Annotated in this window: 61 protein-coding genes and 2 riboswitches (1 of these 63 only partly in view); of the genes, 21 read left to right on the top strand and 40 right to left on the bottom strand. The window is 64.6% G+C overall.

The features are described 5' to 3' along the window. Positions 1-30: 30 nt before the first annotated feature. The 7 genes from P7A97_RS14215 to P7A97_RS14245 all read left to right on the top strand — a co-directional run bounded on the left by P7A97_RS14215 (position 31) and on the right by P7A97_RS14245 (position 10,582). Complete coding sequence (locus tag P7A97_RS14215; RefSeq protein ID WP_277690611.1) at positions 31-801, top strand: sulfite exporter TauE/SafE family protein; 771 nt, start codon at positions 31-33, stop codon at positions 799-801. 66 nt (positions 802-867) lie between these two features. Beyond that, positions 868-1,107: an exodeoxyribonuclease VII small subunit gene (locus tag P7A97_RS14220; protein ID WP_277690612.1), complete on the top strand. Its 240-nt coding sequence runs from the start codon at positions 868-870 to the stop codon at positions 1,105-1,107. Beyond that, the gene (ispA, locus tag P7A97_RS14225) at positions 1,104-1,991 is read left to right on the top strand and encodes a (2E,6E)-farnesyl diphosphate synthase (protein ID WP_277690613.1); all 888 of its coding nucleotides are present in this window, start codon (positions 1,104-1,106) and stop codon (positions 1,989-1,991) included. The genes P7A97_RS14220 and ispA overlap by 4 nt, the downstream gene beginning before the upstream one ends. A 113-nt stretch (positions 1,992-2,104) precedes the next feature. Beyond that, entirely contained in the window at positions 2,105-5,377 is a 3,273-nt protein-coding gene (locus P7A97_RS14230) for a carboxyl transferase domain-containing protein (protein WP_277690668.1), read from the top strand. 10 nt (positions 5,378-5,387) lie between these two features. Further along, positions 5,388-6,341 (top strand): alpha/beta hydrolase, encoded by a 954-nt coding sequence (locus P7A97_RS14235; RefSeq protein WP_277690614.1) that lies wholly within the window; start codon positions 5,388-5,390, stop codon positions 6,339-6,341. 83 nt (positions 6,342-6,424) lie between these two features. Further along, positions 6,425-8,332, top strand: coding sequence for a 1-deoxy-D-xylulose-5-phosphate synthase (dxs, locus tag P7A97_RS14240; RefSeq protein WP_277690615.1), 1,908 nt, complete (start codon positions 6,425-6,427; stop codon positions 8,330-8,332). A gap of 50 nt (positions 8,333-8,382) precedes the next feature. Next, positions 8,383-8,591: riboswitch (cobalamin riboswitch) on the top strand. 83 nt (positions 8,592-8,674) lie between these two features. Next, positions 8,675-10,582, top strand: a complete 1,908-nt coding sequence (locus tag P7A97_RS14245) for a TonB-dependent receptor (protein ID WP_277690616.1) — start codon at positions 8,675-8,677, stop codon at positions 10,580-10,582. 69 nt (positions 10,583-10,651) lie between these two features. Here the strand turns inward: P7A97_RS14245 and P7A97_RS14250 are convergent, their stop codons facing one another. The 13 genes from P7A97_RS14250 to nrdR all read right to left on the bottom strand — a co-directional run bounded on the left by P7A97_RS14250 (position 10,652) and on the right by nrdR (position 20,448). Then, complete coding sequence (locus P7A97_RS14250) at positions 10,652-11,449, bottom strand: cobalamin-binding protein (protein WP_277690617.1); 798 nt, start codon at positions 11,447-11,449, stop codon at positions 10,652-10,654. Further along, positions 11,449-11,868 (bottom strand): MFS transporter, encoded by a 420-nt coding sequence (locus tag P7A97_RS14255; RefSeq protein WP_277690618.1) that lies wholly within the window; start codon positions 11,866-11,868, stop codon positions 11,449-11,451. The genes P7A97_RS14250 and P7A97_RS14255 overlap by 1 nt, the downstream gene beginning before the upstream one ends. Next, positions 11,865-12,476 (bottom strand): GTP cyclohydrolase II, encoded by a 612-nt coding sequence (gene ribA, locus P7A97_RS14260; protein WP_277690619.1) that lies wholly within the window; start codon positions 12,474-12,476, stop codon positions 11,865-11,867. Before ribA ends, P7A97_RS14255 begins: the two co-directional genes overlap by 4 nt. Positions 12,477-12,590: 114 nt before the next feature. Beyond that, positions 12,591-13,241, bottom strand: a complete 651-nt coding sequence (locus P7A97_RS14265) for a TIGR02281 family clan AA aspartic protease (RefSeq protein ID WP_277690620.1) — start codon at positions 13,239-13,241, stop codon at positions 12,591-12,593. After that, positions 13,228-13,983 carry a transporter substrate-binding domain-containing protein gene (locus tag P7A97_RS14270; protein ID WP_277690621.1) on the bottom strand — a complete coding sequence of 252 codons (756 nt, stop codon included), beginning with the start codon at positions 13,981-13,983 and terminating at the stop codon, positions 13,228-13,230. Before P7A97_RS14270 ends, P7A97_RS14265 begins: the two co-directional genes overlap by 14 nt. Positions 13,984-13,996: 13 nt before the next feature. Beyond that, a complete protein-coding gene (locus P7A97_RS14275; RefSeq protein ID WP_277690622.1) occupies positions 13,997-14,482 on the bottom strand; it encodes a phosphatidylglycerophosphatase A in 486 nt (161 codons plus the stop codon). After that, positions 14,475-15,452, bottom strand: a complete 978-nt coding sequence (gene thiL / locus P7A97_RS14280; protein ID WP_277690623.1) for a thiamine-phosphate kinase — start codon at positions 15,450-15,452, stop codon at positions 14,475-14,477. The genes P7A97_RS14275 and thiL overlap by 8 nt, the downstream gene beginning before the upstream one ends. 4 nt (positions 15,453-15,456) lie before the next feature. Next, complete coding sequence (nusB, locus tag P7A97_RS14285; protein ID WP_277690669.1) at positions 15,457-15,936, bottom strand: transcription antitermination factor NusB; 480 nt, start codon at positions 15,934-15,936, stop codon at positions 15,457-15,459. A 2-nt stretch (positions 15,937-15,938) separates the two neighbouring features. Beyond that, positions 15,939-16,415 carry a 6,7-dimethyl-8-ribityllumazine synthase gene (gene ribE, locus P7A97_RS14290; protein ID WP_277690624.1) on the bottom strand — a complete coding sequence of 159 codons (477 nt, stop codon included), beginning with the start codon at positions 16,413-16,415 and terminating at the stop codon, positions 15,939-15,941. Between the two features lie 212 nt (positions 16,416-16,627). Then, positions 16,628-17,710, bottom strand: coding sequence for a bifunctional 3,4-dihydroxy-2-butanone-4-phosphate synthase/GTP cyclohydrolase II (gene ribBA / locus P7A97_RS14295; RefSeq protein ID WP_277690625.1), 1,083 nt, complete (start codon positions 17,708-17,710; stop codon positions 16,628-16,630). A 10-nt stretch (positions 17,711-17,720) separates the two neighbouring features. Beyond that, a complete protein-coding gene (locus P7A97_RS14300; protein ID WP_277690626.1) occupies positions 17,721-18,383 on the bottom strand; it encodes a riboflavin synthase in 663 nt (220 codons plus the stop codon). Between the two features lie 120 nt (positions 18,384-18,503). Then, positions 18,504-18,650: riboswitch (FMN riboswitch) on the bottom strand. 218 nt (positions 18,651-18,868) lie between these two features. Then, the gene (ribD, locus tag P7A97_RS14305) at positions 18,869-19,987 is read right to left on the bottom strand and encodes a bifunctional diaminohydroxyphosphoribosylaminopyrimidine deaminase/5-amino-6-(5-phosphoribosylamino)uracil reductase RibD (RefSeq protein ID WP_277690627.1); all 1,119 of its coding nucleotides are present in this window, start codon (positions 19,985-19,987) and stop codon (positions 18,869-18,871) included. Further along, positions 19,984-20,448 carry a transcriptional regulator NrdR gene (nrdR, locus tag P7A97_RS14310; protein ID WP_277690628.1) on the bottom strand — a complete coding sequence of 155 codons (465 nt, stop codon included), beginning with the start codon at positions 20,446-20,448 and terminating at the stop codon, positions 19,984-19,986. The genes ribD and nrdR overlap by 4 nt, the downstream gene beginning before the upstream one ends. A 136-nt stretch (positions 20,449-20,584) precedes the next feature. On the opposite strand from nrdR, the gene P7A97_RS14315 reads away from it, so the two are divergent. The 4 genes from P7A97_RS14315 (at position 20,585) to P7A97_RS14330 (ending at position 23,173) form a co-directional block, all read left to right on the top strand. Next, positions 20,585-21,031, top strand: coding sequence for a YbaY family lipoprotein (locus tag P7A97_RS14315; protein WP_277690629.1), 447 nt, complete (start codon positions 20,585-20,587; stop codon positions 21,029-21,031). After that, on the top strand, positions 21,028-21,684 hold the full coding sequence (locus tag P7A97_RS14320; protein WP_277690630.1) for a 50S ribosomal protein L11 methyltransferase: 657 nt from the start codon (positions 21,028-21,030) through the stop codon (positions 21,682-21,684). The genes P7A97_RS14315 and P7A97_RS14320 overlap by 4 nt, the downstream gene beginning before the upstream one ends. Before the next feature lie 176 nt (positions 21,685-21,860). Beyond that, on the top strand, positions 21,861-22,733 hold the full coding sequence (trxA, locus tag P7A97_RS14325; protein WP_277690631.1) for a thioredoxin: 873 nt from the start codon (positions 21,861-21,863) through the stop codon (positions 22,731-22,733). Next, the gene (locus tag P7A97_RS14330; RefSeq protein ID WP_277690632.1) at positions 22,733-23,173 is read left to right on the top strand and encodes a thioesterase family protein; all 441 of its coding nucleotides are present in this window, start codon (positions 22,733-22,735) and stop codon (positions 23,171-23,173) included. Before trxA ends, P7A97_RS14330 begins: the two co-directional genes overlap by 1 nt. 12 nt (positions 23,174-23,185) lie before the next feature. On the opposite strand, the gene P7A97_RS14335 is transcribed toward P7A97_RS14330, so the two are convergent. Next, positions 23,186-23,527 (bottom strand): hypothetical protein, encoded by a 342-nt coding sequence (locus P7A97_RS14335; protein WP_277690633.1) that lies wholly within the window; start codon positions 23,525-23,527, stop codon positions 23,186-23,188. Between the two features lie 113 nt (positions 23,528-23,640). On the opposite strand from P7A97_RS14335, the gene P7A97_RS14340 reads away from it, so the two are divergent. From P7A97_RS14340 to P7A97_RS14360, 5 genes are all read left to right on the top strand, one after another. Next, positions 23,641-24,258, top strand: a complete 618-nt coding sequence (locus P7A97_RS14340; protein WP_277690634.1) for a DUF2796 domain-containing protein — start codon at positions 23,641-23,643, stop codon at positions 24,256-24,258. A gap of 79 nt (positions 24,259-24,337) precedes the next feature. After that, complete coding sequence (locus tag P7A97_RS14345; protein WP_277690635.1) at positions 24,338-25,045, top strand: ABC transporter ATP-binding protein; 708 nt, start codon at positions 24,338-24,340, stop codon at positions 25,043-25,045. 1 nt (position 25,046) lies between these two features. Continuing rightward, entirely contained in the window at positions 25,047-26,309 is a 1,263-nt protein-coding gene (locus tag P7A97_RS14350) for an ABC transporter permease (RefSeq protein ID WP_277690636.1), read from the top strand. A gap of 8 nt (positions 26,310-26,317) precedes the next feature. Continuing rightward, complete coding sequence (locus P7A97_RS14355) at positions 26,318-26,848, top strand: DUF3299 domain-containing protein (protein ID WP_277690637.1); 531 nt, start codon at positions 26,318-26,320, stop codon at positions 26,846-26,848. A 126-nt stretch (positions 26,849-26,974) separates the two neighbouring features. Beyond that, on the top strand, positions 26,975-27,661 hold the full coding sequence (locus P7A97_RS14360) for an OmpW family outer membrane protein (protein WP_277690638.1): 687 nt from the start codon (positions 26,975-26,977) through the stop codon (positions 27,659-27,661). Between the two features lie 58 nt (positions 27,662-27,719). On the opposite strand, the gene P7A97_RS14365 is transcribed toward P7A97_RS14360, so the two are convergent. The 4 genes from P7A97_RS14365 to P7A97_RS14380 form a co-directional block, all read right to left on the bottom strand. Beyond that, positions 27,720-28,649, bottom strand: a complete 930-nt coding sequence (locus tag P7A97_RS14365) for an NAD-dependent epimerase/dehydratase family protein (RefSeq protein ID WP_277690639.1) — start codon at positions 28,647-28,649, stop codon at positions 27,720-27,722. Positions 28,650-28,656: 7 nt separating this feature from the next. Continuing rightward, positions 28,657-29,541 (bottom strand): sugar nucleotide-binding protein, encoded by an 885-nt coding sequence (locus tag P7A97_RS14370; protein WP_277690640.1) that lies wholly within the window; start codon positions 29,539-29,541, stop codon positions 28,657-28,659. 401 nt (positions 29,542-29,942) lie between these two features. Beyond that, complete coding sequence (locus P7A97_RS14375; RefSeq protein WP_277690670.1) at positions 29,943-32,000, bottom strand: TonB-dependent copper receptor; 2,058 nt, start codon at positions 31,998-32,000, stop codon at positions 29,943-29,945. A gap of 78 nt (positions 32,001-32,078) precedes the next feature. After that, a complete protein-coding gene (locus tag P7A97_RS14380; protein WP_277690641.1) occupies positions 32,079-32,435 on the bottom strand; it encodes a hypothetical protein in 357 nt (118 codons plus the stop codon). Between the two features lie 158 nt (positions 32,436-32,593). Here P7A97_RS14380 and P7A97_RS14385 point away from each other — a divergent pair, with 158 nt between their 5' ends. From P7A97_RS14385 to P7A97_RS14400, 4 genes are all read left to right on the top strand, one after another. Continuing rightward, entirely contained in the window at positions 32,594-32,962 is a 369-nt protein-coding gene (locus P7A97_RS14385) for a DUF3302 domain-containing protein (RefSeq protein ID WP_277690642.1), read from the top strand. Between the two features lies 1 nt (position 32,963). Continuing rightward, positions 32,964-33,923, top strand: coding sequence for a biotin/lipoyl-binding protein (locus tag P7A97_RS14390; RefSeq protein ID WP_277690643.1), 960 nt, complete (start codon positions 32,964-32,966; stop codon positions 33,921-33,923). A gap of 215 nt (positions 33,924-34,138) precedes the next feature. Next, complete coding sequence (locus tag P7A97_RS14395) at positions 34,139-34,966, top strand: SDR family NAD(P)-dependent oxidoreductase (protein WP_277690644.1); 828 nt, start codon at positions 34,139-34,141, stop codon at positions 34,964-34,966. Further along, positions 34,963-35,928 (top strand): alpha/beta hydrolase, encoded by a 966-nt coding sequence (locus P7A97_RS14400; RefSeq protein ID WP_277690645.1) that lies wholly within the window; start codon positions 34,963-34,965, stop codon positions 35,926-35,928. Before P7A97_RS14395 ends, P7A97_RS14400 begins: the two co-directional genes overlap by 4 nt. 19 nt (positions 35,929-35,947) lie before the next feature. Here P7A97_RS14400 and P7A97_RS14405 read toward each other — a convergent pair whose 3' ends face one another. The 3 genes from P7A97_RS14405 to P7A97_RS14415 form a co-directional block, all read right to left on the bottom strand. Next, positions 35,948-36,298 (bottom strand): DUF3509 domain-containing protein, encoded by a 351-nt coding sequence (locus P7A97_RS14405; protein WP_277690646.1) that lies wholly within the window; start codon positions 36,296-36,298, stop codon positions 35,948-35,950. Between the two features lie 243 nt (positions 36,299-36,541). Then, positions 36,542-37,033: a single-stranded DNA-binding protein gene (locus P7A97_RS14410; protein WP_277690647.1), complete on the bottom strand. Its 492-nt coding sequence runs from the start codon at positions 37,031-37,033 to the stop codon at positions 36,542-36,544. Between the two features lie 9 nt (positions 37,034-37,042). Then, positions 37,043-38,437 (bottom strand): MFS transporter, encoded by a 1,395-nt coding sequence (locus P7A97_RS14415; protein ID WP_277690648.1) that lies wholly within the window; start codon positions 38,435-38,437, stop codon positions 37,043-37,045. Between the two features lie 132 nt (positions 38,438-38,569). Here P7A97_RS14415 and uvrA point away from each other — a divergent pair, with 132 nt between their 5' ends. Beyond that, a complete protein-coding gene (uvrA, locus tag P7A97_RS14420; protein ID WP_277690649.1) occupies positions 38,570-41,404 on the top strand; it encodes an excinuclease ABC subunit UvrA in 2,835 nt (944 codons plus the stop codon). Positions 41,405-41,451: 47 nt separating this feature from the next. Here the strand turns inward: uvrA and katG are convergent, their stop codons facing one another. From katG to rpsQ, 19 genes are all read right to left on the bottom strand, one after another. Next, positions 41,452-43,602 (bottom strand): catalase/peroxidase HPI, encoded by a 2,151-nt coding sequence (gene katG / locus P7A97_RS14425; protein ID WP_277690650.1) that lies wholly within the window; start codon positions 43,600-43,602, stop codon positions 41,452-41,454. A gap of 237 nt (positions 43,603-43,839) precedes the next feature. Further along, positions 43,840-44,229, bottom strand: a complete 390-nt coding sequence (rplQ, locus tag P7A97_RS14430; RefSeq protein ID WP_110683351.1) for a 50S ribosomal protein L17 — start codon at positions 44,227-44,229, stop codon at positions 43,840-43,842. Positions 44,230-44,274: 45 nt separating this feature from the next. Further along, positions 44,275-45,276 carry a DNA-directed RNA polymerase subunit alpha gene (gene rpoA / locus P7A97_RS14435; RefSeq protein WP_277690651.1) on the bottom strand — a complete coding sequence of 334 codons (1,002 nt, stop codon included), beginning with the start codon at positions 45,274-45,276 and terminating at the stop codon, positions 44,275-44,277. 22 nt (positions 45,277-45,298) lie between these two features. Then, positions 45,299-45,919, bottom strand: coding sequence for a 30S ribosomal protein S4 (gene rpsD / locus P7A97_RS14440; RefSeq protein ID WP_277690652.1), 621 nt, complete (start codon positions 45,917-45,919; stop codon positions 45,299-45,301). Between the two features lie 16 nt (positions 45,920-45,935). Next, positions 45,936-46,325, bottom strand: coding sequence for a 30S ribosomal protein S11 (rpsK, locus tag P7A97_RS14445; RefSeq protein ID WP_021702690.1), 390 nt, complete (start codon positions 46,323-46,325; stop codon positions 45,936-45,938). A gap of 30 nt (positions 46,326-46,355) precedes the next feature. Next, positions 46,356-46,712: a 30S ribosomal protein S13 gene (rpsM, locus tag P7A97_RS14450; RefSeq protein WP_277690653.1), complete on the bottom strand. Its 357-nt coding sequence runs from the start codon at positions 46,710-46,712 to the stop codon at positions 46,356-46,358. A 133-nt stretch (positions 46,713-46,845) separates the two neighbouring features. Next, positions 46,846-46,962, bottom strand: a complete 117-nt coding sequence (gene rpmJ, locus P7A97_RS14455) for a 50S ribosomal protein L36 (RefSeq protein WP_043217073.1) — start codon at positions 46,960-46,962, stop codon at positions 46,846-46,848. A gap of 31 nt (positions 46,963-46,993) precedes the next feature. Further along, positions 46,994-48,322 carry a preprotein translocase subunit SecY gene (gene secY / locus P7A97_RS14460; RefSeq protein WP_277690654.1) on the bottom strand — a complete coding sequence of 443 codons (1,329 nt, stop codon included), beginning with the start codon at positions 48,320-48,322 and terminating at the stop codon, positions 46,994-46,996. Then, on the bottom strand, positions 48,323-48,757 hold the full coding sequence (rplO, locus tag P7A97_RS14465) for a 50S ribosomal protein L15 (protein ID WP_277690655.1): 435 nt from the start codon (positions 48,755-48,757) through the stop codon (positions 48,323-48,325). Between the two features lie 2 nt (positions 48,758-48,759). Then, complete coding sequence (rpmD, locus tag P7A97_RS14470) at positions 48,760-48,936, bottom strand: 50S ribosomal protein L30 (RefSeq protein ID WP_273814661.1); 177 nt, start codon at positions 48,934-48,936, stop codon at positions 48,760-48,762. A gap of 2 nt (positions 48,937-48,938) precedes the next feature. After that, positions 48,939-49,466: a 30S ribosomal protein S5 gene (gene rpsE, locus P7A97_RS14475; protein WP_277690656.1), complete on the bottom strand. Its 528-nt coding sequence runs from the start codon at positions 49,464-49,466 to the stop codon at positions 48,939-48,941. Positions 49,467-49,469: 3 nt separating this feature from the next. Next, on the bottom strand, positions 49,470-49,820 hold the full coding sequence (gene rplR / locus P7A97_RS14480; RefSeq protein ID WP_068829024.1) for a 50S ribosomal protein L18: 351 nt from the start codon (positions 49,818-49,820) through the stop codon (positions 49,470-49,472). A gap of 10 nt (positions 49,821-49,830) precedes the next feature. Beyond that, positions 49,831-50,364: a 50S ribosomal protein L6 gene (gene rplF, locus P7A97_RS14485; RefSeq protein ID WP_277690657.1), complete on the bottom strand. Its 534-nt coding sequence runs from the start codon at positions 50,362-50,364 to the stop codon at positions 49,831-49,833. 12 nt (positions 50,365-50,376) lie between these two features. Next, the gene (rpsH, locus tag P7A97_RS14490) at positions 50,377-50,769 is read right to left on the bottom strand and encodes a 30S ribosomal protein S8 (RefSeq protein WP_277690658.1); all 393 of its coding nucleotides are present in this window, start codon (positions 50,767-50,769) and stop codon (positions 50,377-50,379) included. 175 nt (positions 50,770-50,944) lie between these two features. Further along, on the bottom strand, positions 50,945-51,250 hold the full coding sequence (gene rpsN / locus P7A97_RS14495) for a 30S ribosomal protein S14 (RefSeq protein WP_160082924.1): 306 nt from the start codon (positions 51,248-51,250) through the stop codon (positions 50,945-50,947). Between the two features lie 14 nt (positions 51,251-51,264). Next, on the bottom strand, positions 51,265-51,804 hold the full coding sequence (gene rplE, locus P7A97_RS14500; RefSeq protein WP_277690659.1) for a 50S ribosomal protein L5: 540 nt from the start codon (positions 51,802-51,804) through the stop codon (positions 51,265-51,267). Positions 51,805-51,823: 19 nt separating this feature from the next. Then, positions 51,824-52,138: a 50S ribosomal protein L24 gene (gene rplX, locus P7A97_RS14505; RefSeq protein WP_068829019.1), complete on the bottom strand. Its 315-nt coding sequence runs from the start codon at positions 52,136-52,138 to the stop codon at positions 51,824-51,826. Positions 52,139-52,150: 12 nt separating this feature from the next. Then, a complete protein-coding gene (gene rplN / locus P7A97_RS14510) occupies positions 52,151-52,519 on the bottom strand; it encodes a 50S ribosomal protein L14 (RefSeq protein WP_225788815.1) in 369 nt (122 codons plus the stop codon). Between the two features lie 22 nt (positions 52,520-52,541). Next, a protein-coding gene (gene rpsQ, locus P7A97_RS14515; protein WP_068829018.1) for a 30S ribosomal protein S17 crosses the window boundary here: on the bottom strand, positions 52,542-52,673 show its final stretch. The gene runs 135 nt beyond the window's last position; the window shows 132 of its 267 coding nt (coding positions 136-267); its start codon lies off the right edge, out of view; its stop codon occupies positions 52,542-52,544.

Raw genomic sequence — 52,673 nt, forward strand, 5'->3', positions numbered from 1 at the left:
TTCCGCGCAGACGACTAAGCTGCCGCCCCCATGACCCTGATCGATATTTTCCTGCTGGCCCTGGCCGGCTGCGCGGCGGGCGGTATGAATGCCCTGGCCGGCGGCGGCACCTTCTTCTCCTTCCCGGCGCTGCTGGCCACCGGCCTGCCGCCGGTCACCGCCAATGCCACCAATGCCGTGGCCCTGTGGCCGGCCAGCATCGCCAGTGCCTGGGCTGCCCGCGCCTCGCTACGCCCACTCGGGCGCTACCTGTTGCCGTTGCTGCTGGCCGGGCTGCTTGGTGGCCTGGGCGGTGGTCTGCTGTTGCTGGTCGGCGGCGACACGGTGTTCCGCGTGCTGATTCCCTGGCTGCTGCTGGCCGCTACCGCGCTGTTCGCCGCCAGCCCCTGGCTCGCCCGCGCCCTGGCCGCCCGTCGCCGCGAGGCGGCACAGCCGCCACACACACCGCTGTCACTGGCGGCCCATGCCGGGGTATCGGTGTACGGCGGCTACTTCGGCGCCGGCATGGGCATCCTGCAGCTGGCCGCCTTCTCCATCGAGGGCCATCCACTGGCTCGCGCCAATGCCCTGAAAAACCTGATTTCCGCGGTGATCTACAGCGTCGCCAGCCTGACCTTCATCCTCGCCGGACGCGTCAGCTGGGCCGAGTTGCTGGTGCTACTGGCCGGCGCCACCGCGGGCGGCTATGCCGGTGGCGCCCTCGGCGAGCACTTGCCACCGCGCCTGCTGCGCGCCCTGGTACTGCTGGTCGGCAGCGGCATGACGCTGTACTACTTCCACGCCACCTACTTCGCCGCCTGATTTGCCCCACCGGGCGTGGCCTGCTAGTGTCGCGCCCGTTCCGAACCTGCTACCGAGACCCACGCCATGGCCCGCAAGAAAGCCGCCGACTTCGAAACCTCCCTCGCCGAGCTACAAACGCTGGTCGAGCGCCTGGAAAGCGGCGAGCTGTCCCTGGAAGACTCCCTCGGTGCTTTCGAACAAGGCATCCGCCTGACCCGCGACTGCCAGGCTGCCCTGGCCCAAGCCGAGCAGAAGGTACAGATCCTCCTGGAGCGCGACGGCGAATTGGAAGAGGCACCCTTCGACGCGGACCAGCAGGCATGATCGGCGAATACCAGCAGCGCTGCGCCGCCCGTGTCGACGCCGCACTGGCAGAGCTGTTCGAACCACCCCGCCCCGAGCTGGCCCGTCTGTACCAGGCCATGCGCTACAGCGTGGTGAATGGCGGCAAGCGGGTGCGCCCATTGCTGGTCTACGCCGCGTGCGAGGCGCTGGAAGGTGATCTGGCTCAGGCTGACGGTGCCGCCTGCGCGGTCGAGCTGATCCATGCCTATTCCCTGGTGCATGACGACCTGCCGGCCATGGACGACGATGACCTGCGCCGCGGCCAGCCGACCACCCACAAGGCCTTTGACGAAGCCTGCGCGATCCTCGCCGGCGACGCCCTGCAGGCGCTGGCCTTCGAAGCCCTGGCCGATGCCCGGCGCAACCCGCGCGATGCCGACCTGCGCCTGTCCATGGTGCTCGGCCTGGCCCGTGCCGCTGGCGCGGCGGGCATGGTCGGCGGCCAGGCCATCGATCTCGAATCGGTGGGCAAGCAGATCGACCAGCAGGCCCTGAAAACCATGCACCGGCACAAGACCGGCGCCCTGATCGAAGCCAGCGTGCACCTCGGCGCCCTGGCCAGCGGCAATGCCGACGACACGGCGCTGCGCTCGCTGCAACACTACGCCCGTGCCATCGGCCTGGCGTTCCAGGTGCAGGACGACATCCTCGACGTGGAAAGCGACACCGCCACCCTGGGCAAGACCCAGGGCAAGGACGAGGCCAACCACAAGCCCACCTACCCCGCCCTGCTCGGCCTCGACGCGGCCAAGGCCTACGCCCTGGAGTTGCGCGACCAGGCCCTGCACGCCCTGCGCCTGTTCGGCGACAGCGCCGAGCCGCTGCGCGAGCTGGCCCGTTACATCGTTGAGCGTCGCCACTAAGCGCCGTCACCATCACTCGCATCAATACCTTGCCTTTCGCCTGATCAGGCTTGCTTTACCCTCGCCGCCCGGCGCCTAAGATGGCTCGATTACAAGAACCAGACTGGAGCCGGCTGGCCATGCCTTTCACCTCATTGCTGATCGCCAATCGCGGCGAGATCGCCATCCGCATTGCCCAGGCCTGTGCCGACCTCGGCATCCACTCGGTCGCCGTGTTCGCCGAAGACGACGGCGCCAGCCTGCACACGCGCAAGGCCGATCTGGCCGTAGCGCTCAAGGGCCGTAGCGTGCCGGCCTATCTGGACATGGATCAGCTAATCGCCATCGCCCGCGAGCAGGGCTGCACGGCAATTCACCCCGGCTACGGCTTTCTCGCCGAGAACGCCGAGTTCGCCCGTCGCTGCCAGGCCGCCGGGCTGACCTTTGTCGGCCCAGCGCCCGAGGTGCTGGAACTGTTCGGCGACAAGGCCGCCGCCCGCGCCCTGGCCGAACGCTGCGGCGCGCCGCTGGTGGCCGGGCTCAATCACGCCGTCAGCCTGGACGAGGCGCAGGCCTTCTTCGCCGCACACGGCCCACTGATGCTCAAGGCCCTGGCCGGCGGCGGCGGGCGCGGCATGCGCGCGGTCAGCGAGGCTGACGCGCTTACCGAGGCCTACGCCCGCTGCCAGTCGGAGGCGCAGACAGCTTTCGGCAATGGCGCGCTGTATGTCGAACAGCTGGTGCAGGAGGCCCGCCACATCGAGGTGCAGGTGCTCGGCGATGGCAGCGGCGCGGTCAGCCACCTGTGGGAGCGCGACTGCAGCCTGCAGCGGCGTAACCAGAAGCTGATCGAGATCGCCCCCAGCCCCGACCTCGATGCAGGCATTCGCGAGGCCATCATCTCCTGCGCCCTGCAACTGGCCAGCGAAGTGAAGTACCAGGGCATCGGCACCTTCGAGTTCCTCCTGGCCGGCGAACGCTTCTACTTCATGGAAGCCAACCCGCGGGTGCAGGTGGAGCACACGGTGACCGAGCAGATCACCGGCGTCGACCTGCTGCACACCCAGCTGCACCTGGCCGCCGGCGCCAGCCTCGGCGACCTCGTCCTGCTGCAACCACCGCGGCCACAGGGCTGCGCCATACAGCTGCGCATCAACCTGGAAAGCCAGCACGCCGACGGCAGTACCCGTCCGGCCGCCGGCACGCTCAGCGCCTACCAGCCGCCGTCCGGGCCGGGCCTGCGCGTGGATGGCTATGGCTACGCCGGCTACCCGGTCAGCCCGGCCTACGACTCGCTGCTGGCCAAGCTGATCGCCAGCGCCAGCGACTACCCCGCCGCCCTGCGCCGCGCCTATCGCGCGCTGTGCGAGTTCCGCCTCGAAGGCGTGGCCAGCAACGTCCACCTGCTGCAGAACCTGCTGCAGCACGAGGCCGTGCAGAGCAACCGGGTCGACACCCGCTTCGTCGAGCGCGAAATGGAAAGCCTGCTGGCGCCACGCCGCGAAGCCCATGCCCATCGTTACTTCAGCGCTGCCGGCCACGACGCCGGCGCCCGCCAGCAGCAGGTCGAGGCCCCGCCCGGCAGCCTGGCGTTGAACACGCCGAGCACCGGCGTGCTGGTCAGCCTGGAGGTCGCGGAAGGCGACAGCGTCGCCGTCGGCCAGCAGATCGCCGTGCTGGAGGCGATGAAGATGGAGTTCGTGGTGCGCGCCGAGTGCAGTGGCATCGTCCGCGCCCTGGCCGCTCAGCCGGGCGATGCGCTGGGCGAAGGCCAGGCGCTGCTGTTTATCGAGCCGGGCGAGGTCAACGGCGACGGCCAACAGGACGAGCAGGCCCTCGACCTCGACCACATCCGCGCCGACCTGGCCGAAGTGCTGGAGCGCCACGCCCTGCTCAGCGACGCGAGGCGCCCGGCCGCCGTGGCCAAGCGCCGCAAGACCGGCCAGCGCACCGTGCGTGAAAATCTGGCGGACCTGCTGGATGCCGACAGCTTCATCGAATACGGCGCCATGGCCCTGGCCGCCCAGCGCCGCCGGCGCTCGGCCGAGGAGCTGCTGGAACTGAGCCCGGCCGATGGTCTGGTGGCGGGCATCGGCACGGTCAATGCCGCGCAGTTCGGCAGCCAGCCAGCACGCTGCATGGCCATCGCCTACGACTACACGGTGTTCGCTGGCACCCAGGGCGTGATGAACCACAAGAAGACCGACCGCATGCTCAGCCTGGCCGAACAGTGGCGCCTGCCGGTGGTGCTGTTCGCCGAAGGCGGCGGCGGCCGGCCGGGCGATACCGACTTCGTCGGTGTGGCCGGGCTGGACTGCCACACCTTTATCGGCATGGCCAAGCTGTCCGGCCTGGTCCCTACCGTAGGGATAGTCTCCGGCCGCTGCTTCGCCGGCAACGCCGCGCTGCTCGGCTGCTGCGACGTGATCATCGCCGCCCAGGACGCGACCATCGGCATGGCCGGGCCGGCGATGATCGAAGGCGGTGGTCTGGGCAGCTACAGACCGGAAGAAGTCGGCCCCAGCGCCGTGCAGGGCCCCAACGGGGTGATCGACATTCTGGTGGAGAACGAGGCCGAGGCCGTCGCTGCCGCCAAACAGTACCTGAGTTACTTCCAGGGCCCACTGGCCGACTGGCAATGCGCGGACCAGCGCGCACTGCGCCACCTGATCCCGGAAAACCGCCTGCGCGTCTACGACATCCGCCAGGTGATCGCCGCCCTGGCCGACGAGGGCAGCGTGCTGGAGCTGCGCCGCCAGTTCGCGCCGGGGCTGATCACCGCTTTCATCCGCATCGAAGGCAAGCCCTTCGGCCTGATCGCCAACAACCCCGCGCACCTGGGTGGCGCCATCGACGCGGTGGCGGGCGACAAGGCCGCACGCTTCATGCAGCTGTGCGATGCCTTCGACATCCCCATGGTCTCGCTGTGCGACACCCCCGGCTTCATGGTCGGCCCCGACGCGGAGAAGCAGGGCACGGTGCGCCACGTGTCGCGCATGTTCGTCGCCGCCGCCAGCCTGTCGGTACCCTTCTTCACTCTGGTGCTGCGCAAGGGCTACGGCCTCGGCGCCCAGGCCATGGCCGCCGGCAGCTTTCACTCGCCACTGTTCACCGCGGCCTGGCCCAGTGGCGAGTTCGGCGCCATGGGGCTGGAAGGCGCGGTGCGCCTGGGCTTCTCCAAGGAGCTGGCGGCGCAGGAGACCGAAGAAGCGCGCCAGGCGCTGTTCGACAAGCTGGTGAGCAAGGCCTACCAGCGCGGCAAGGGCCTGAACATGGCCAGCTATCTGGAGATCGACGCGGTGATCGACCCGGCCGAGAGCCGCGCCTGGCTGCTGCGCGGCCTCAACGCCACGCCGCTGCCGCCGGTGCGCAGCGGCAAGAAACGCCCCTTCGTCGACACTTGGTAAGGACACGTCCATGCACGCCATCGAACAGCAAACCCTGCAGGTCAACGGCATCCAGCTCAGCGTCCATGCCTGCGGCCCGCGCGACGGCCGCCCGGTGTGGCTACTGCACGGCTTCCCCGAGTGCTGGCATTCCTGGGCGCCACAACTGCAGGCCCTGGCCGAGGCCGGCTATCGCGCCTTCGCCCCGGAGATGCGCGGCTACGGCGCCAGCAGCGCACCGGCCGAGCCTGAGGCCTATTCGCTGCTGACCCTGTGCGCGGACATCCAGGCCGCCATGGATCACTTCGGCCACCAGCGCGTGTGCATGGTCGGCCACGACTGGGGCGCGCCGGTGGCCTGGCACCTGGCCCTGCTGGAGCCCGCGCGGGTGCAGGTGCTGGCGGCCATGTCGGTGCCCTTCGGCGGACGGCCCAAGCGCCCGGCCATCGAGATCATGCACGAGGCCTATGCCGGGCGCTTCAACTACATCCTCTACTTCCAGCAGCCGGGCATCGCCGAGGCCGAACTGGACGCCAATATCGAGCGCAGCCTGCGCCTGCTGCTGGCCGACCTGGGCGACGCCCTGCTGCAGGACAAACCGGCCGGTGCACGCCTGTTCGACGGCCTCGACGAACATCCCGCCCTGCCGACCTGGTGCAGCGAAGCGCAGTTCGCCCACTACCGCCAGGCCCTGGCCCGCGGCTTTCGCGGCCCGCTGAACTGGTACCGCAACTTCGAGCGCAGCTGGCAGGAAACCGAACCACTGGCCGGGTGCCAGGTCGAGCAACCGACCCTGTTCCTGGTCGGCGAACAGGACCCGGTCGCCCGCCTGGAGGCCCATACCCTCAAGCGCATGGCCGAACGCGTGCCGCGCCTGGAGCAACACCTGCTGAGCGAGTGCGGGCACTGGTTGCAAGGCCAGCAGCCGGGGCGGGTCAACGCCCTGCTGCTGGACTTCCTCGGCCGCCATTACCGCGACCAATAGCCGCGTCATCGGCGCGAATTGGGCGAGGCACGACGCATCAGGTAAACTGCTGCATCTTTTGCATACCTATAACGATTCGCCTGATGCCGACCACCTTCCACGAGATCCCTCGCGAGCGTCCCGTCACGCCGCTGCTCGACCGTGCCGACACCCCGGATGGCTTGCGCCACCTGGCCGAGAGCGAGCTGGAAAGCCTCGCCGACGAGCTGCGCCAGTACCTGCTGTACAGCGTCGGCCAGACCGGCGGGCACTTTGGCGCCGGCCTCGGCGTGGTCGAGCTGACCATCGCCCTGCACTACATCTTCGACACCCCGGATGACCGCCTGGTGTGGGACGTCGGCCACCAGGCCTACCCGCACAAGATCCTCACCGGCCGTCGCGAACGCATGGGCACGCTGCGCCAAAAAGACGGCCTGGCCGCCTTCCCGCGCCGCAGCGAGAGCGAGTACGACACCTTCGGCGTTGGCCACTCCAGCACCAGCATCAGCGCCGCACTGGGCATGGCCATCGCCGCCAAGCTGCAGGGCAGCAAGCGCAAGAGCGTGGCGGTGATCGGCGACGGCGCGCTGACCGCCGGCATGGCCTTCGAGGCGCTCAACCATGCGTCCGATGTGAAGGCTGACATGCTGGTGGTGCTCAACGACAACGACATGTCGATCTCCAAGAACGTCGGTGGCCTGTCCAACTACCTGGCCAAGATCATCTCCAGCCGCACCTATTCGAGCATGCGCGAAGGCAGCAAGAAGATCCTCTCGCGCCTGCCCGGCGCCTGGGAGATCGCGCGCAAGGTCGAGGAACACGCCAAGGGCATGCTGGTCCCCGGCACCCTGTTCGAGGAGCTGGGCTGGAACTATGTCGGCCCCATCGACGGCCACGACCTGCCGACCCTGCTCGCCACCCTGCGCAACATGCGCGACCTCGAAGGCCCGCAGTTCCTCCATGTGGTGACCAAGAAGGGCAAGGGCTTCGCCCCCGCCGAGGCCGACCCGATCGGCTACCACGCGATCACCAAGCTGGACCCGATCAACAAGCCCCAGGGCGAGCCGAAGAAAGCCGCCGGGCCGAAGTACTCCGCGGTGTTCGGCCAGTGGCTGTGCGACATGGCGGCTGCCGACCCGCGCCTGCTCGGCATCACCCCGGCAATGAAGGAAGGCTCCGACCTGGTGGCCTTCAGCGAACGCTTCCCGGAGCGCTATTTCGACGTCGCCATCGCCGAGCAGCACGCCGTGACCCTGGCGGCCGGCATGGCCTGCGAGGGCGCCAAGCCGGTGGTGGCGATCTACTCGACCTTCCTGCAGCGCGCCTACGACCAGCTGATCCATGACGTCGCGGTGCAGAACCTCGATGTGCTGTTCGCCATCGACCGCGCCGGCCTGGTCGGCGAAGACGGCCCGACCCACGCCGGCAGCTTCGACCTGTCCTACCTGCGCTGCATCCCCGGCATGCTGGTGATGACGCCCAGCGACGAGAACGAGTTGCGCCTGCTGCTGACCACCGGTCACCAGTTCAACGGCCCGGCCGCGGTGCGCTATCCGCGCGGCAGCGGGCCGAATGCCGCCATCGACCCGGCCCTCAACGCCGTGGAGATCGGCAAGGCCGTGGTACGCCGCCAGGGCAAGGGCACCGCCTTGCTGGTGTTCGGCGTGCAACTGGCCGAGGCCCTGCGCGTGGGCGAAACCCTGGATGCCAGCGTGGTCGACATGCGTTTCGTCAAACCCCTGGACGAAGCCTTGCTGCGCGAGCTGGCCGCCAGCCACGAACTGCTGGTGACCCTCGAGGAAAACAGCGTAATGGGTGGCGCCGGCAGCGCGGTGAGCGAATTCCTCGCCGCCGAGAATATCGTCATGCCACTGCTGCACCTGGGCCTGCCCGACTACTACGTCGAGCATGCCAAGCCGGCGCAGATGCTGGCTGAATGCGGTCTGGACGAAGCCGGCATCGAGGCGGCCGTCCGTCGCCGTCTGCAGCAGCTTGAACAGGGTTCATGTTGAACCGCCGTAAACTTGCTTGAGCTTGGCCACGCCGTGCACTAAGGTGCGCGGCGTTTTTCTTTCTGACAGGTGCGCTGGCCAAGGCCAGCGATAATCGGGAAGCCGGTGCGCCAATAGGCAATCCCGGCACTGCCCCCGCAACGGTAATCGACCGCGAGCCCAGGCTCGCAGGCCCGCTCAACAGCCACTGGAGTTATCCGGGAAGGCGAGCCGGCCGGCGTCGAGAGTCCGGAGACCGGCCTGACGGATTTCGACTGGTGTTGCGGAGGGCCGCACCGTCAGGCGCCCGTGCGCGCCTGTCTCCCGCCCTCCTCGAAGTGTGCATTCTTTGAGGAACCTTGCATGAAGCTGTCCCGTCTAGCCCTCGCCGTGGCCCTGGCCCCCGGCCTGGCCGTCGCCGATGATCTGTCCCGTGATCAGGCGCTGAAACTCTCCGATACCGTCATCACCGCCAACCGCGACGTGCAGCAACGCGGCGAGAGCAGCGCGGCGATCAGCGTGTTCACCCGTAAGGATATCGAGCGCCTCAACCCCAGCAGCGTCGGCGAACTGCTGAGCCGGGTGCCGGGCGTGCAGGTCATCCTCAACGGCGGCCGTGGCGCCAACACCAGCCTGTTCATCCGCGGCACCAGCAATGCCCAGAGCCTGGTGCTGATCGACGGCGTGCGCATCGGCTCGGCCTCCTCCGGCGGCGCGGCGCTGCAGTTTCTCAGCGTTGAGCAGATCGAGCGTGTCGAAGTGCTGCGCGGTTCGCGCTCGGCCATGTACGGCGCCGATGCCCTGGGCGGTGTGGTGCAGATCTTCACCCGCCGCGGCGAGGGCGAAGGCCTGCATCCCTACCTGCGCCTGGCCGGCGGCAGCGAAGGCACCTGGGAGCGCAGCCTGGGCCTGTCCGGTGGCGACGACCGTACCCGCTACAACCTGACCGGCAGCCTGGAAGAAACCGACGGTATCGACCGCAGCGATGTGTCCTACACCTCCGACGCCGACCACGATGCCTTCCGCAACCGCAGCTTCAGCCTCAACCTGGCCCACAGCCTGAGCGATGATCTGGAAATCGGCCTGAGCGCCCTCGACCAGCGTGGCAAGAGTGAGTACGACAACCCCTACGGCCGCTTCGACAACAGCACCTACCTCAGCTACCCGGCCGAGAACTGGAGCGAATTCAGTCAAAGCAGCGTCTCCGCCTACGTCGACGCCAACCTCGCGGACAGCTGGAGCAGCCGCCTGGAGCTGGGTCACAGCGAAGACAAGCAGGAAGATTTCGACAAGCTTTACCCCGGTAGCGATGTGTTCAACACCTACCGCGACTCGGCCGCCTGGCTGAACACCCTGCAGCTCGGCAACGGCCAGCAGCTGCGCGTTGGCCTGGACTACCAGGAAGACACCCTGCACAGCAGCACCGCCTACAGCGAAGAAGAGCGCTGGAACCAGGCCGTCTTTATCCAGCACGGCTACCAGGGCGAACACTTCTCCACCGAGTTAGGCCTGCGCCACGACAAGAACGAGCAGTACGGCAGCGAAAACACCTGGAACGCCGCGCTGACCCTGCCGCTGAACGCGGCCAACGAGTTGGTGCTGTCGTACGCCGAAGGTTTCCGCGTGCCGACCTTCAACGACCTCTACGGCCCGGATGACTGGGGCAGCAACCCCAACCTCGACCCGGAGCGTTCGCGGAGCTACGAGCTGCAGTGGCGCAGCCAGCTGGCCGAAAACACGCGCCTGGAGGCCTCGCTGTACCGCACCGACGTCGAGGACCTGATCACCTATGTGTGGGACAGCTCGACCTTCATCGGTCGCAATTACAACGTCGACCAGGCGCGCATCAACGGCTTCGAGGCCAGCCTGCAGCAGCAACTCGGCGCCTGGACCGGCAACCTGTCGCTGAGCATCATTGACCCGCGTGACCGCGACAGCGGCCACACCCTGGCCCGCCGCGCCAAGCGCCACCTGAGCCTGGATCTCGATCGCCGCCTCGGTGACTTCAATGTCGGCGCCACCTGGCAGGCCTACAGCCAGCGCTACGACGACGTCGCCAACAGCCGCGAGATCGCCGGCTACGGCGTACTCGACCTGCGCGGCAGCTGGCAGGCCAGCACCGAGCTGGCCTTCGACCTCAAGCTCGCCAACGTGCTGGACAAGGACTACAGTACCGCGCTGTACCAGTACGCCGGCGACTACCGCTATTACGGCTACCAGGAAACCCCGCGCAGCCTGCTGCTCGGCCTGACCTGGACCCCCGCGCTGTAAAACGACAAAGGCCCCCTCCGGGGCCTTTTTTCAGCCTGATGCTGAGTAAACAACGCACATCGCGCCCGCCTAGCGCGCTTGGGCCAACTGCTCGCACAAGCGGGCAGTCGCTGCCAACATCTGAAAACTGGGTCGTTCCAGGCCCTTGTCCGGCACCGTCCAGACTTGCCTCAGACGCACCGCTGGTAGTTGCGGCCAGGCCTGCCAGTGCTGCAGCTCGGCACCGCTGCCGCCGAGGATCACCTCGGGTGCTCGCGCCAGTACGGCCTCGACACTGACCTGAGGTGCCGGCAGCGTGAGGTCGGCGAAGACATTGCGTGCGCCGCAGACCTGCAGCGCCTCACCGATCAATTGGCGAGTGCCGATGGTGTACAGCGGCTGGTGCCAGATCTGGTAGAACACAGGCACCGCCGGCGAGCGGCGATAGCGCTGGCGCAGCGCCTGCATGCCGTCGCGGAACTGTGCACGCAGGTCTGCGCCCCGCTCGGGCTGGCCGACCCGCGCGCCGATCTCGGCGAACGCCTCGGCCAGCTGGTCGAAGTCGCGCGCCTCGTTCAGGTAGAGAGCCAGCCCCAGGTCGGTCAGTTGCTGGCGCTGGGCATCAGACAGGCTGCCGGGGGTGAGCAGGATCAGGTCGGGTTTGAGGCTGAGCAGGCTTTCCACATCCAGACTGCCGAAGCGGCCAACCGTCGGTAAGTCCGCCAGGCCTGCCGGCCGCTCGCCGCCATCCAGCATGCCGACCAGACGCGACTCGGCGCCCAGCTCCAGCATGATTTCCGACATCGAGGGGGCCAGGCTGACCACCCGCTCGGCTGCCTGCGCCGCGGCACAGATCAGCAGCAGGCCGGCGGCCAGCAGTGCGCGCATCAGCCGAGCTGGCGAGGAATACGGTACAGACAGAGCAGCACCACGCTGCTCATGGCCAGCAGGAACAGAGCCACCGCATGCAGCCCGGTGAACAGGGCGATGGCGCCGATCCAGGCCGGCAGCACGGCGCCGAGAAAGGCCTTGCGCCGCTGCCGCGCCAGCTCCAGCCAGGCGTCGCGCTCGGCTTCGCTGTCCAGCGCCTGCTCGGTGGCGATCAGCGCGCGCTTGTAGGCGGAAAACAGCGGCAGGCTGACGAACATCGAGGCGACGCCGGCGATGAACAGCGGCATCTCCAGCACGCTGCCGAGGGCCTGACTGTCACCGAACAGCAGATTGAGGAAGAACAGCGGCGCCAGGGCGAAGCCGAGCCAGCGCCACCATTCCAGGGCCAGTCGACGACGCACCTCGGCGCGGGTCATTCGGTTTCTTCCTGGTGCTGCAGGCCCAGCATGTGGCCGAGCTTGCCGGCCTTGGTCGCCAGGTACTTGCGGTTGTAGGGGTTGAGGGCAATTTCCAGCGGGCGGCGTTCGGCCACGCGCACGCCGAAACCTTCCAGCGCCTTGACCTTGCGCGGGTTGTTGGTCATCAGATTGACGCTGCGAATGCCCAGATGGTCGAGCATCGGCTGGCAGATCGAGTAGTCGCGCTGGTCGGCGGCGAAGCCCAGGCGCTCGTTGGCCTCGACCGTGTCGGCGCCGGCGTCTTGCAGCTCGTAGGCGCGGATCTTGTTGAGCAGGCCAATGCCGCGGCCCTCCTGGCGCAGGTACAGCAGTACGCCGCGGCCCTCGGCGGCGATGGCGCGCAGGGCGGCTTCGAGCTGGTCGCCGCAATCGCAGCGCTGGCTGAACAAGGCATCGCCGGTCAGGCATTCGGAATGCAGACGACCCAGCACCGGCTGACCATCGGCGACGTCGCCCAGGGTCAGGGCCACGTGCTCCTTGCCGCTCTCCTCATCGAGGAAACCGTGCATGGTGAACACCGCGAAGGGTGTGGGCAGTTGGGAGGCGGCGACGAAGACGACAGACACCGGTAGCTCCTGATGAGGTTCGGCAGAAAAGGCCGGCATTGTACCAGTCGCAGCGCCGCCCGGCGCAGCCTGAATTATCGAGGATAAGGATCGAAGAAACCGAAGGGTTGCGCCTTACAGCTTGGATTCCAGCAGCAGTACGCCATTGTCTTCGCGCCAGCGCACCCGGCTGAGGAAGCTCATGCCCAACAGCACCTCGGTAGGAGCGTCGCCTTGCAGTACTGCGGCTTCCACGCCGAGCACTTCCAGGCCGCCGACCTTGACGCTGTCGAGCTTGATGCTCCAGGCGCGGATATTGCCACCGGCGGTGCTGGCCACCATCGGCCGGCCCTTGACTCGGTAATCGATGCCCAGCCGTCGTGCCTGGCCTTCGTTCATCGCCACCGAGGTGGCACCGGTATCCACCAGGAACTGCACCGGGTGCCCCTCGATGGAGCCAGCAACCCAGTAGTGGTTACCGGCGCCGCGACTGATGCTCAGCTGGGAGCGCTGTGGCTCGCTGCTGCCCGACTGGTTGTACTCGCGTGACAGCGAATAGTTGCGTTGCACGCCGCCGATCTCCAGCACCGCGCCCTTGCTGTTGGCACTGACCACCTTGACCCCGCCGGGCCCGGTCTGCCCGGAACGCACCAGTTTGCGCTGGCCATCCACCAGCAGCACGGCAGCATCGGGGAACAGACCGACCACCTGCACCTGCGGCTCGGCATGCGATACGGGGCTCAGGATCAGCAACAGGCAGGCGGCGAAAAGCTCAAGGCGACGCATTAGGGTTCTCCATGTCCTTGTCGAATGGATACGGTTGCTGCCAGCGGCGGAAAATCGGCCGCAGACTGCCCGCACGTATCAGCTCGGCCATGCGCCGGTCATATAACTCGGCCAGGGCACGACCGCGGGCAGTATCGGCAAAGCCCGGGTAGAGCGGCAAGCGGGTCAGGTCATAGGTGCGGAACCGTTCCGCTTCCCGGCTGGCAGCCAGTACGTCAGCCACTTCGGTGCTGGCATCGATGTAGAAGTCGGCACGATTGCGCACCAGCATGTCGAGGATACCGTTGCGCCGTTCGACTTCCTGAAAACGCAGCGGCCCCGGCAGGTACTCGTTGTAGCCGTAGCCACGAATCCAGATCAGGTGAAAGCGACTGAGAGTGTCCAGTGTGGGTTGCGGTTGCGAGACCAAGCCGAGCGCCTGAATACGGTCAGCGTCATAGGCGTGATGCGGGTAGATGACCCGCTCGCTGATTTCGTTGGCGTAGGACCCCAGCCAGGCATCGGCCTCACCCCGCTGCACCAGGCCGATGGAACGCATATAGGGCTCGTTACGCGCCGCAACAGCCACGCCAGCGGGCTCGAACACTTCACGCATGATCTCCCAGGCCACCCCACTGCCATCCGGATTGGTATGCCTGGGCCAGTATTCGCTGACCAGCTGGATATCCGTCGGCAGTGCCGGGTCGGCCCAGGCACTCGGCCAGGCCAGGCACATCAGCAGCGCCCACCAGCAAACACGCATGCTTACCTCCGCCTCAGGTCAGCCCCCAGACCAACACCTGCATGGCCAGCCAGGCGAATACACCAGCCAGCACATCGTCCAACATGATGCCGACACCACCGTGCACATGTCGATCGATCCAGCGGATCGGCCAGGGCTTGAGGATGTCGAACACCCGGAATACCACGAAGCCTAGCAGCAGCCAGTACCAACCCTCCGGCACCAGCCAGAGGGTGATCCACATGCCGACCATTTCATCCCAGACGATGCCCTCATGGTCATGCACGCCCATGTCCTCGGCCACCCGGCCGCAGACCCAGAAACCGAACAGCATGGTGATGCCGAGCATCAGCCAGTAGCCCCAGTCCGGCAGCATCTGCCACAGCGGGATAAAGGGAATGGCCACCAGCGACCCCCAGGTGCCGGGCGCCTTGGGCAGCAGCCCGGAGCCGAAGCCGAAGGCCAGGAAGTGCCAGGGGTTGCGCCACACCTGCGGTGCGACTTTCACGACTTCAGTCACCTTGCATCCCTAAGCTTTGTCCGAAATGTTGATAGCCGGCCCGTGGCAGCTCGACACTGCGCCCCTGGCCGTCGAGCAGTTGCACGCCCTGCCCGGCCACGGCCCGACCGATCACCGCAGTCTCAGGCCATTGAGCCTGCAGGTTCGGCTGCAGTTCAGCCGGCAGAGTAAAGGCCAGCCGGTAGTCATCGCCACCGGCCAGCGCACAGGCCAGCGCCTGATCGCCGGCCACGCGGCGCAGCGCCGGACTGAGCGGCAAGCGGTCACGCTCGATCTGCAGTGCCACGCCAGAAGCCTTGGCGATATGCCCACAGTCGGCCAGCAAACCGTCGGAAATATCCAGCGCCGCCGTGGCCCGACCGCGTAACCACTGCCCCAGGGCCAGCTGCGGCTGCGGCGCCCAATAGCGTTGCTGCAGACAGTCGGCATCCTCGTCCGTTACCTCGCGCTCTCCCAGCACCAGCGGCAAGGCACCGGCAGCATCGCCGAGGCTGCCACCGACGCAGAGCAGATCGCCCGGCTGCGCCCCGGACCGGGGCAGCGCCTGCCCGGCCGGCACCTGGCCGAACACGGTCAGGGTCAGGCTCAGCGGCCCACGGGTGGTGTCGCCACCGACCAACGCGATAGCACAGGCCTCAGCCATCTGCGACAAGCCCCGGCTGAAGCCCTCCAGCCAATGCGCATCGGCGTCGGGCAGGGTCAGCGCCAGAGTGAAGCCGAGCGGCTCGGCGCCCATGGCCGCCAGGTCGCTGACACTCACCGCCAGCGCGCGCTGCCCCAGCAGGAAGGAATCGCAGGAAACAGGGAAATGGACGCCGCAGACCAGGGTGTCAGTGGAGACGGCCAGTTGCTGGCCTGCCCCCGGTTGCAGCAGGGCGCAGTCGTCGCCGATACCCAGTGCCACGCCAGAGGCCGCCTGCGCACAGGGCGAGGCGGCAAAGTAGCGGCGGATCAGCTCGAACTCGCCCAATGTCTCAGCGCTTGTTGGCCTTGACTTCGGCCGCGCGCAGCACCGGTGCCAGCTTGTCCAGCACACCGTTGACGAACTTGTGCCCGTCAGTGGCGCCAAACACCTTGGCCAGCTCGATGCCTTCGTTAATCACCACCTTGTACGGCACGTCAACGCGATCCTTCAGCTCCCAGGCCGACAGGCGCAGGATGGCCAGTTCGACCGGGTCCAGCTCGTCCAGCGGGATGCTCAGGAAGGGCGTAAATGCTTCGTCCAGTTCCGGCTTCTGCCGGGCCACACCGGTGAGGATCTCGTGGAAGTAGGCACCGTCGACGCCGCTGAAGTCGTTATCGACGCGGAACTGCGCTTCGATCTCGTTCAGCGACTGACCGGCCATCTGCCACTGATACAGCGCCTGCATGGCCAGGCTGCGGGCCACGCGGCGCTGGGCGATCTTGCCCTTGGCCTTGGGCTGCGGTGCGTCCTGGCTGTCGTCGTGATTCAGGCTCACTTGGCCTCCAAGGCCGCCAGCAGGCTGACCATTTCCAGGGCGGAGAGAGCGGCTTCGGCGCCTTTGTTACCGGCCTTGGTGCCGGAACGCTCGATGGCCTGCTCGATGGAATCGACGGTCAGCACGCCAAAGGCGACCGGCACACCGTATTCCATGGACACCTGGGCCAGGCCCTTGGTGCACTCACCGGCAACGTATTCGAAGTGCGGGGTACCGCCACGGATCACCGCACCGAGGGCGATGATGGCGGCGAACTCGCCACGCTGAGCGACTTTCTGGGTAACCAGAGGAATCTCGAAAGCACCCGGGGCGCGGATGACGGTGATGTCGCTTTCCTTCACACCGTGGCGGACCAGGGCGTCGACGGCGCCGCTGACCAGGCTCTCGACGACGAAGCTGTTGAAGCGGCCAACCACCAGGGCGAATTTGCCTTGCGGGGCGATGAAGGTACCTTCGATGGTCTTCAGGGTCATGGCGAGTCTCAGTCTGTATAAAGAGCCGGAATGCCGTTCGCATTCCGTAATGAAAAGTTAGCCTACGGGCTTGTGGTCCTGCTCAAAGGCTGCGAGCTAGAGCCAGACTAGGCGGAAATGGCCGAGGGAGCGGAGTTTACGTAGGTAAATGAGCATCCCGAGGCCATTTCCAACGACGTATGGCCGACGCGCAGCAGTCTTTGGGCTGGGCCCTACTCTGCGGGCAGGTATTCTACTACTTCGAGGTCAAAGCCGGATATGGCGTTGAACTTCATTGGCGAGCTCATCAGGCGCATCTTGCGCACACCGAGGTCACGCAGGATCTGCGAACCGGCACCGACAGTGCTGTAGGTCGCCGGGGTCGGCGCCGGTTGCTTGCCACCCAGGTGGGCCAGCAGCTCGGGGCCGGTCAGCGGATTGCCGAGCAGCAGCACCACGCCGCTGCCGGCCTTGGCCACTTCAGCCATGGCCGCACGCAGGCTCCAGCGCCCGGGCTGCTTGACCAGAAACAGGTCACGCAGCGGCTCCATGTTGTGCACGCGCACCAGGGTCGGCTCCTCGGCGCACACCTTGCCCAGAGTCAGGGCCATGTGCGCGGTGTTCTCCACGCCGTCGCGGTAGGTAACCAGGGTGAACTGGCCCAGCTCGGTATCCAGCGGCTGTTCGCTGACGCGCTCGACGGTGCGTTCGTGGATCAGGCGATAGTGGATCAGGTCAGCGATGGTGCCGATCTTCAGGCCGTGCTCCTCGGCGAACTTCTCCAGCTCCGGGCGACGGGCCATGGTGCCGTCGTCGTTCATGATCTCGCAGATCACGCCACTCGGCTCGAAGCCGCCCATGCGCGCCAGGTCGCAGGCCGCCTCGGTGTGGCCGGCCCGCGCCAGTACGCCGCCGGGCTGGGCCATCAGCGGGAAGATGTGGCCGGGGCTGACGATATCGTCGGCCACCGCGTTGCGCGCCACGGCGGCCTGCACGGTGCGCGCACGGTCGGCGGCGGAGATACCGGTGGTCACACCCTCGGCGGCCTCGATGGACACGGTGAACTTGGTACCAAAACCGGAGCCGTTGCGCGGCGCCATCAGCGGCAGCTTGAGCAGCTCGCAACGCTCGCGGGTCATCGGCATGCAGATCAGGCCACGGGCGAAACGGGCCATGAAGTTGATGTGCTCGGCGGTGACGCATTCGGAGGCGATGATGATGTCGCCTTCGTTCTCGCGGTCCTCGTCATCCATGAGGATGACCATCTTGCCGTCGCGGATGTCTTCGATCAGTTCTTCTGCAGTATTCAGAGCCATGCTGGCAATCTCACTTGTTCAGGTAGCCGTGTTCGGCCAGAAAACTTTCGCTGATGCCAGAAGCGCTGGGCTCGGCGGCCTTGTCGCCGAGCAGCAGGCGCTCCAGATAGCGCGCCAGCAGGTCCACCTCCAGGTTGACCTTACGCCCCGGACGGTAGTCGGCCATGATGGTCTCGACCAGGGTGTGCGGCACGATGGTCAGCTCGAACTCGGCGCCGTTGACCGCATTGACCGTCAGGCTGGTGCCGTCGACGGTGATCGAGCCCTTCAGCGCGATGTACTTGGCCAGCTCGCGCGGCGCGCGCACGCTGAACTGGATGGCGCGGGCGTTTTCCTCGCGCTTGACGATTTCACCCACGCCATCGACATGGCCGCTGACCAGATGCCCGCCGAGGCGGCTGGTCGGGGTCAGGGCCTTTTCCAGGTTGACGCGGCTGCCGGTCTTCAGGTCGACGAAGGCGGTACGCGCCAGGGTCTCGCGGCTGACGTCGGCCCAGAAGCCGTCACCGGGCAGCTCGACCGCCGTCAGGCACACGCCGTTGACTGCGATGCTGTCGCCCAGCTTGACGTCGCCCAGATCCAGTTTGCCGGTCTCGACATAGACGCGCACGTCGCCGCCCTTGGGCGTCATGGCGCGGATGCTGCCGATGGATTCGATTATGCCGGTGAACATGCGTCCTCCCGGTAGATGGTGCAATGCAGCATGGATGATCTCCTGTTTTGGTCAAAAACAGGGCAATGCCGATCGATAGGGATTTTCGCGGACGCAGACGGACGGCGCCCTGGGAGGGAATCCCGCTCTCTCTTTATCCGGACTATACCGTCGGCCCCGGAATCACACCGGGTCTGCTGACCCTCTCGCAGGAGAGGCGCTCGCGGGCTAGACCTCGAAGAGGCCATTACCGCCGGTGGGGAATTTCGCCCCGCCCTGAGAACGTGCGACCAGAAGTCGCGGCGGGCTTTTTACCACAAATGCCCACCGCCCGGCCATGTTTGGCGCCGAACAGCTGCCTCGCGGCTGGCTGGTGCGGAGCGTATTGGCTGGGTCGGGTTGGCTGGACTGAGATGTAGCGCGCCGAAACCGGCGAGCAAAGAGAGCCAATTCGATCCACAGGACAGTGCGTTGGGCTTCGCTGCGCTCAACCCAACCTACGCGACCTACGACGCCTTACGCGGCACGGCGGTGATGCGCCAGTCGGCGCCGACTGCGCGGATATCGCGGATCTCCAGTTCCTGCGCTTCGACCATGCGCGCCAGCGGCCAGTCCAGCAGCGGGCGAGCGCTGGAGCCGAGGAACTTGGGTGCGACGAACAACTGGAACTCGTCGACCAGATGCGCGCGAGCAAAGGCGCCGGCCAGCTTGGGCCCCGCTTCGACCAGCACCTCGTTGGCACCCCGTGCGGCCAGCTCCATCAGCAGCTTGCGCAGGTCGACATGGCCATTGCTGCCCGGCACCGCCAGCAATTCATGGCCCTCCTGGAGAAAGCGGTCACGGGCCGCGGCTGCGGCACAGGTGGCGACCAGCGCCGGGCCAGCCTGAAAAAACGGCACAGACAGCGGCACGCGCAGCCGTCCGTCGATCAGCACGCGCAGCGGCGGACGATCGATGGCCAGTGATGTCAGCTCGGCATTCAGCCCCAGCTCCTCGGCACGCACGGTCAGGCGCGCCTGATCGGCCAGCACGGTGTCGGCCCCGGTGATCACCACGCTGGAGCGCGCCCGCAGGCGCTGAACGGCCGCGCGCGCTTCGGGACCGGTAATCCACTGGCTCTCGCCGCTGGCCATGGCCGTACGGCCGTCCAGGCTCATGGCCAGCTTGACCCGCACGAACGGCAGGCTCTGTTCCATGCGCTTGATGAAACCAGCATTGAGCTCGCGCGCCTCGGTCTCCAATACTCCACTGTGCACGGCAATGCCGGCCTCCATCAGGCGCAGCAGCCCTTTGCCGGCGACCTGCGGATTGGGGTCCTGCATGGCCGCCACCACCCTTGCGACCCCCGCGCTCACCAGCGCCTCGGCGCAAGGCGGCGTGCGCCCATGATGGCTGCACGGCTCCAACGTCACATAGGCGGTGGCGCCACGGGCCAGCTCGCCGGCCTGGCGCAAGGCATGGACTTCGGCATGCGGCTCGCCGGCCTTGGCGTGCCAGCCTTCGCCGACGATCTTGCCGTCGCGAACGATGACGCAGCCCACGCGTGGATTGGGATGGGTGGAATACAGCCCCTTGCGCGCCAGCTCCAGCGCGCGGGCCATGAATTGCTGATCGACCTGGCTCATGCCTTGGACGGCTCCCGGGCCAGACGCTCGATTTCCTCGCGAAATTCGTTGAGGTCCTGGAAGCGGCGGTACACCGAGGCGAAGCGGATGTAGGCCACTTCGTCGAGCTTCTGCAGCTCGGTCATCACCAGCTCACCCAGCACCAGCGACTTGATCTCGCGCTCGCCGGTGGCGCGCAGCTTCTGCTTGATATGGGCGATGGCCTCTTCCAGGCGCTCGACACTGACCGGGCGCTTCTCCAGCGCGCGCTGCATGCCGGCACGCAGCTTTTCCTCGTCGAACGGCTGGCGGCTGCCGTCCTGCTTGATCAGGCGCGGCATCACCAGTTCGGCGGTCTCGAAGGTGGTGAAACGCTCGCCACAGGCCACGCACTCGCGGCGCCGGCGTACCTGTTCGCCCTCGGCGACCAGGCGGGAATCGATGACCTTGGTGTCGTGGGTGGCGCAGAACGGACAGTGCATGAAGAAAAAGCCCCGGCGAAAAGGTGCCTCATGGTAGCGCAAGGGTGCGCCAGAAAGACAAGCCAGAGGCTTTCCGGTATACAGGCGCGCGTTTTTTGCGCTATTTCACATAGCACCGCCGCATCCGGATGCCGCCATGACTATTCGCCACCTCCTGATCTGCCTGAGCCTGCTCCTGAGTGCCTGCGCCAGCGAGCCACCCCAGCCCGAGCCTCTCGCTACACCCGCGCCGGCGAAGACGCCAGCCGCCCCCGTCGAACAGCCGCTGCCGGCGCATCTGCGCGAGCTGCGTGGCAGCCTGCTGACGCCACCGCCTGGCAGCGAGGTGGAAATTGCCCTGCTGGTAGTGGACGAGCGCGATCGGCCGCAGCAGTTGCTGGGCAGTCTCAAGCTGACGGGCGATGGCCAGGCACTGCCGTTTCGCTTGCCGTTCAACCCAGCGTCTTTTCCCAGCGCTGCACGGGTCGAACTGCGCGCCCGCATCAGCCAATCCGGGCGCCTGATCCTGCGCCTGCCTCCGCGTCCGGTCACCCAGGCTGGCAGCCACGACGTCGGCACCCTGTCGCTGGTGAAAGCCCCATGACGCCACCTGAAACGCTGCAGAACGCCCTGCAACAACTGCTCGGCGACGCCCGCCTGAGCGCCGAGACCCTGCCGGGCACCGACATCCGCCTGTGGCTGGTCGACCCGAGCAACATGGACCGCTGCTTCAGCCCGGAAGAAACCCGACGCATCCTCGAAGAGCCGCCCTACTGGAGCTTCTGCTGGGCCAGCGGCCTGGCCCTGGCGCGCTGGCTGGCAGAAAAGCCCGAGTGGGTGCGCGGCAAGCGCGTGCTGGATTTCGGCGCCGGTTCCGGTGTGGCGGCCATCGCCGCCGCCAAGGCCGGTGCGACGGAAGTGGTGGCCTGCGACCTCGACCCGCTGGCCATCGAATCCTGCCGGGCCAACGCCGAGCTGAACGGCGTGGAGCTGAGCTACTCGCTGGACTTCTTCGCCGAGGACGGCCGCTTCGACCTGATTATCGTCGCCGACGTGCTCTACGACCGCGCCAACCTGCCGCTGCTCGACGCGTTTCTGAGCCGCGGCAAGGAGGCGCTGGTGGCCGACTCGCGGGTCAAGGACTTCCAGCATCCGCTGTACACCCGCCTCGGCCTGCTCGACGCCTGCACCTGGCCGGACCTGGCCGAGCCGGCGGAGTTTCGCAACGTCAGCCTGTATCACGCCAAGCGCCCGTAGCCCGGATGCAATCCGGACGCGCCCCTCTCCCACTTGTGGGAGAGGGGCGGGGGAGAGGGTTACAGCCAGCCCCCCGGATTGCATCCGGGCTACTTGTATCCACCGGGCGGCGCCCGCATTTATAGTCGCATCACTGTTTCCCGCCCTGCGCAGCGGACCACCAATCGAGAACTCCCATGAGCGATACTCCCTACATCTTCGACGTTTCCGGCGCCGCCAGCTTCGAGCAGCTGGTGATCGAAAACTCTTTCCACAAGCCGGTACTGGTGGACTTCTGGGCCGAGTGGTGCGCGCCGTGCAAGGCACTGATGCCGATGCTGGCGAAGATCGCCGAGGAATACCGCGGCGAACTGCTGCTGGCCAAGGTCGACTGCGATGTCGAGCAGGACATCGTCATGCGCTTCGGCATCCGCAGCCTGCCCACCGTGGTGCTGTTCAAGGACGGTCAGCCGGTCGACGGATTCGCCGGTGCGCAGCCGGAGTCGGCGATTCGCGAGATGCTCAAGCCGCATGTCGCTGAGCCGGCACCGCTGGCGGCCGACCCCATGGAAACCGCCCAGGCACTGTTTGCCGAGGAACGTTTCGGTGACGCCGAAAATCTGCTCAAGCAGATCCTCACCGAAGACAACGAGAACGGCGCGGCACTGATCCTCTACGCCCGCTGCCTGGCCGAGCGCGGCGAACTGGGCGAAGCCGAGGCCGTGCTGAACGCGGTCAAGGGCGACGAACACAAGCAGGCCCTGGCCGGCGCCAAGGCGCAGCTCACCTTCCTGCGTCAGGCCGCCAGCCTGCCGGACAGCGCCGAGCTGAAAAGCCGCCTGGCGCAGAACGCCGAGGATGATGAGGCGGCCTACCAGCTAGCCATCCAGCAACTGGCGCGCCAGCAGTACGAAGCCGCGCTGGAAGGTCTGCTCAAGCTGTTCGTGCGTAACCGCAGCTTCCAGGAAGGCGCGGCGCACAAGGCCCTGCTGCAGGTGTTCGACCTGCTCGGCAACGACCATCCGCTGGTCACCCAGTACCGTCGCAAGCTGTACCAGGCGATCTACTGATGGCGCCCTTCGGCCTGCTGCTACGGGTGCGCTACGGCGAGTGCGACGCCCAGCAGGTAGTGTTCAACGCCCGCTACGGCGATTACGTCGATGTGGCGGCCACGGAGTTCTACCGCGCCGTGTTCGGCAGCTACCAGGCCCTTCTGGAGCAGGGCCTGGACAGCCAGGTGGTGCGCATGGTGACCGAATGGCAGGCGCCGGCACGCTTCGACGACGTGTTGCAGCTGGACGTCAGCACCCTGCACCTGGGCAACAGCTCGTTCAGCCTGCAAGTCGATATCCGCCGCCACGCCGATCAGGCGGCCATTGCCCGCTGCGAAGTCACCTACGTCATGGTGGATGCCCAGCACTACCGCAAGACCGCCATTCCCGACGCCATCCGCACACGGCTGCAGCACGGTGCACCGGGCGTGACGATCAACCAGGCAGGCCAGGCCTGAGGCCAGCGGCCTTTAGCCGATCCAGCGGTACAGCGGCGCATCGGCGCCGCTCTCCACCTGCACCTGGGCGCTATGGCGCAAGCGCACCAACAAACGCTTGCCCGCCGCATCGCTGCCTGCCAATGCCGCCAACTCGCCAAGCAGCTGCGGGCCTTCCAGGCTACCGGCACGTTGCAACAATTGCAGCGCCAGCGGCCACAGAGCGTCCGCCGAACTGCCGGCCGGCGCCGGGCTGGCAACCGCTGGCGGCGCCTCCAGCGGCAGGTGAGCCGCCAGCTGAGCCCAGTCCTCGGCATCCATCTCCACCGTCAGGTCCACCGGCCATTCGCCAACCCGGCCCTTGATTCGCAGCATCGTTCCCGCTCCCGTAGATCCAGCAGCCATGCTGCCACGCCAAGTGAGACTGGCCAATCGCACCGCCCAAGTGTTACAAAATAACCTAACAAAACGACCGCCGGAGTTTACCCATGCGCCGCACCCTGCTCGCCCTCCCTCTCGCCCTGCTGCCCCTGGCGCTCGCCCAGGCCTCAAGCCACGAGCATGATCACGACCATGCCCATGAAACTCACGGCAGCCTCGGTAAACACGAACATGGCGTGGCCAGCCTCAACGTGGCGCTGGACGGTCAAACCCTGGAGATCCAGCTGGAAAGCCCGGCCATGAACCTGGTTGGCTTCGAGCATGCTGCCAACAGTGACGCCGACAAGGCCAAGGTGACGGCCGCCCGCAAGCAGTTGGAGCAGCCTCAGGCACTGTTCGCCCTGCCCGCCGAAGCCAAGTGCAGCCTCAAGGAAACCGAGCTGCAAAGCCCGCTGTTCGCTGACGCCAAACATGCCGAGCACGAGCACGAGCACGAACACGAACACGAACACGACGATCATGGCCATGAAGACGAGGCTGCACACAGCGATATCGAGGCCAGCTACCACTTCACCTGCGCCCATGCCGAGGCATTGAAGACCCTGGAGCTGGGCAGCTTCTTCAGCACCTTCCCGGACACCGAGAAGCTGGAAGTGCAGCTGATTGGCCCGAGCGGCCAGCAGGGCGCCGAACTCACGCCGAACCATTCGCGCCTGAGCTTCTGACCTTTAGCGGCGCACTTGCGGGTGCGCCGTTGCTTGCTTGCCTTTAAGCTGTCGACCACCTCCGACACGCGAATCGCCCATGCCCGACGCACTGATCGAACTCTCCGACGTAGGCTTCGCCTGGCCCGGCCAGGCCGAGCTGCTGGACATCCCCACCTTCACCCTGCAACGCGGCGAAAGCCTGTTCCTCAAGGGCCCCAGCGGCAGCGGCAAGACCACCCTGCTGGGCCTGCTCGGCGGCGTGCAAAAACCCGGTCGCGGCAGCTTGCGCCTGCTCGGCCAGGAACTGGCGCAGATGTCGTCCGGTGCCCGTGATCGCTTCCGCGTCGACCACACCGGCTACATCTTTCAGCAATTCAATCTGCTGCCCTTTCTCTCGGTGCGGGAAAACGTCGAACTGCCCTGCCGCTTTTCGAAAACCCGTACCGCCCGTGCCGTCGAACGCTTTGGTAGCGTCACTGCAGCCGCCGCGCAGCTGCTCGCCCACCTCGGGCTCAAGTCGGAACTGCTGGAGCGCCGCGCCGACACGCTGTCCATCGGTCAGCAACAGCGGGTGGCCGCCGCCCGCGCGCTGATTGGGCAACCGGAGCTGGTGATCGCCGACGAACCGACTTCGGCACTGGATCACGACGCCCGCGAGGCCTTCCTCCGGCTGCTGTTCGCCGAGTGTCGCGAGGCCGGCGCCAGCCTGCTGTTCGTCAGTCACGACCAGAGCCTGGCGCCGCTCTTCGACCGCGACGTCTCGCTGGCCGAACTGAATCGCGCCACTCGACCGGCGGAGATCTGACATGCACTTATTGCGCATCGCCCTGGCCAGCCTGGCCAATCGCCGTTTCACCGCGCTGCTCACGGTATTCGCCATCGCCCTCTCGGTATGCCTGCTGCTCGCCGTCGAGCGGGTGCGCACCGAGGCGCGGGCCAGCTTCGCCAGCACCATCAGCGGCACCGACCTGATCGTCGGCGCCCGCTCCGGCTCGGTGAACCTGCTGCTGTATTCGGTGTTCCGTATCGGTAACGCCACCAACAATATCCGCTGGGACAGCTACGAGACCCTGGCCAAACACCCTCAGGTGAAGTGGGCGATACCTCTGTCACTGGGTGACTCACATCGCGGTTACCGGGTGCTGGGCACCAATGTCGGCTATTTCGAGCATTACCACTATGGCCGCGGCCAGAGCCTGCAGCTGGCGCAGGGCAAACCCTTCGCCGATCTGTTTGACGTGGTGCTGGGCGCCGAAGTGGCCGAGGCACTGAAGTACCGGCTGGGTGACCGCATCGTCCTGGCCCATGGCGTTGCCACGGTCAGCCTGACCCAGCACGACGACAAGCCGTTCCGCGTGGTCGGCATCCTCGCCCGCACCGGTACGCCGGTGGATCGGACCCTGCACATCTCCCTGGAGGGAATGGAAGCGCTGCATGTCGACTGGCAGAACGGCATGCCGGCGCGTGGCGCGGGCAAGGTCTCGGCCGAACAGGCGCGCGAGCTGCAGCTGCAGCCCAAAGCCATTACCGCCATGTTGCTCGGCCTGAAGAGCAAGATCGCTACCTTCACCCTGCAGCGCCAGGTCAACGAATACCGTGGCGAGCCGTTGTTGGCGATTCTCCCCGGCGTGGCCCTGCAGGAGCTGTGGAGCCTGATGGGCACCGCGGAGAAGGCACTGTTCGTGGTCTCGCTGTTCGTCGTGCTGACCGGCCTGATCGGCATGCTCACGGCGATTCTCACCAGCCTCAACGAACGTCGCCGTGAAATGGCCATCCTGCGCTCGGTGGGCGCGCGGCCCTGGCATATCGCCGGCCTGCTGGTATTGGAAGCGCTGGTGCTGGCCGTGGCGGGCGCGGTACTGGGCCTGGCCCTGCTGTACGGCGGCATTGCCGTCAGTCAGGGATGGGTGCAGGCACAGTACGGTCTGTATCTGCCACTCGCCCTACCCAGCCACTATGAGTGGCGCCTGCTCGCAGGTATTCTGGGGGCCGCCCTGCTGATGGGCGCCGTGCCGGCCTGGCGCGCCTATCGGCAATCGCTGGCCGACGGCCTGTCCATTCGTCTGTGAGGTTGCCCATGCGTCACCTGTTGCTCGCCCTGCTGCTGGCCATCGCCATCCCAACAGGGTCAGCCCCCGCGCTGGCAGACAATATCCGCGAGCTGACCTGGAGCGAGCTGATTCCTGCAGATGCACCACCGCTGCCGCCGCAGCAGCAGATGCCAATACACGACCTCACCCAGCTGGCCGATGCCCTGGCCGCCGAGAGCGGCCCGGCGGCCCAGCAGTCGATGCCGGATGCACCGGTGGTCAAGGAGCTGGACGGCCAGCAGATCAAGCTGCCCGGCTACGTCGTGCCGCTGGACGTGACCGAGGAAGGCCGGGTGACCGAGTTCCTTTTCGTGCCCTACTTCGGCGCCTGCATCCACGTACCGCCACCGCCGTCCAACCAGATCGTCCACGTCACCGCCGAGTTGGGCGTGCTGCTGGATGCGCTGTACCAGCCGTTCTGGATCGAAGGGCCGCTCAAGGTCGGCTCGCGCAGCAGCGAAATGGGCACCGCCGGTTATCAGGTTGCCGCTGAAAAAATCTATCCCTACGAGATGTAGTGCGACAGGCCGCCGCACCCACAGCGTGCGCGGCCATTGAGCCAGGTCAAGAGATCGCCTACAGGTGCTCCGTAGGATGACAGTCAGCCAACACACATTGCTGACCGTCATCCTACGGAGCCCAAGATGAAGAAGACCCTGCTCGCCACCTCCCTGATCGCCCTTGCTCTGGGCGCGCCGCTGGCGCAGGCCCACAAGGCCGGCGACATCATCGTCCGTGCCGGCGCCATCACCGTCGACCCGCATGAAAGCAGCAGCGACATCTGGGTCGGCGCCCTCGGCACCGACGTGGCCGGCACCAAGGCCACGCTGGACAGCGACACCCAGCTGGGCCTGAACTTCGCCTACATGGTCACCGACCACGTCGGCGTCGAGCTGCTCGCCGCCACCCCGTTCAGCCATGACGTCGGCGTCAAGGGCATGCCCGGCGCCTTTGCCGGCCTCAACGGCAAGCTCGGCGAACTCAAGCACCTGCCGCCGACCCTGAGCGTGCTGTACTACCCGCTGGACGCCGCATCCGCCTTCCAGCCCTATGTCGGCGCGGGCATCAACTACACCTGGTTCTTCGACACCGAGCTGTCCAGCGAGGCGGAAGACAAGGGCTTCAGCGGCCTCGACCTGGACGACTCCTGGGGCCTGTCCGCGCAAATCGGCATGGACTACATGCTGACCGACAACGTGATGCTCAACGCCCAGGTGCGCTACATCGACATCGACACCACCGGCAGCACCAGCTACGGTGGCCGCGAGGTCGAAGTGGACGTGGATGTCGACCCGTTCGTCTACATGATCGGCCTGGGCTACAAGTTCTAAGCCCTGCCCGCCCCACGAAAAAGCCCCGCATCCGCGGGGCTTTTTCATCCTGTCGAGATCAGCGCCCCAGCAGACGCGCCAACCCCTCGGCCAACGGCGTAGCGGATACCAGCTGATAGCGCTGGCGGAGCAGGCTGTTATCGGCGCGGGAGTGGCGGATATCCCCCGGACGGGCTTCGCCGTAACTGACGTCAGGTAACTCGCCGAGCACCTGACGAATGGCCGCCAGCAGCTGATTGAGGCTGACCGACTGGTTGTGCCCCACATTCACCGCCTCGGGCGCCACCTCGGCAGCGGTCAGACCCTGCACCAGCAGCGGCACCAGGTCCGCCACGTAGAAGAAGTCGCGGGTCTGCTCGCCATCACCAAAGACGGTAATCGGCTGCCCGGCCAGAGCGCGCTCGGTGAAGATGCTGATCACCCCGGAATAGGGCGATGACGGGTCCTGACGCGGCCCGTAGATATTGAAGAAGCGGAAGATCGCCGGGGTGAAGCCATGCTGGCGACGATAGAAGTCCAGGTAGTGTTCGCTGGCCAGCTTATCGGACGCATAGGGCGTCAGCGGGGCCTTGGCGGTGTCCTCGGTCACCGCCACGCCTTCGCCATTGTTGCCGTAGATAGCGGCGCTGGAGGCGAACAGCACACGTTTCACACCGGCCTCGCGCATGGCCTCGCAGAGGTTGAGCGTGCCGATGAAATTGCTCTGGTGCGTGCTCACCGGGTCATCCACCGAGGCCTGTACCGAGGCCACTGCGGCCAGGTGAGCGACCGCCTGGCATCCGGCTACGGCGCGGCGCATCAGCGCCGCGTCGGCCACATCGCCCTCGATCAGTTCCAGCCGCGGATTGCTCAGCGCCAGGTTGTCGCGCCGGCCGGTAGACAGGTTGTCCAGTACCCGCACCCGGTAACCGGCCGCAAGCAGGGCATCGCACAGGTGCGAGCCGATAAAGCCGGCGCCGCCGGTGAGCAGAATTGGAGAGTCGCTCATGGGGTTCTCAGGCATGTCGGTAGTAACGGTTCAGCAACGCCGGCAGGCCGGCTCGCCAGGCGCGCGGCTTGATGCCGAAGGTGTGCATGATCTTCTTGCAGGCCAGCACCGCGTGCTGCGGCTCTTCCGCGGCATCGGCCCGCGCGGCATGGGCCTGGGCGCCGATCTCCTGCACCTTGAGCGGATGCAGGGTGCGGGCCTCACCGAGAATGGCCTGGCCCAGCGCCAACGGCGTGGTCGCCTCGTGACTGCCGTAATGGTAGATGCCCCACAGCGGGCTCTGGCAGTCCAGTTGCTTGAGCACGGCGAGGATCACGCGTGCAGCATCGTCCACCGGGGTCGGATTACCGCGACGGTCATCCGCCATCAGCAACTCCTGCTCGCGCTCGGCACGCTGCAGGAAGCGCCCCAGCAGCCCATCGGCGCTGTCATCCAGCAGCCAGCCGAAACGCAACAACACATGCCGTGGGCAGGTGGCCCGCACGCACTGCTCGATGCGCAGCAGGGCCTGGCCACGCAGACCGAGCGGCACCGGCTCGTCCTTTTCGCTATAGGCCGTGGCCCGCGAGCCATCGAATACCCGATAGCTGGAAGGCTGCAGCAGCAGAATCTCATGATGCTGGCACAGCTCGGCCAGGCGTTCGACGGCTCGCTCCTGCTGGGCAAAACGCGGCTCGTCGAAGTGCTCGGCCTGGAACCAGTCCTGATAGTAGGCAAGGTTGATCAGCGCATCGGGGCGCGTTTCGTCGAGCAACTGGGTGAGGCTTGCCGCATCCCAGCCGCCTTCCGGCGGACGCGGCGCCAGGAAGCCAATGTCCTCCTCAGCCCCCTGACGCACCAGCGCCTGCCCCAGGGAATTACCCCCGCCCAGTAACAACAACCGCATTCGCATGATTCAGCACAAGACCCGACAGACCCAAAGAAAACCCCACCTGGCGACGGAGCAAAAACGGCATTCTGCGGGTTTCGCGCAGGCACGTCACTAGCGCGGGCCGATCACCCGCCCGGCCATGGCCGATAGAGGCTCGCCTGGCCACGCAACTTAACAGCCAGTACTGCAGGTTCACGGCTGGCCGCCGCCACCAGCTCCCACCCCACCACTGCTGGCCATGTAGCCTGGTGATCAGCGCTTGACCTGGGTGCCGGCCAGCCGCTCCAGGGGTATAGACCAGCAAAGCGCCGGAGACGGCCAGCCCCAACCGTCATTCACCCACATGGGCAGCCGGTATCGACCATTAGCGAAGGGTTTCCACGGACAGCAAGAGCCCGCCAATGGGCGGGCTCCGGGATGGCTTAGAAGTCGAAATCGACCTTGGCCCACAGGGTACGCCCCGGCTCGTCGATGGCCACCGGATCGGCCGGGTAACCGAAACCGGCGTCGCCGGCGAGATTGAGATGCTCGGCGTAATCCTTGTCGAACAGGTTGTCGACACCGGCACTGAGCTTGACGTGCTCACTGACGCGATAGGCGCTGTTGAGCGAGAACACAGCGAAACCGCCGGTTTCAGCGAAGTCCTGCCCCACCACATTGCCCTTGCCCTCGGCCACGCGCGACTGCTTGTCGACCACCCGCCACAGGGCACCAGCACTCCAATCCTCACGTTCGTAGGTCAGGCCCAGACGCGCCTCCAGCGGTGGCGTCTGCGGCAGTGCCTGGTCATCCGAGCTGTTCTTGCCCCAGGCGTAGGCCAGGGTAGCGTCGGTCTTCCAGTGGTCGCGCAGGCGATAGCTGGCGCCCAGCTCACCGCCCATGATGCGCGCATCGACGTTGTCGGCGGTCGAGCGGCTCATGCCCATCATGCCGCTCTGGTAGCTGAACAGGATGTAATCGCGCACCTGGCCGACGTAGCCGGAGGCCCAGGCCTGCAGATCGCCACCGTTGTACTGCATGCCGAAGTCGAGCTGGGTGGTCTTCTCCGGCTGGATGCCCTCGAAAGCGTTGACGCTGCCATTCGGCCCGGAGTTGGGCGAGAACAGCTCCCAGTAGTCGGGGAAGCGCTGCACATGGCCGAGGCCGGCATACAGGGTGGTCGGCGCGTCAGCCAGGTCATGCTCGTAACGCACGAAGCCGCTGGGCAGGGTGTCTTCGCGGCGGTCACCCCGGCTTGGGTTGGCCACGGACATCATGCCGCTGTGCTGGGTGGCGCGGTAATCCTTGGCCGAGGCGCGATCCAGACGCGCGCCGGCGATCAGACGATTGCGCTCGGCGGCGTACCAGGTGGCCTCGCCGAACAGCCCATAGTTGTGGCTGACGGCATCCTTGCTCCAGGGGTAGGCATCGGCGTCGACGTAGCCGTTCATCATGCTGTAGGTCGAGCTGCGTTCACGGTGCTCGCTGCGCAGCGCGTCGACGCCGGCAACCAGCTCCACATCGGCCCACTTGAACGTCGCCGCGAGGCGCCCGCCAACGGTGCTCCGGTCCACCTGCGCAGCCATGGGCATGGCCATCATGCTGTTCGGGTCGGGCTGACGCAGGCTGAAGTTGTCCATGATGTGGTCGGCGTAGTTGTAGTAAACCTGTGCCTCGATCTTATCCAGCACCCCGCCCAGATTGCCCCGCTCGAAACGCAGGCCGAGGCTTTCACGCACGAACTGCGAACCGTCCATACCCCGCCCGGCGTAGCGGGCTTCACCATCACCCTTGCCGGCCGTCAGCTCCAGCAAGGTGTCGTCGTCCGGGGTCCAGCCGATGGCCACATCGCCGTTCCACTTCTTCCAGCGCGAGGGCACGGTATCGCCATCGCCATCCTGGTAGTCATCGGACTGCGCCTGGTTGCCGGTAAAACGCAGGTAGCCCTGCTCGCCACCGACGGCGCCATCCAACACCTTGTCGAAACGACCGTTGGAGCCGGCCAGCACGCTGGCATGCAGGCGCGAGCCCAGCTCGCCGAAGCGCTCGAACAGCACGGTGCCGGCCGAGGCGCCCGGCCCCCAGAGCACGGTCTGCGGGCCCTTGATCACGGTCAGCTTGTCGTAGGTTTCCGGCGAGATGTAGGCGCTCGGCGCATCCATGCGACCGGGGCAGGCCCCCAGCATCAGGCCACCGTCGGTGCGCAGGTTGATGCGCGAACCGAACAGGCCGCGCAGCACCGTGTCGCCGTTGGTGCCGCCGCTGCGGATGGCGGAGAAACCGGGAATGGTCTTCAGGTAGTCGCTGGCGTCGCTGGCCGGCACCGGCTGGCGGGCACTCTTGGGATCGGCCTCGATGGTCAGCGGCGAACTCTGCTGCACGGCGGTGATCACCGTGGGAGTCAGTTCGTTGCCGGCGATTTCTTCGGCGCATGCAGGCGCGCTGATCGCCAGGCTAAGGGCAGAGAAAATGAAGGGCAGACGGCCGGCACGCGCCGGCATGAAAACGGATGCAGTCATGGTGTTTCCTGAAATGTGAGACAGCGCAACGCCCTCGCGACGAGGGCGAGTGATGCGGATTCAGGAAAGCTGTGGCGGGGCCCTGCCGGGCGGGGCTACCAGAAACGGTGGCTGAAGGCTCAGCACCTCGGCGAAACGCGGACGCTCGACCGGCACAACCAGAGGCGGTGGTGGGCTGAAGGGGAAACTCTGCACGCTGGCCGCCTGCGCACTGCACTGGGCGCAGGGCAACTGCTGCGAGGCGACCTTGCCATCCTCGCCGAGCTGCCAGTGCAGCCCCTGCGAGCCGCACATCAGCACGAAGCCGCCCTCACTCATCTGCGGCAGTGCCCACAGCGGCATGCTCACACGCAGGAGCATGCCCACCAGGGCAAAGGCGTAGAGCCAATCGCGGAAATTGCGGCTGAGTGGGTTCAAGGGGCGTCCCTGTGAGGCTGCCGGCATTCTAGCGACAAGCCCACAGAAACCACATGGACATGGCGTCGCACCTGACGCACGTTTATTTGATCGCCAGAGCGCATTGCGCACTGATAGTCTGGGCAACAGTTTCTACCAGCAACGGACGCGGAGGTTAAATGCTCGACTACGTCGCCCTGGCCATCCTGGTCATCGTCGTACTGGTGCTGTTCTACGGCATCATCGCGATTCACGATATTCCCTACGAAATCGCCAAACACCGCAATCACCCGCAGCAGGACGCTATCCATGTGGCCGGCTGGGTCAGCCTGTTCACCCTGCATGTGCTGTGGCCCTTCCTGTGGATCTGGGCAACCCTGTATCGAGAGGATCGCGGCTGGGGCTTCTCTACCCCGCTCAAGGCTGACGAACAGCGCCTGGCAGCGCTGGAGCAACAGGTTGCTGAGCTCAAGGCCGCACTCGCCCAGGTCACGCCGGGCAAACCCGCTGAACCAGCCACCGCCAGCCAACCCGCAGAGGAGCAATAACATGGATCTATTGCTGCTGCTGACCTATGCCGCGATCTGCGTGGTGATCTTCAAGGTCTTCAAGATTCCACTGAACAAGTGGTCGGTGCCCACCGCGGCACTGGGTGGCGTGGTGATCGTCGGGGCCCTGGTGTTCGTCATGAACTACAACCACCCCTACTCGGAAGTGACCCGTAGCTACTTCATCAGCGTGCCCATCGTGCCCTCGGTCAGCGGCCAGGTGGTCGAAGTCCCCATTCGCGCCAACCAGAAGGTCAAGCAGGGGGACGTGCTGTTTCGCATCGACCCGACCCCCTTCGAGAGCAAGGTCAAATCGATCAAAGCACAACTGGTCTCGGCCAAGGCTGACCAGTACCGCGCCGCCACCCTGGCCCAGCGCAACCTGGGCAACCGCCGCGACCTGGACCAGGCCAACGCGCGGGTCGACGACCTGCAAGCGCAGCTGATCGGCGCCCAGTTCAACCTCGACAGTGCGGTGGTCAGGGCCCCGTCGGACGGCATGGTGTTGCAGGTATTCCTGCGCCCTGGCGTGCGTGCGGTGAAACTGCCTCTGCGCCCGGCCATGGTCTTCGTGCCCGACGAAAGCACCTTCATCGTGGCCTGGATGCGGCAGAACAGTCAGCTGCGCCTGCTGGTCGGCGAAGAGGCCGAAGTGGCCTTCGACAGCCTGCCCGGCCGGGTCTTCTCAGCCAAGGTACGCCAGGTACTGCCACTGATTGGCGAAGGCGAAGTGCAGGCCACGGGCAACCTCGTCTCCTTCACCGGCTCGCCACCTCCCGGCCGTGTACCGGTAGTACTGGACATCAACGACCCGGACTTCGACGCCTATCGCGAGCAGATCCCCGGCGGTGCTTACGGCCAGGCGGCGATCTACACCCAGCACATGCACCACGTCGCCGTCATGCGCAAGATCCTGCTGCGCATGGCCTCGTGGATGAACTACTTCTTCCCCTTCCACTGATGCCTCCGGCAGCGCGCGGCCTTCCGCGTGCTGCCGCCTGCCTCGCGGGTACGCGACGGCGGCAGCTCTCTCGCCACCATCAGCCAGGCTGTGCCAAATCATTCACGGCAGACCAGTCGGTCACACGCAATTGACTGCACCTCCCCCATTCGGAATATTGCCACGTACTCGAACAATGAAATCTCGCCATAACCCGTTATAGAGGTTGAGCGGACATGCACAGCAAGAACGCGGTGATCACTGGCGCCGGCAGCGGCATAGGACGAGAGCTGGCCCTGCAGCTGGCTTCACTCGGCCACGGTCTGGCCTTGGCCGACATAGACCGCCAGAGCCTCAACGAGACCCTGATCCAGGCGCGCCTGGCCGGTGCCGGCCCGTTGCAGGGCTACACCCTGGATGTCAGCGATGCGGCCCAGGTAGACGACTTTGCCGAGCAGGTTCTGGCGACCTTCACCACGGTCGATGTGCTCATCAACAACGCCGGCATCACCCGCTTCGGCGACTTCGCCTCGACCTCGCCAGAGGCCTTCCGCACGGTACTCGACGTTAACTTCTGGGGCGTGGTGCACGGCAGCCGCGCCTTCCTGCCCGCCCTGCGGGCCAGCCGTGGCAGCCTGGTCAATCTCTCCAGCCTGTTCGGCCTGATCGGCGTTGCCGGCCAGGCGCACTACTGCGCGAGCAAATTCGCCGTGCGCGGCTTCACCGAATCCCTGCGTCAGGAGCTCAAGGCCGACGGCGTGCATGTGGCCTGCGTGCACCCCGGCGGGGTACGCACACGCATTGCCCGCAGCGCCTGTTTCGATCAGGCCGTCGACGACCCACAGGCCCTGGTCGAGCGCCTGGAGAAAAACACCCTGAAACTGTCGCCCACTGAGGCCGCACGGGTCATCATCGAAGGCATTCTGCAGCGCCGTGAGCGCATCCTCGTGGGCCACGACGCCAAGTTCATCGACCTGCTGCAGCGCCTGCTCCCCAACGCGCATACCGGCCTGATCAATCGCCTCCTGGGCCGCGCAGCCGGACAGAAGAGGAGCGCCAAATGATCGACCAGCGCCTGGTCAATAAGCGCTCGATCCGTTCGCGCCTGCTCAGCACGCTGCTGCGCTGGCGTCTGAAGCCCAAGCTGACCAGCGCGGATTTCGACCCGCAACGCTTTCGGCGCTGGCTGGAGCGCAGCAGCGCCAAACGCAAGACCTGCCTCGGCGTCAGCATACGGGCCGTCGAAGAGGGCCCGGTTCGTGGCGAGTGGCACCAACCCAGCGCGGCACCGGCTGACCAGTGCCTGCTCTACCTGCACGGCGGTGGCTATGTGTTCGGTTCGCCGCGCACCTACCGCAGCTTTACCACCCACCTGGCCAAATTCAGCAACTGCGAACTGTTTTCCCTCGACTACCGCCTGGCACCCGAAGCGCCCTTCCCTGCTGCCGTGGAGGATGCCCTGGCGGCCTATGCCTGGTTGCTCCAGCGCTTCCCGGCAAGGCGCATCCTGCTGGCTGGTGATTCTGCCGGCGGCGGCCTGGCACTGGCCCTGATCCATGCGCTCAAGGCCGCCGACCAGCCCCTGCCGGGCGGCGCCATGCTGTTGTCGCCCTACACCGACCTGCTCGCCACGGGCGAGTCGCTGCACAGCAACGGCAAAAGCTGTGCGATGTTCGATGCCAACAGCATCCGCCGCGCCGCCGAGACATACCTGGCAGGCCAGGACGGCGCCTCACCGCTGGCCTCCCCTCTCTATGGCGACTTCAGCGGCTTCCCACCAGTGCTGATTCAGGTCAGCGACAACGAGGTCCTGCGCGACGACTCACTCCGCTTGGCCGAACGCATGGATCGGGCCGGCGTTGCCGTACGCCTGGATATCTGGCGGGGCCAGGCCCACGTCTGGCCGACCTTCCACCCGTTGCTGCCTGAAGCCGCGGCCAGCCTGCGTGACTTGGCCGCTTTCGCCAACACCTGCTGGCAAGGCGAGCCGCTGAAGCGCGGGGAACAGTCCTCGCCTTGCGCCTGAAGATCACTCAGCAGCGACATTACAGACACTGGACAGACTCACCGCGCATCTTGCCCCGGTACACAAGAGTGCGAACCGCCGGCACGTGCAGCGGTTCGCCGGAAAAGGTTGGCAACTCACGGGGGCACCAGCCTGCGCAGTCATCGGCCAGCAGCGCCTGGCCATTGGCGCGGCGCAGGCCCAGGGTAAGGTCGTGGATCAACTCACGCACACTTGCAGGCTCAAGCAGCCTCGCCTTGTCGATAGCCTGGCTCAGCGGCACCTGGCCGGGCTGGCGCAGGGTTAGCAGCAGCGTGCCGTCCGGTCGGGGCTTGAAGTCAATCTCGTGGGCAGGGAAGGCGTCGCAGAATTCCTTGATGGCAGCGTGCATGGCTCGGCTCTCGATAATGGCTGGAAATACCTGATCGATTGCAGCAGTCATGCCACCTGACAAGAAAATAAATATCTTTAAAAATCAAATACTTAACCAATAGAAGAAACAAGGCGACATTGCAGAGTGCACGATGGGCCTCGACAGCCGTGCAATTTGCATGGCCCGCCCGCCAGCCGAACCACAACCGGCATAAATGCAAAAGCCCGCCAATAGGCGGGCTTCTGGTCACGGCGCAAACCGTCAGAACGGAATGTCGTCGTCGAAACTGTCGTAATCCGCAGCCGGTTGCTGGGCGGCCGGTTGCGGCGCCGGACGTTGCGCAGCCTGCTGCGGCGCCGGGCGCGACTGCTGGCGCGGGGCATAGTCGCCACCGCCTTCGTTATTGCCACCGCGGCTGCCGAGCAGCTGCAGGGTACCGTTCATGTCGACCACGATCTCGGTGGTGTAGCGCTTGACGCCGTCCTTCTCCCACTCGCGGGTCTGCAGACGGCCTTCGACGTAGCACTGGCTGCCCTTGCGCAGGTATTCGCCGGCGATCTCGGCGAGCTTGCCGAAGAACACCACGCGGTGCCATTCGGTGCGATCCTGCTGCTGGCCGGTCTGCTTGTCCTTCCAGCTGTCGGTAGTGGCGAGGGTGATGTTGGTCACCGCATTGCCGTTGGGCAGGTAACGGGTTTCCGGGTCGCCGCCGACGTTGCCAATCAGAATGACTTTGTTAACCCCACGGGCCATTTCGTTCTCCTAAGCGTTCTGCGTCTCCGCGGCCTCTTCGAGCACCTGCTCGAGCAACACGCGGTCCAATTGTTGGGTATCCACTTTGATGTACAACGCGGCCTCCTCAGCCACCACGATGGCGTCGCTGACGCCGGGTATCGCGAGGAGTCGCCCCACCAGTCCGCTGTCGGCCAACGCCGTCTCGGCAAGCGGGCGGCGCAGACTGGTCACATAAGGCGGCTCGCGCATAGTAGCAGCTGCCGCCAGCCAGAGAAGCCCCAGTAGCGCACAGCCGACGAACACGTAGGCCAAGCCACCCTGCTGGTACAACCAGCCACCGAGAATGCCGCCCACGGCCGCCCCAAGGAACTGACTGGTGGAGTAAACGCCCATGGCCGTGCCCTTGCCGCCGGCCGGCGCCACCTTGCTCACCAGCGAGGGCAGCGAGGCCTCGAGCAGGTTGAAGGCCGTGAAGAACAGGATGAAGCCGATCACCAGCGCCGCCAGACTGTGGCCGAACGCCCAGAAGTACAGCTCACAGAGTACCAGTGCCAGCACCGCGCCGCTGAGCACGCGCTTCATCTGACGCTTCTTCTCGGCGTAGATGATGAACGGCACCATACCAAAGAAGCCCACCAGCAGCGCACTGAGGTAAACCCACCAGTGCTGCTCCTTGGGCAGGCCGCCCTGGTCGACCAGCGCCAGCGGCAACACCACGAAACTGGCCATGAGAATGGCATGCAGGGTGCCGATGCCCAGGTTCAGGCGCAGCAGTTCCGTGTTGCGCAGCGTAGGCAGCAGGGCCTGGCGCGCCACGCCCGACTCACGGTGCTGCAAGGTGCTGGAAGCCCGCGGCACGAACAGGGCAATGATCAGTATGCCGACCAACGCCATGCCGGCGGTGACCCAGAACAGCCCGGCCAGGCCAAAGGCGCTGGTCAGCAACGGACCGACCACCATGGCCACGGCGAACGACAGGCCGATGCTCATGCCGATCATGGCCATGGCCTTGGTGCGGTGCTGCTCGCGGGTCAGGTCCGAGAGCAACGCCATCACCGCCGCCGAGATCGCGCCGGCTCCCTGCAGCACGCGGCCGGCGATCACGCCCCAGATAGAGTCGGCATTAGCCGCCAGGGCAGCGCCGGCGGCGAAGATCAGCAAGCCACCGTAGATGACCGGCAGACGGCCGATGCGGTCGGAGAGGATACCGAAGGGAATCTGCAGCACCGCCTGGGTCAGGCCGTAGGCGCCGATGGCCAGGCCGATCAGTGCCGGCGTAGCGCCGGCCAGGTCCATGCCATAGGTGGCCAGCACCGGCAGGACCATGAACATGCCAAGCATGCGAAACGCAAAGACCATGGCCAGGCCGCCTGCCGCGCGCGTCTCACGGGCGCTCATGCGCTCGCTGTGCAAATCCTGCATCGAATAACCCTGTACAAATGAGCCGGCGATTCTAGCAGCAGCGGCCTCGCCATCACAGGCGCGGCGCTTTGCCGCGTGGCAGCCCACGGCCGTATACTTCGCCGTTTCCGCCCGCCACCTGCGAGGCCGTTCGTGGACAAGATTCTGATCCGGGGTGCGCGCACCCACAACCTCAAGAACGTCGACCTGACCCTGCCGCGCGACAAGCTGATCGTGATCACCGGCCTGTCCGGTTCCGGCAAGTCATCGCTGGCCTTCGACACCCTCTACGCCGAGGGGCAGCGCCGCTACGTCGAGTCCCTGTCGGCCTATGCGCGGCAGTTCCTGTCGATGATGGAGAAGCCCGACGTCGACACCATCGAGGGCCTCTCACCGGCCATTTCCATCGAGCAGAAGTCCACCTCGCACAACCCGCGCTCGACGGTGGGCACCATCACCGAGATCTACGACTACCTGCGCCTGCTCTACGCCCGCGTCGGCATCCCGCGCTGCCCGGACCACGACGTGCCGCTGGAAGCGCAGACCGTCAGCCAGATGGTCGACCAGGTGCTGGCCCTGCCCGAGGGCCGCAAGCTGATGCTGCTGGCCCCGGTGATCCGCGAACGCAAGGGCGAGCACCTGGCGGTGTTCGACGAGCTGCGCGCCCAGGGCTTCGTCCGCGCCCGGGTCAACGGCCGCATCTACGAGATGGACGAGCTGCCCAAGCTGGACAAGCAGAAGAAGCATTCCATCGACGTGGTGGTCGACCGCTTCAAGGTGCGCGAGGACCTGCAGCAGCGCCTGGCCGAATCCTTCGAGACCGCCATCAACCTGGCCGACGGCATTGCCCTGGTCGCGCCCATGGACGACGAGGAAGGTGAGGAAATCATCTTCTCCGCGCGCTTCGCCTGTCCGCACTGCGGCCACTCGATCAGCGAGCTGGAACCCAAGCTGTTCTCCTTCAACAACCCGGCCGGCGCCTGCCCGACCTGCGACGGCCTGGGCGTGAAGCAGTTCTTCGACGCCAAGCGCCTGGTCAACGGCGAACTGACCCTGGCCGAAGGCGCGATCCGTGGCTGGGACCGGCGCAACGTCTACTACTTCCAGATGCTCGGCTCGCTGGCCGCGCACTATGGCTTCAGCCTGGAGGAGCCGTTCGACGACCTGGCCGCCGAGCACCAGAAGGTCATCCTGTTCGGCAGCGGCACGCAGAACGTCGACTTCAAGTACCTCAACGACCGCGGCGACATCGTCAAACGCTCGCACCCGTTCGAGGGCATCATCCCCAACCTCGAGCGCCGTTACCGCGAGACCGAGTCGGCCACCGTGCGCGAAGAGCTGGCCAAGTTCCTCAGTACCCAGCCCTGCCCGGACTGCCGAGGCACCCGCCTGCGCCGCGAGGCGCGCCATGTGTGGGTCGGCGAGCGTACCCTGCCGGCCGTCACCGGCCTGCCCGTGGGCGAGGCCTGCGACTACTTCGGCGGCATGAGTCTGACGGGGCGCCGCGGCGAGATCGCCGAGAAGATCCTCAAGGAGATTCGCGAGCGTCTGCAGTTCCTGGTCAACGTCGGCCTCGACTACCTGACCCTGGACCGCAGCGCCGACACCCTGTCCGGTGGCGAGGCCCAGCGTATCCGCCTGGCCAGCCAGATCGGCGCCGGCCTGGTGGGTGTGATGTACATCCTCGACGAGCCCAGCATCGGCCTGCACCAGCGCGACAACGAGCGCCTGCTGGGCACCCTCACCCACCTGCGTAACCTGGGCAACACCGTCATCGTCGTCGAGCACGACGAGGACGCCATCCGCCTGGCCGATTACGTGGTCGACATCGGCCCCGGCGCCGGCGTGCACGGCGGTCGCGTGGTCGCCGAGGGTACCCCGGACGAGGTGATGAACCACCCCGACTCGCTGACCGGCAAGTACCTCTCCGGCCGCGAGAAGATCCGCTACCCGGCCACGCGCACCCCGCGCGACAAGAACAAGCTGCTCAAGCTCAAGGGCGCGCGCGGCAACAACCTGCGCAACGTCGACCTGGAGATTCCGGTCGGCCTGCTCACCTGCGTCACCGGCGTGTCCGGCTCGGGCAAGTCGACGCTGATCAACAACACCCTGTTCCCGCTCACCGCCACCGCGCTGAACGGTGCCACCACCCTGGAAGCCGCCCCGCACGACTCGTTCGACGGCCTGCAGCACCTGGACAAGGTGGTCGACATCGACCAGAGCCCGATCGGCCGTACACCGCGCTCGAATCCTGCAACCTACACCGGCCTGTTCACGCCGATCCGCGAGCTGTTCGCCGGTGTTCCGGAGTCGCGTTCGCGCGGCTACGGCCCGGGCCGCTTCAGCTTCAACGTCAAGGGCGGCCGCTGCGAGGCCTGCCAGGGCGACGGCGTGATCAAGGTGGAGATGCACTTCCTGCCGGACATCTACGTGCCGTGCGACGTGTGCAAGGGCAAGCGCTACAACCGCGAAACCCTGGAGGTGAAGTACAAGGGCAAAAGCATCACCGAGGTGCTCGACATGACCATCGAGGAAGCCCGCGTGTTCTTCGATGCCGTGCCGGCGCTGGCGCGCAAACTACAGACCCTGGTCGACGTGGGCCTGTCCTACATCAAGCTGGGCCAGAGCGCGACCACCCTGTCCGGCGGCGAGGCGCAGCGGGTCAAGCTGAGCCGCGAGCTGAGCAAGCGCGACACCGGCAAGACCCTGTATATCCTCGACGAGCCGACCACCGGCCTGCACTTCGCCGATATCCAGCAGCTGCTCGACGTGCTGCACCGCCTGCGCGACCACGGCAACACCGTGGTGGTGATCGAGCACAACCTGGACGTGATCAAGACCGCCGACTGGCTGGTCGACCTCGGCCCCGAGGGCGGCTCCAAGGGCGGCATGATCATCGCTACCGGTACCCCGGAAGACGTCGCCGCCAACCCGGCCTCGCACACCGGGCACTTCCTCAAACCGCTACTGGAGCGCGATCGCACCTGACAAGAAAAAGCCCCGCACTGGCGGGGCTTTTTCGTATTGCAGGCGAATCAGGCCAGATCGAAACGATCCAGGTTCATCACCTTGGTCCAGGCGGCGACGAAGTCCTTGACCAGCTTCTGCTTGCCGTCGGCGCTGGCGTAGACCTCGGCGTAGGCGCGCAGCACCGAGTTGGAGCCGAAGACCAGGTCGCTACGGGTACCGGTATATTTCACCTGCCCCGTCTTGCGGCACTTGCCCTCGAACACCTCTGCCTCGGCATCCTTCGCCTTCCACTCCACCCCCATGTCCAGCAGGTTGACGAAGAAGTCGTTGCTCAGCACGCCCACCTTGTCGGTAAACACGCCGTGGGCACCGCCATCGTAATTGGCCCCCAGCACGCGAAGTCCACCGACCAGCGCAGTGAGTTCAGGCGCAGTCAGGGTGAGCAGTTGCGCCTTGTCGACCAGCATGGCCTCGCTCGGCACACCCAGGTTGCCTTTGCTGTAGTTGCGGAAACCATCGGCCACCGGCTCAAGCACCTCGAACATCTCGATGTCGGTCTGATCCTGACGGGCATCGACACGCCCCGCGGCGAAAGGCACATCCACACTCACTCCAGCAGCCTTGGCAGCCTGCTCAACCCCGACATTACCGGCCAACACGATGACATCGGCTAGCGACGCCTTGCCGGACGCCTTCTGGATGTCGACCAGCTTGGGCAGCGCCTTGATTGCACGCTGGTTGACTGCCCAATCCTTCTGCGGCGCCAGCGCCAGGCGTGCGCCGTTAGCGCCGCCGCGTTTATCGCCACCACGGAAGGTGGAGGCAGACGCCCAGGCGACCGAGACCAGATCACCCACCGACAGACCGGACGCGGCAATCTTAGCCTTCAGGTCGGCGATGTCCTGTGCGCTGGGATTGTGCGTGGGCGCCGGCAACGGATCCTGCCAGATCAGATCCTCTTTCGGCACTTCCGGGCCCAGGTAGCGGGCCTTCGGCCCCATGTCACGGTGAGTCAGCTTGAACCAGGCGCGAGCGAAGGCTTCGGCGAAGGCTTGCGGGTCGTCGAGGAAGCGCTTGGAGATCTTGCCGAACTCCGGGTCGAAGCGCAGGGTCAGGTCGGTGGTAAGCATGGTCGGCTTGTGGAATTTACCCGGGATGTGGGCATCCGGAATGATCTCCGGGGCATCCTTGGCGACCCACTGCTTGGCGCCGGCAGGCGACTTGGTCAGCTCCCACTCGTACTTGAACAGGTTCTCGAAGAAATTGTTGCTCCACAGCGCCGGGGTCTTGGTCCAGGTCACTTCCAGGCCACTGGAAACGGTGTCCTTGCCATGTCCGCTGCCGAAGTTGCTCATCCAGCCCAGGCCCTGGGCCTCGATACCTGCGGCTTCCGGCTCCGGCCCCTTGTGCGACTCAGGCGCAGCACCGTGTGCCTTGCCGAAGGTGTGACCACCGGCGATCAGCGCAACGATCTCCTCGTCGTTCATGGCCATGCGGTAGAAGGTGGCGCGGATGTCCTTGGCAGCTTCCAGGTAGTCGCCGCTGGCATTAGGACCTTCCGGATTCACATAGATCAGGCCCATGTGAGTCGCACCAAAGGGCGCGCTCAGCTCTCGGTCGCCCTTGACCCGCTCGGGATCGACGCCCAGCCACTGCAGCTCGGCGCCCCAGTTGACGTCCATATCCGGCTCCCATACATCCTCACGGCCACCGGCGAAACCGAAGGTACGAAAGCCCATGGACTCCAGCGCCACGTTGCCGGCGAGAATCAACAGGTCAGCCCAGGAAATCTGCTGGCCATACTTCTGCTTGATTGGCCACAGCAAGCGGCGGGTCTTGTCGATGTTGACGTTGTCTGGCCAGGAATTGAGCGGAGCAAAGCGCTGCTGCCCACGACCACCGCCACCGCGGCCATCGGTAGTGCGGTAGGTACCTGCAGCGTGCCAGGCCATACGAATCATTTGCGGACCGTAATGGCCGAAATCGGCAGGCCACCAGTCCTGGGAGTCGGTCATCAACTTGACCAGATCAGCCTTGAGCGCCTTGTAGTCGAGCTTCTTGAATTCTTCGGCGTAATTGAACTTCTCGCCGAGCGGATTGGATTTTTCGGAGTGCTGGTTGAGCAGGTCTACACGCAGCTGATTAGGCCACCAGTCCCTGTTCGTGGTGCCACCGCCCGCCACATGGTTGAACGGGCATTTACCTGGGTTCGACATGGTTCTCTCCTCTTCCTCTTCGGGTCGGCTCATGTGCGTTGCTACCGACGATGAAAGAAGACTAGACCTGCTTTAAAAGAAGAACCAATTTATGAAAGATAACCACCTGATAGTTTTTATCTTTTTAAAACATGCGCCTAACCAGCCATCAATCCGACCTCAACAAAAAGCTCTGGCGTTCGCAGGACAATAAAAAACCGGGCCTAGGCCCGGTTTTTTATTGCGCAACAGAAGTGCTTATTCAGCAGCTTCTACAGCCTCACCAGCGACCTTGCGGTCAACCAGTTCAACATACGCCATAGGGGCGTTGTCGCCAGCGCGGAAGCCGCACTTGAGGATACGCAGGTAGCCGCCCTGACGGGTGGCGTAGCGCTTGCCCAGATCGTTGAACAGCTTGCCGACGATGGCTTTCGAACGGGTACGGTCGAAGGCCAGACGACGGTTAGCAACGCTGTCTACCTTGGCCAGAGTGATCAGCGGCTCGGCAACGCGGCGCAGTTCCTTGGCTTTCGGCAGGGTGGTTTTGATCAGTTCGTGTTCGAACAGCGACACCGCCATGTTCTGGAACATAGCCTTGCGGTGTGCGCTGGTGCGGCTCAGGTGACGGCCACTTTTACGATGACGCATGATTGAAATTCCTTACCAAACTTTCGGTTCGGTGATTACGGACGATCAGGCAGTAGCCTTATCGTCCTTCTTCAGACTTGCCGGCGGCCAGTTGTCGAGGCGCATGCCGAGGGACAGACCACGGGAGGCCAGAACGTCCTTGATCTCGGTCAGGGACTTCTTGCCAAGGTTCGGAGTCTTGAGCAGCTCTACTTCGGTGCGCTGAATCAGATCGCCGATGTAGTAGATGTTCTCCGCCTTCAGGCAGTTGGCCGAACGCACGGTCAGTTCAAGGTCGTCTACCGGACGCAGCAGGATCGGATCGATCTCGTCTTCCTGCTCGACCACTACCGGCTCACTGTCGCCCTTCAGATCAACGAAGGCCGCCAGTTGGTGCTGGAGGATGGTCGCGGCACGACGGATGGCCTCTTCAGGATCCAGGGTGCCGTTGGTTTCCAGATCGATAACCAGCTTGTCCAGGTTGGTACGCTGCTCAACGCGGGCGTTCTCGACCACGTAAGCCACACGGCGAACCGGGCTGAACGAGGAGTCCAGCTGCAGACGGCCGATGCTACGGCTTTCGTCTTCATCGCTCTGACGGGCATCAGCCGGTTCGTAGCCACGGCCACGACGCACGGTGAGCTTCATGTTCAGAGCGCCGTTGTCCGCCAGATTGGCGATTACGTGATCGCCGTTGACGATCTCGACATCGTGATCCAGCTGAATATCGGCAGCGGTGACCACACCCGAGCCTTTCTTGGCCAGAGTCAGGGTGACTTCGTCACGACCGTGCAGCTTGATGGCCAGGCCTTTCAGGTTCAGCAGGATCTCGATGACATCTTCCTGCACACCTTCGATGGCGGAGTACTCATGGAGCACACCGTCAATCTCGGCCTCGACTACTGCACAGCCAGGCATGGAGGACAACAGGATGCGGCGCAGCGCGTTGCCCAGGGTATGACCAAAACCACGCTCGAGGGGCTCGAGGGTGATCTTGGCGCGGGTCGGACTGACCGCCTGCACATCAATGTGACGGGGGGTCAGGAACTCATTTACCGAAATCTGCATGGATGCACCTATTTTCTAGCCCTTACTTGGAGTAGAGCTCGACAATCAGGCTTTCGTTGATGTCGGAAGACAGATCGCCACGAACCGGAACGCTTTTGAACACGCCGGACTTCTTCTCGGAATCTACTTCGACCCACTCAACGCGACCACGCTGGGCGCACAGCTCGAGAGCCTGGGCAACGCGCAGCTGGTTCTTGGCCTTTTCGCGAACAGCCACGACGTCACCAGCTTTGACCTGGTAAGACGGGACGTTCACGGTCGAACCGTTCACGGTGATGGCTTTGTGCGATACCAGCTGACGAGATTCAGCGCGGGTAGCACCGAAGCCCATGCGGTAAACCACGTTGTCCAGACGGCACTCCAGCAGCTGCAGCAGGTTCTCACCGGTAGCACCCTTACGGCGGGCAGCTTCCTTGTAGTAACCGCTGAACTGACGCTCCAGCACGCCGTAGATACGACGGACTTTCTGCTTCTCACGCAGCTGGGTACCGTAGTCGGACTGACGACCACGGCGAGCGCCGTGCTGGCCAGGAGCCGATTCGATGTTGCACTTGGATTCGAGCGCGCGCGCACCACTCTTCAGGAAGAGATCGGTGCCTTCACGGCGAGACAGTTTGCACTTGGGACCAATGTAACGAGCCATTCTTCACTGTCTCCTATTACACGCGACGCTTCTTCGGCGGACGGCACCCGTTGTGCGGGATCGGCGTCACGTCGGTGATGCTGGCGATTTTGTAGCCGCAGGCGTTCAGAGCACGCACAGCGGATTCGCGACCTGGACCTGGACCCTTGACGTTTACGTCGAGGTTCTTCAGACCGTATTCCAGAGCAGCCTGACCGGCACGCTCAGCAGCTACCTGGGCAGCAAACGGAGTGCTCTTACGGGAGCCGCGGAAACCGGAACCACCGGAAGTCGCCCAGGACAAAGCATTGCCCTGACGATCAGTGATGGTCACGATGGTATTGTTGAAAGAAGCGTGGATATGGGCGATCCCATCCACCACTGTCTTTTTGACTTTCTTACGAGTACGAGCAGCAGGCTTAGCCATGACTTAATTCCTGTCGATTCGCGGGCGCAATTACTTGCGGATCGGCTTACGCGGGCCCTTACGGGTGCGCGCGTTGGTCTTGGTGCGCTGACCGCGGACCGGCAGGCCACGGCGGTGACGCAGACCGCGGTAGCAGCCCAGGTCCATCAGACGCTTGATTTTCATGTTGATTTCGCGGCGCAGGTCACCTTCAGTGGTGAACTTGGCGACTTCGCCACGCAGCTGCTCGATCTGCTCGTCAGAGAGATCCTTGATCTTTACCGCCGGATTGACGCCGGTGGCTGCACAGATTTTCTGCGCAGTGGTGCGACCAACACCGTAGATGTAGGTCAGCGAGATAACAGTGTGCTTGTTATCCGGAATGTTGACGCCTGCAATACGGGCCATTCAGTGGAACTCCAATTGACAGCTACCCACGCCCTGGAAGCCAAGAAATAGGGCGCGCGATATTAGCGCTGTAATAACAAAGAATCAACCCGACAGCGCACTAGCTGCCGGGCTCATTACGCGTGAATCACACTCAGCCTTGGCGCTGTTTGTGACGCGGCTCCGCGCTGCAGATCACGCGCACGACGCCGTCGCGACGAATGACTTTGCAGTTGCGGCACAGCTTCTTGACCGATGCACGAACTTTCATCAGTAACTCCTAGAACCTTACGGATTCCATGTCAGCGGAGCATGCCGCTGCCATAGCCCTTCAGGTTGGCTTTCTTCATCAGGGATTCGTACTGGTGCGAAACGAGGTGCGATTGTACTTGCGACATAAAGTCCATCACAACCACGACCACGATCAGCAACGAGGTCCCGCCAAGGTAGAACGGAACGTTGGCTGCTACCTGCAGGAACTGCGGGAGCAGGCACACGGCCGTCATGTACAGAGCACCGAACATGGTCAAGCGAGTCAGCACGCCATCGATATAGCGCGCGGATTGCTCACCCGGACGGATGCCCGGAATAAAGGCACCAGACTTCTTCAGGTTTTCCGCTACGTCCTTCGGATTGAACATCAGAGCCGTGTAGAAGAAGCAGAAGAAGATGATCCCTGCACTAAACAGCAGAATGTTCAACGGCTGGCCGGGAGCGATGGCCTGCGAGATGTCCTGCAGCCAGCCAAGCCCTTCGGACTGACCAAACCAGGTCCCCAGCGAGGCCGGGAACAGCAGGAGACTGCTGGCAAAAATGGCCGGGATCACGCCCGCCATGTTCACTTTCAACGGCAAGTGACTGGTCTGCGCAGCAAAGACCTTACGACCCTGCTGACGCTTGGCGTAGTGCACCGCAATGCGACGCTGACCACGCTCAATGAACACCACGAAACCGATGATCGCAATCGCCAGAAGTGCGATAGCAATCAGGGCGAAGATATTGATATCGCCCTGACGCGCCGACTCGAAGGACTGACCAATGGCGCTCGGCAGACCGGCAACGATACCCGCGAAAATCAGCATCGAAATACCGTTACCCACGCCGCGCTCAGTGATCTGCTCGCCCAGCCACATCATGAACATGGCGCCCGCCACGAAAGTCGTCACCGCCACGAAGTGGAAGCCGAAGTCAGTCGTGAACGAAACGCCCTGCCCCGCCAGACCAACGGACATGCCGACAGCCTGAACAATGGCAAGCACCAGCGTGCCGTAGCGGGTGTACTGGCTAATCTTGCGACGGCCAGCTTCCCCTTCCTTCTTCAACTGCTCCAGCTGCGGGCTGACAGCGGTCATGAGCTGCATGATGATCGATGCCGAGATGTACGGCATGATCCCCAGTGCAAAGATGCTCATGCGCTCCAGCGCGCCGCCGGAAAACATGTTGAACAGGCTAAGAATGGTCCCCTCGTTCTGTCGAAACAGATCCGCCAGACGGTCAGGGTTAATCCCGGGCACCGGAATGTGCGCACCTATCCGATAGACGATGATCGCCAGGAACAGGAAACGCAGTCGAGCCCAGAGCTCGGACAACCCGCCATTGCTGAGCGCAGAGAGAGCACCTTGCTTAGCCATTTAGTCCTCGAACTTACCGCCAGCTGCTTCGATAGCCGCACGCGCACCCTTGGTGGCGGCGATACCTTTCAGGGTGACCGCACGACCAACCGCGCCGGACAGCATGACTTTCACACGCTGTACGCTCTGGTTGATGATGTTGGCATCCTTCAGCGACTGCAGAGAAACGACATCGCCGTCCACTTTGGCCAGTTCGGAAGTGCGCACTTCAGCGCGATCCATGGCCTTCAGGGAAACGAAGCCGAACTTCGGCAGACGACGGTGCAGCGGCTGCTGACCACCCTCGAAACCGGGAGCAATCTTGCCGCCGGTACGAGAGGTCTGGCCTTTGTGACCACGGCCAGCAGTCTTACCCAGACCGCTACCGATACCACGGCCTACGCGAAGCTTCTCGCGACGGGCACCCGGCGCGGAACGCAGATCGTTCAGTTGCATGATTAACCCTCCACCTTCAGCAGGTAGTAAGCCTTGTTGATCATGCCGCGATTTTCAGGAGTGTCCTGAACTTCGACGGAGTGACCGATGCGGCGCAGGCCCAGGCCCTTAACGCAGGCTTTATGGTTGGCCAGACGGCCGTTGGTGCTTTTCACCAGAGTGACTTTTACGGTAGCCATGATCAGAGAATCTCCTCGACGCTCTTACCACGCTTGGCAGCAACGGAATCCGGCGACTGCATGGCTTTCAGACCCTTGAAGGTGGCGTAAACCACGTTCACCGGGTTGGTAGAGCCGTAGCACTTGGCCAGAACGTTCTGCACACCAGCCACTTCCAGGACAGCACGCATGGCGCCGCCGGCGATGATGCCGGTACCTTCGGAAGCCGGCTGCATGAAGACGCGGGAAGCGCCATGCACGGACTTTATCGGGTACTGCAGAGTGGTGCCGTTCAGGTCGACCTGAATCATGTTGCGACGCGCAGCTTCCATAGCCTTCTGGATAGCAGCAGGTACTTCGCGGGACTTGCCGCGACCGAAACCGACGCGACCATTGCCATCACCCACCACGGTCAACGCGGTGAAGGTGAAGATACGGCCACCCTTTACGGTTTTGGCAACACGATTAACCTGGACCAGTTTCTCGGTGTAACCATCGCTCTGGGCTTCGTCACGATTACCGCGATCGCGCTTTTGCTCGTTATTTGCCATAACTTAGAACTCCAGCCCGCCTTCACGAGCAGCATCAGCCAGCGCTTTCACACGGCCGTGGTACTTGAAGCCAGAACGGTCGAACGCTACCTGGGTAACACCAGCGGCTTTCGCGCGCTCAGCGACCAGCAGGCCGACTTTCTTGGCCGCGTCGACGTTGCCAGTGGCACCGTCACGCAGTTCTTTGTCCAGGGTCGAGGCGCTGGCCAGAACCTTGGCGCCGTCGGCCGAAATGACCTGGGCGTAGATGTGCTGGGAAGAGCGGTACACGCTGAGGCGTACGGTTTCCAGCTCGCGCATTTTCAGGCGTGCCTTGCGAGCGCGACGCAGACGAGTTTCTTTCTTTTCGCTCATTTGCTATGCCCTACTTCTTCTTAGCTTCTTTGCGACGTACGACTTCGTCGGAATAACGCACGCCTTTGCCTTTGTACGGCTCAGGACGACGGAAGTCGCGGATCTCCGCAGCTACCTGACCCACCAGCTGCTTGTCGATGCCCTTGATCAGGATATCGGTCTGGCTCGGAGTCTCGGCGGTAACGCCCTGCGGCAGTTCGTAGTCGATCGGATGGGAGAAGCCCAGCGCGAGGTTCAGCACCTGGCCTTTAGCCTGGGCCTTGTAACCCACACCAACCAGTTGCAGCTTGCGCTCGAAGCCCTGGCTCACGCCAATGACCATGTTGTTGACCAGTGCACGAGTAGTACCGGCCATGGCACGGTTCTGCTGGTCGCCATTGCGAGCAGCGAAACGCAGTTCACCAGCTTCCTGGGTCACTTCCACGGACGAGTGCACGTTCAGTTCCAGAGTACCCTTGGCACCCTTCACCGAAAGCTGCTGACCAGCGAGTTTGACCTCGACACCTGCCGGCAGCTTGACGGGGTTCTTAGCAACGCGAGACATGCTTATCCCCCCTTAGAACACAGTGCAGAGCACTTCGCCGCCGACACCGGCAGCACGTGCAGCACGATCAGTCATCACACCTTTGTTGGTGGAGACGATGGAAACGCCCAGACCGCCGCGAACTTTCGGCAGCTGCTCGACAGACTTGTACTGGCGCAGGCCAGGACGGCTGACGCGCTTCACTTCCTCGATGACCGGACGGCCTTCGAAGTACTTCAGCTCGATGGACAGCTGCGGCTTGACGTCGCTGCTGACCTGGTATCCCGCGATGTAACCTTCATTCTTGAGAACGTTGGCTACTGCCACCTTCAGCTTGGAAGACGGCATGCTTACTACCGACTTTTCAGCCATCTGGGCATTACGGATACGAGTTAGCATGTCCGCTAACGGGTCCTGCATACTCATGGGCTAGATGCTCCTAAACAAAAAGAACAGCCTTGCGGCTGGAATCACTCTGAGACGACACAAAATGCCAGACTCAGAAGAGCCGGACATTCTAGAGATCGATCAAAAATGAATCAAGCCCCAAATGGGGCTTGATTGATAAAACAAAGCCGGCACTTGGCCGGCTTCGCTTTTGTTACCAGCTGGCTTTCACCAGACCCGGCACATCACCACGCATCGCCGCTTCGCGCAGCTTGTTACGGCCGAGGCCGAACTTGCGGTACACGCCGTGCGGACGGCCAGTGATGCGGCAACGGTTACGCAGGCGGCTGGCGCTGGCGTCACGCGGTTGCTTCTGCAGGGCTACCTGGGCTTCCCAACGCTGCTCCGGAGTGGAGTTCGGGTTGGCAATCACAGCTTTCAGCTCGGCACGCTTTTTGGCGTACTTGGCTACCGTTTGCTGACGCTTCAGCTCACGGTTTTTCATGCTCATTTTGGCCATGTTCCAAACTCCAATCAGTTGCGGAACGGGAAGTTGAAGGCGCGCAGCAGAGCACGACCTTCATCATCCGTACGAGCGGTGGTGGTCAGAGTGATGTCCAGACCACGCAGAGCATCGATCTTGTCGTAATCGATTTCCGGGAAGATGATCTGCTCTTTGACGCCCATGCTGTAGTTGCCACGACCATCGAAGGACTTGGCATTCAGGCCGCGGAAGTCACGCACGCGCGGCAGGGAGATCGCGAGCAGGCGATCCAGGAATTCGTACATACGATCGCGACGCAGGGTCACCTTGACACCGATCGGCCAGCCTTCACGAACCTTGAAGCCAGCAACGGACTTGCGAGCGTAGGTCACGATCGGCTTTTGACCGGTGATCTTTTCCAGGTCGGCAACAGCGTTTTCGATGATCTTCTTGTCACCGATCGCTTCGCCAAGACCCATGTTCAGGGTGATTTTGGTAACGCGCGGAACTTCCATCACGTTGGCCAGCTTCAGTTCTTCCTTCAGCTTGGGCGCGATTTCCTTCCGGTAAATCTCTTTCAGTCGTGCCATGGTGTTTTACCTATGCTTCTCAAGCGCCAACCGGCTTTTGGGTGGACTTGAAGACACGAATTTTCTTGCCGTCTTCGACTTTGAAACCAACGCGGTCAGCCTTGTTGGTTTCGCTGTTGAAAATGGCAACGTTAGAGACGTGCAGAGGCGCCTCTTTCTCGACGATACCGCCTTGAGCACCCAGCATCGGGTTCGGCTTGGTGTGGCGCTTCACCAGGTTGATCCCACCAACGACCAGACGGTCGTCAGCGAGAACCTTGAGCACCTTGCCACGCTTACCTTTGTCTTTGCCGGCGATCACGATGATCTCGTCGTCACGACGAATCTTTTGCATGACGGCTTCTCCTTACAGCACTTCGGGGGCGAGCGAGACGATCTTCATGAACTTCTCGGAACGAAGTTCACGAGTCACCGGCCCGAAGATACGGGTGCCGATCGGCTCTTGCTTGTTGTTCAGCAGAACAGCAGCGTTGCCATCGAAGCGGATGATCGAGCCATCAGCGCGGCGTACGCCGTGCTTGGTACGAACCACAACAGCGGTCATTACCTGGCCTTTCTTCACCTTGCCGCGCGGAATCGCTTCCTTCACGGTGACCTTGATGATGTCGCCAATACCGGCATAACGACGGTGCGAACCACCCAGGACCTTGATGCACATAACGCGACGAGCACCGCTGTTGTCAGCGACGTCGAGCATGGATTGAGTCTGAATCATATCTTTCTCCGACCCTTAGTCCTTAGACTTCCACGGCACGTTCGACGACTTCCACCAGGGACCAGTTCTTGGTCTTGGCCAGCGGACGGGTCTCACGAATAGTGACCTTGTCGCCGATCTTGCACTGGTTGGTCTCGTCGTGAGCGTGCAGCTT

The sequence above is a fragment of the Pseudomonas sp. GOM6 genome, assembly GCF_029537485.1.
GTDB lineage: Bacteria > Pseudomonadota > Gammaproteobacteria > Pseudomonadales > Pseudomonadaceae > Aquipseudomonas.

What these genes read in the sequence shown, in the direction of transcription:
- P7A97_RS14215 (WP_277690611.1), top strand. Translation starts at nt 31, where the DNA reads ATGACCCTGATCGATATTTTCCTGCTGGCCCTGGCCGGCTGCGCGGCG.
- P7A97_RS14220 (WP_277690612.1), top strand. Translation starts at nt 868, where the DNA reads ATGGCCCGCAAGAAAGCCGCCGACTTCGAAACCTCCCTCGCCGAGCTA.
- ispA (WP_277690613.1), top strand. Translation starts at nt 1,104, where the DNA reads ATGATCGGCGAATACCAGCAGCGCTGCGCCGCCCGTGTCGACGCCGCA.
- P7A97_RS14235 (WP_277690614.1), top strand. Translation starts at nt 5,388, where the DNA reads ATGCACGCCATCGAACAGCAAACCCTGCAGGTCAACGGCATCCAGCTC.
- dxs (WP_277690615.1), top strand. Translation starts at nt 6,425, where the DNA reads ATGCCGACCACCTTCCACGAGATCCCTCGCGAGCGTCCCGTCACGCCG.
- P7A97_RS14245 (WP_277690616.1), top strand. Translation starts at nt 8,675, where the DNA reads ATGAAGCTGTCCCGTCTAGCCCTCGCCGTGGCCCTGGCCCCCGGCCTG.
- P7A97_RS14250 (WP_277690617.1), bottom strand. Translation starts at nt 11,449, where the DNA reads ATGCGCGCACTGCTGGCCGCCGGCCTGCTGCTGATCTGTGCCGCGGCG.
- P7A97_RS14255 (WP_277690618.1), bottom strand. Translation starts at nt 11,868, where the DNA reads ATGACCCGCGCCGAGGTGCGTCGTCGACTGGCCCTGGAATGGTGGCGC.
- P7A97_RS14265 (WP_277690620.1), bottom strand. Translation starts at nt 13,241, where the DNA reads ATGCGTCGCCTTGAGCTTTTCGCCGCCTGCCTGTTGCTGATCCTGAGC.
- P7A97_RS14270 (WP_277690621.1), bottom strand. Translation starts at nt 13,983, where the DNA reads ATGCGTGTTTGCTGGTGGGCGCTGCTGATGTGCCTGGCCTGGCCGAGT.
- ribE (WP_277690624.1), bottom strand. Translation starts at nt 16,415, where the DNA reads ATGACCCTGAAGACCATCGAAGGTACCTTCATCGCCCCGCAAGGCAAA.
- ribBA (WP_277690625.1), bottom strand. Translation starts at nt 17,710, where the DNA reads ATGGCTCTGAATACTGCAGAAGAACTGATCGAAGACATCCGCGACGGC.
- P7A97_RS14300 (WP_277690626.1), bottom strand. Translation starts at nt 18,383, where the DNA reads ATGTTCACCGGCATAATCGAATCCATCGGCAGCATCCGCGCCATGACG.
- ribD (WP_277690627.1), bottom strand. Translation starts at nt 19,987, where the DNA reads ATGAGCCAGGTCGATCAGCAATTCATGGCCCGCGCGCTGGAGCTGGCG.
- nrdR (WP_277690628.1), bottom strand. Translation starts at nt 20,448, where the DNA reads ATGCACTGTCCGTTCTGCGCCACCCACGACACCAAGGTCATCGATTCC.
- P7A97_RS14315 (WP_277690629.1), top strand. Translation starts at nt 20,585, where the DNA reads ATGACTATTCGCCACCTCCTGATCTGCCTGAGCCTGCTCCTGAGTGCC.
- P7A97_RS14320 (WP_277690630.1), top strand. Translation starts at nt 21,028, where the DNA reads ATGACGCCACCTGAAACGCTGCAGAACGCCCTGCAACAACTGCTCGGC.
- trxA (WP_277690631.1), top strand. Translation starts at nt 21,861, where the DNA reads ATGAGCGATACTCCCTACATCTTCGACGTTTCCGGCGCCGCCAGCTTC.
- P7A97_RS14330 (WP_277690632.1), top strand. Translation starts at nt 22,733, where the DNA reads ATGGCGCCCTTCGGCCTGCTGCTACGGGTGCGCTACGGCGAGTGCGAC.
- P7A97_RS14335 (WP_277690633.1), bottom strand. Translation starts at nt 23,527, where the DNA reads ATGCTGCGAATCAAGGGCCGGGTTGGCGAATGGCCGGTGGACCTGACG.
- P7A97_RS14340 (WP_277690634.1), top strand. Translation starts at nt 23,641, where the DNA reads ATGCGCCGCACCCTGCTCGCCCTCCCTCTCGCCCTGCTGCCCCTGGCG.
- P7A97_RS14345 (WP_277690635.1), top strand. Translation starts at nt 24,338, where the DNA reads ATGCCCGACGCACTGATCGAACTCTCCGACGTAGGCTTCGCCTGGCCC.
- P7A97_RS14350 (WP_277690636.1), top strand. Translation starts at nt 25,047, where the DNA reads ATGCACTTATTGCGCATCGCCCTGGCCAGCCTGGCCAATCGCCGTTTC.
- P7A97_RS14355 (WP_277690637.1), top strand. Translation starts at nt 26,318, where the DNA reads ATGCGTCACCTGTTGCTCGCCCTGCTGCTGGCCATCGCCATCCCAACA.
- P7A97_RS14360 (WP_277690638.1), top strand. Translation starts at nt 26,975, where the DNA reads ATGAAGAAGACCCTGCTCGCCACCTCCCTGATCGCCCTTGCTCTGGGC.
- P7A97_RS14365 (WP_277690639.1), bottom strand. Translation starts at nt 28,649, where the DNA reads ATGAGCGACTCTCCAATTCTGCTCACCGGCGGCGCCGGCTTTATCGGC.
- P7A97_RS14370 (WP_277690640.1), bottom strand. Translation starts at nt 29,541, where the DNA reads ATGCGAATGCGGTTGTTGTTACTGGGCGGGGGTAATTCCCTGGGGCAG.
- P7A97_RS14375 (WP_277690670.1), bottom strand. Translation starts at nt 32,000, where the DNA reads ATGCCGGCGCGTGCCGGCCGTCTGCCCTTCATTTTCTCTGCCCTTAGC.
- P7A97_RS14385 (WP_277690642.1), top strand. Translation starts at nt 32,594, where the DNA reads ATGCTCGACTACGTCGCCCTGGCCATCCTGGTCATCGTCGTACTGGTG.
- P7A97_RS14390 (WP_277690643.1), top strand. Translation starts at nt 32,964, where the DNA reads ATGGATCTATTGCTGCTGCTGACCTATGCCGCGATCTGCGTGGTGATC.
- P7A97_RS14395 (WP_277690644.1), top strand. Translation starts at nt 34,139, where the DNA reads ATGCACAGCAAGAACGCGGTGATCACTGGCGCCGGCAGCGGCATAGGA.
- P7A97_RS14400 (WP_277690645.1), top strand. Translation starts at nt 34,963, where the DNA reads ATGATCGACCAGCGCCTGGTCAATAAGCGCTCGATCCGTTCGCGCCTG.
- P7A97_RS14405 (WP_277690646.1), bottom strand. Translation starts at nt 36,298, where the DNA reads ATGCACGCTGCCATCAAGGAATTCTGCGACGCCTTCCCTGCCCACGAG.
- P7A97_RS14410 (WP_277690647.1), bottom strand. Translation starts at nt 37,033, where the DNA reads ATGGCCCGTGGGGTTAACAAAGTCATTCTGATTGGCAACGTCGGCGGC.
- P7A97_RS14415 (WP_277690648.1), bottom strand. Translation starts at nt 38,437, where the DNA reads ATGCAGGATTTGCACAGCGAGCGCATGAGCGCCCGTGAGACGCGCGCG.
- katG (WP_277690650.1), bottom strand. Translation starts at nt 43,602, where the DNA reads ATGTCGAACCCAGGTAAATGCCCGTTCAACCATGTGGCGGGCGGTGGC.
- rplQ (WP_110683351.1), bottom strand. Translation starts at nt 44,229, where the DNA reads ATGCGTCATCGTAAAAGTGGCCGTCACCTGAGCCGCACCAGCGCACAC.
- rpoA (WP_277690651.1), bottom strand. Translation starts at nt 45,276, where the DNA reads ATGCAGATTTCGGTAAATGAGTTCCTGACCCCCCGTCACATTGATGTG.
- rpsD (WP_277690652.1), bottom strand. Translation starts at nt 45,919, where the DNA reads ATGGCTCGTTACATTGGTCCCAAGTGCAAACTGTCTCGCCGTGAAGGC.
- rpsK (WP_021702690.1), bottom strand. Translation starts at nt 46,325, where the DNA reads ATGGCTAAGCCTGCTGCTCGTACTCGTAAGAAAGTCAAAAAGACAGTG.
- rpsM (WP_277690653.1), bottom strand. Translation starts at nt 46,712, where the DNA reads ATGGCCCGTATTGCAGGCGTCAACATTCCGGATAACAAGCACACTGTT.
- rpmJ (WP_043217073.1), bottom strand. Translation starts at nt 46,962, where the DNA reads ATGAAAGTTCGTGCATCGGTCAAGAAGCTGTGCCGCAACTGCAAAGTC.
- secY (WP_277690654.1), bottom strand. Translation starts at nt 48,322, where the DNA reads ATGGCTAAGCAAGGTGCTCTCTCTGCGCTCAGCAATGGCGGGTTGTCC.
- rplO (WP_277690655.1), bottom strand. Translation starts at nt 48,757, where the DNA reads ATGCAACTGAACGATCTGCGTTCCGCGCCGGGTGCCCGTCGCGAGAAG.
- rpmD (WP_273814661.1), bottom strand. Translation starts at nt 48,936, where the DNA reads ATGGCTACCGTAAAAGTCACTCTGGTGAAAAGCACCAACGGCCGTCTG.
- rpsE (WP_277690656.1), bottom strand. Translation starts at nt 49,466, where the DNA reads ATGGCAAATAACGAGCAAAAGCGCGATCGCGGTAATCGTGACGAAGCC.
- rplR (WP_068829024.1), bottom strand. Translation starts at nt 49,820, where the DNA reads ATGAGCGAAAAGAAAGAAACTCGTCTGCGTCGCGCTCGCAAGGCACGC.
- rplF (WP_277690657.1), bottom strand. Translation starts at nt 50,364, where the DNA reads ATGTCTCGCGTTGCTAAGAACCCCGTCAAGCTGCCGGCAGGTGTCGAG.
- rpsH (WP_277690658.1), bottom strand. Translation starts at nt 50,769, where the DNA reads ATGAGTATGCAGGACCCGTTAGCGGACATGCTAACTCGTATCCGTAAT.
- rpsN (WP_160082924.1), bottom strand. Translation starts at nt 51,250, where the DNA reads ATGGCCAAAATGAGCATGAAAAACCGTGAGCTGAAGCGTCAGCAAACG.
- rplE (WP_277690659.1), bottom strand. Translation starts at nt 51,804, where the DNA reads ATGGCACGACTGAAAGAGATTTACCGGAAGGAAATCGCGCCCAAGCTG.
- rplX (WP_068829019.1), bottom strand. Translation starts at nt 52,138, where the DNA reads ATGCAAAAGATTCGTCGTGACGACGAGATCATCGTGATCGCCGGCAAA.
- rplN (WP_225788815.1), bottom strand. Translation starts at nt 52,519, where the DNA reads ATGATTCAGACTCAATCCATGCTCGACGTCGCTGACAACAGCGGTGCT.